This is a genomic window from Propionimicrobium sp. BV2F7, assembly GCF_000510445.1.
In the GTDB taxonomy this organism is placed as follows: domain Bacteria; phylum Actinomycetota; class Actinomycetes; order Propionibacteriales; family Propionibacteriaceae; genus Propionimicrobium; species Propionimicrobium lymphophilum.
Genome location: NZ_AZIS01000003.1, coordinates 1 through 56338 on the forward strand (window position 1 = coordinate 1; position 56338 = coordinate 56338).

At 54.2% G+C, this 56338-nt stretch carries 55 protein-coding genes, 6 tRNA genes and 1 pseudogene (1 of these 62 cut by a window edge); 39 read left to right on the forward strand and 23 right to left on the reverse strand.

All coding sequences use genetic code 11. The annotated features are described in order from the left end of the window. Positions 1-35 precede the first annotated feature (35 nt). The gene (locus HMPREF1255_RS00990; RefSeq protein WP_028821623.1) at positions 36-1391 is read right to left on the reverse strand and encodes a nicotinate phosphoribosyltransferase; all 1356 of its coding nucleotides are present in this window, start codon (positions 1389-1391) and stop codon (positions 36-38) included. 79 nt (positions 1392-1470) lie between these two features. Here HMPREF1255_RS00990 and clpS point away from each other — a divergent pair, with 79 nt between their 5' ends. The 9 genes from clpS to HMPREF1255_RS01035 are packed head-to-tail and all read left to right on the forward strand — an operon-like array spanning position 1471 to position 8271. Further along, entirely contained in the window at positions 1471-1773 is a 303-nt protein-coding gene (gene clpS / locus HMPREF1255_RS00995) for an ATP-dependent Clp protease adapter ClpS (protein WP_024110604.1), read from the forward strand. Continuing rightward, positions 1773-2411, forward strand: a complete 639-nt coding sequence (locus HMPREF1255_RS09295; RefSeq protein ID WP_024110647.1) for a DUF2017 family protein — start codon at positions 1773-1775, stop codon at positions 2409-2411. The genes clpS and HMPREF1255_RS09295 overlap by 1 nt, the downstream gene beginning before the upstream one ends. Before the next feature lie 5 nt (positions 2412-2416). Continuing rightward, positions 2417-3262, forward strand: coding sequence for a glutamate racemase (gene murI, locus HMPREF1255_RS01005; RefSeq protein ID WP_016456459.1), 846 nt, complete (start codon positions 2417-2419; stop codon positions 3260-3262). A 39-nt stretch (positions 3263-3301) separates the two neighbouring features. Then, positions 3302-4021, forward strand: a complete 720-nt coding sequence (gene rph / locus HMPREF1255_RS01010; RefSeq protein ID WP_016456458.1) for a ribonuclease PH — start codon at positions 3302-3304, stop codon at positions 4019-4021. Next, the gene (gene rdgB / locus HMPREF1255_RS01015) at positions 4018-4650 is read left to right on the forward strand and encodes an RdgB/HAM1 family non-canonical purine NTP pyrophosphatase (RefSeq protein ID WP_024110925.1); all 633 of its coding nucleotides are present in this window, start codon (positions 4018-4020) and stop codon (positions 4648-4650) included. Before rph ends, rdgB begins: the two co-directional genes overlap by 4 nt. A gap of 19 nt (positions 4651-4669) precedes the next feature. Further along, positions 4670-5482, forward strand: coding sequence for a thymidylate synthase (locus HMPREF1255_RS01020; RefSeq protein ID WP_024110971.1), 813 nt, complete (start codon positions 4670-4672; stop codon positions 5480-5482). An 11-nt stretch (positions 5483-5493) separates the two neighbouring features. After that, entirely contained in the window at positions 5494-6462 is a 969-nt protein-coding gene (locus HMPREF1255_RS01025; RefSeq protein WP_024110695.1) for a zinc-binding dehydrogenase, read from the forward strand. After that, positions 6459-6947, forward strand: coding sequence for a dihydrofolate reductase (locus HMPREF1255_RS01030; protein ID WP_016456454.1), 489 nt, complete (start codon positions 6459-6461; stop codon positions 6945-6947). Before HMPREF1255_RS01025 ends, HMPREF1255_RS01030 begins: the two co-directional genes overlap by 4 nt. Then, complete coding sequence (locus HMPREF1255_RS01035; RefSeq protein WP_016456453.1) at positions 6937-8271, forward strand: DNA polymerase IV; 1335 nt, start codon at positions 6937-6939, stop codon at positions 8269-8271. Before HMPREF1255_RS01030 ends, HMPREF1255_RS01035 begins: the two co-directional genes overlap by 11 nt. Here HMPREF1255_RS01035 and HMPREF1255_RS01040 read toward each other — a convergent pair. From HMPREF1255_RS01040 to bcp, 5 genes are all read right to left on the reverse strand, one after another. After that, positions 8268-9155 (reverse strand): alpha/beta hydrolase fold domain-containing protein, encoded by an 888-nt coding sequence (locus tag HMPREF1255_RS01040; protein ID WP_016456452.1) that lies wholly within the window; start codon positions 9153-9155, stop codon positions 8268-8270. The two genes, HMPREF1255_RS01035 and HMPREF1255_RS01040, sit on opposite strands and share 4 nt — an antisense overlap. Before the next feature lie 17 nt (positions 9156-9172). Further along, entirely contained in the window at positions 9173-9688 is a 516-nt protein-coding gene (gene ybaK, locus HMPREF1255_RS01045) for a Cys-tRNA(Pro) deacylase (RefSeq protein ID WP_016456451.1), read from the reverse strand. A gap of 406 nt (positions 9689-10094) precedes the next feature. Further along, positions 10095-10877, reverse strand: coding sequence for an amidohydrolase family protein (locus HMPREF1255_RS01055; protein ID WP_016456450.1), 783 nt, complete (start codon positions 10875-10877; stop codon positions 10095-10097). 32 nt (positions 10878-10909) lie between these two features. Continuing rightward, positions 10910-10991 (reverse strand) — tRNA-Leu (locus tag HMPREF1255_RS01060). 13 nt (positions 10992-11004) lie between these two features. Beyond that, on the reverse strand, positions 11005-11496 hold the full coding sequence (gene bcp, locus HMPREF1255_RS01065) for a thioredoxin-dependent thiol peroxidase (RefSeq protein WP_016456449.1): 492 nt from the start codon (positions 11494-11496) through the stop codon (positions 11005-11007). A gap of 82 nt (positions 11497-11578) precedes the next feature. On the opposite strand from bcp, the gene HMPREF1255_RS01070 reads away from it, so the two are divergent. The 4 genes from HMPREF1255_RS01070 (at position 11579) to HMPREF1255_RS01085 (ending at position 13828) form a co-directional block, all read left to right on the forward strand. Further along, positions 11579-11899, forward strand: a complete 321-nt coding sequence (locus HMPREF1255_RS01070; RefSeq protein ID WP_016456448.1) for a DUF3618 domain-containing protein — start codon at positions 11579-11581, stop codon at positions 11897-11899. A gap of 68 nt (positions 11900-11967) precedes the next feature. After that, a tRNA-Lys gene (locus HMPREF1255_RS01075) sits at positions 11968-12040 on the forward strand. A gap of 69 nt (positions 12041-12109) precedes the next feature. After that, positions 12110-12895, forward strand: coding sequence for a glucosamine-6-phosphate deaminase (locus HMPREF1255_RS01080; protein ID WP_016456393.1), 786 nt, complete (start codon positions 12110-12112; stop codon positions 12893-12895). Positions 12896-12985: 90 nt separating this feature from the next. Beyond that, positions 12986-13828, forward strand: coding sequence for a PQ-loop domain-containing transporter (locus HMPREF1255_RS01085; RefSeq protein WP_016456392.1), 843 nt, complete (start codon positions 12986-12988; stop codon positions 13826-13828). Here HMPREF1255_RS01085 and HMPREF1255_RS01090 read toward each other — a convergent pair. The 4 genes from HMPREF1255_RS01090 to orn all read right to left on the reverse strand — a co-directional run bounded on the left by HMPREF1255_RS01090 (position 13825) and on the right by orn (position 16728). Next, entirely contained in the window at positions 13825-14568 is a 744-nt protein-coding gene (locus HMPREF1255_RS01090) for a type 1 glutamine amidotransferase (RefSeq protein WP_016456391.1), read from the reverse strand. The genes HMPREF1255_RS01085 and HMPREF1255_RS01090 overlap by 4 nt on opposite strands. Further along, positions 14565-15851 (reverse strand): Mur ligase family protein, encoded by a 1287-nt coding sequence (locus HMPREF1255_RS01095; RefSeq protein ID WP_016456390.1) that lies wholly within the window; start codon positions 15849-15851, stop codon positions 14565-14567. Before HMPREF1255_RS01095 ends, HMPREF1255_RS01090 begins: the two co-directional genes overlap by 4 nt. Before the next feature lie 72 nt (positions 15852-15923). Continuing rightward, a tRNA-His gene (locus HMPREF1255_RS01100) sits at positions 15924-15999 on the reverse strand. A gap of 114 nt (positions 16000-16113) precedes the next feature. After that, the gene (gene orn / locus HMPREF1255_RS01105; RefSeq protein ID WP_081717310.1) at positions 16114-16728 is read right to left on the reverse strand and encodes an oligoribonuclease; all 615 of its coding nucleotides are present in this window, start codon (positions 16726-16728) and stop codon (positions 16114-16116) included. A gap of 90 nt (positions 16729-16818) precedes the next feature. Here orn and HMPREF1255_RS01110 point away from each other — a divergent pair. The 5 genes from HMPREF1255_RS01110 (at position 16819) to HMPREF1255_RS01130 (ending at position 21785) form a co-directional block, all read left to right on the forward strand. Next, positions 16819-16894: transfer RNA gene (locus tag HMPREF1255_RS01110), tRNA-Arg, on the forward strand. 38 nt (positions 16895-16932) lie between these two features. Beyond that, entirely contained in the window at positions 16933-18459 is a 1527-nt protein-coding gene (locus tag HMPREF1255_RS01115) for a PrsW family intramembrane metalloprotease (protein ID WP_024110866.1), read from the forward strand. 74 nt (positions 18460-18533) lie between these two features. Next, positions 18534-20222, forward strand: coding sequence for an energy-dependent translational throttle protein EttA (ettA, locus tag HMPREF1255_RS01120; RefSeq protein WP_024110900.1), 1689 nt, complete (start codon positions 18534-18536; stop codon positions 20220-20222). 271 nt (positions 20223-20493) lie between these two features. Continuing rightward, positions 20494-21528: a GTP 3',8-cyclase MoaA gene (gene moaA, locus HMPREF1255_RS01125; RefSeq protein WP_024110939.1), complete on the forward strand. Its 1035-nt coding sequence runs from the start codon at positions 20494-20496 to the stop codon at positions 21526-21528. 11 nt (positions 21529-21539) lie between these two features. Next, entirely contained in the window at positions 21540-21785 is a 246-nt protein-coding gene (locus tag HMPREF1255_RS01130) for a MoaD/ThiS family protein (protein ID WP_024110631.1), read from the forward strand. Positions 21786-21803: 18 nt separating this feature from the next. On the opposite strand, the gene HMPREF1255_RS01135 is transcribed toward HMPREF1255_RS01130, so the two are convergent. Next, positions 21804-22766 (reverse strand): molybdenum cofactor biosynthesis protein MoaE, encoded by a 963-nt coding sequence (locus tag HMPREF1255_RS01135; RefSeq protein WP_024110578.1) that lies wholly within the window; start codon positions 22764-22766, stop codon positions 21804-21806. A gap of 43 nt (positions 22767-22809) precedes the next feature. Here HMPREF1255_RS01135 and glp point away from each other — a divergent pair, with 43 nt between their 5' ends. Beyond that, positions 22810-24021, forward strand: a complete 1212-nt coding sequence (glp, locus tag HMPREF1255_RS01140) for a gephyrin-like molybdotransferase Glp (RefSeq protein ID WP_016456383.1) — start codon at positions 22810-22812, stop codon at positions 24019-24021. Continuing rightward, positions 24021-24491, forward strand: a complete 471-nt coding sequence (gene moaC / locus HMPREF1255_RS01145; RefSeq protein ID WP_016456382.1) for a cyclic pyranopterin monophosphate synthase MoaC — start codon at positions 24021-24023, stop codon at positions 24489-24491. Before glp ends, moaC begins: the two co-directional genes overlap by 1 nt. Before the next feature lie 32 nt (positions 24492-24523). On the opposite strand, the gene HMPREF1255_RS01150 is transcribed toward moaC, so the two are convergent. From HMPREF1255_RS01150 to pdxS, 3 genes and pseudogenes are all read right to left on the reverse strand, one after another. Next, positions 24524-25528 (reverse strand): asparaginase, encoded by a 1005-nt coding sequence (locus HMPREF1255_RS01150; protein WP_016456381.1) that lies wholly within the window; start codon positions 25526-25528, stop codon positions 24524-24526. 148 nt (positions 25529-25676) lie between these two features. Next, positions 25677-25892: pseudogene (locus HMPREF1255_RS09550) on the reverse strand (L-asparagine permease); the annotation flags it as partial. 296 nt (positions 25893-26188) lie between these two features. Next, a complete protein-coding gene (gene pdxS, locus HMPREF1255_RS01155) occupies positions 26189-27055 on the reverse strand; it encodes a pyridoxal 5'-phosphate synthase lyase subunit PdxS (RefSeq protein WP_016456379.1) in 867 nt (288 codons plus the stop codon). Between the two features lie 96 nt (positions 27056-27151). On the opposite strand from pdxS, the gene HMPREF1255_RS01160 reads away from it, so the two are divergent. Next, positions 27152-28513 (forward strand): PLP-dependent aminotransferase family protein, encoded by a 1362-nt coding sequence (locus HMPREF1255_RS01160; RefSeq protein ID WP_024110567.1) that lies wholly within the window; start codon positions 27152-27154, stop codon positions 28511-28513. Here the strand turns inward: HMPREF1255_RS01160 and HMPREF1255_RS01165 are convergent. Beyond that, positions 28503-29660 (reverse strand): pyridoxal phosphate-dependent aminotransferase, encoded by a 1158-nt coding sequence (locus HMPREF1255_RS01165; protein ID WP_016456377.1) that lies wholly within the window; start codon positions 29658-29660, stop codon positions 28503-28505. The two genes, HMPREF1255_RS01160 and HMPREF1255_RS01165, sit on opposite strands and share 11 nt — an antisense overlap. 267 nt (positions 29661-29927) lie before the next feature. Between HMPREF1255_RS01165 and HMPREF1255_RS01170 the strand changes: the two genes are divergently transcribed. The 6 genes from HMPREF1255_RS01170 (at position 29928) to HMPREF1255_RS01195 (ending at position 39259) form a co-directional block, all read left to right on the forward strand. After that, entirely contained in the window at positions 29928-32045 is a 2118-nt protein-coding gene (locus tag HMPREF1255_RS01170) for an immunoglobulin-like domain-containing protein (RefSeq protein WP_024110717.1), read from the forward strand. Between the two features lie 133 nt (positions 32046-32178). Continuing rightward, positions 32179-35301 (forward strand): TIGR03773 family transporter-associated surface protein, encoded by a 3123-nt coding sequence (locus HMPREF1255_RS01175; RefSeq protein WP_016456375.1) that lies wholly within the window; start codon positions 32179-32181, stop codon positions 35299-35301. After that, complete coding sequence (locus HMPREF1255_RS01180; RefSeq protein WP_024110780.1) at positions 35298-36785, forward strand: anchored repeat ABC transporter, substrate-binding protein; 1488 nt, start codon at positions 35298-35300, stop codon at positions 36783-36785. The genes HMPREF1255_RS01175 and HMPREF1255_RS01180 overlap by 4 nt, the downstream gene beginning before the upstream one ends. Further along, on the forward strand, positions 36785-37645 hold the full coding sequence (locus HMPREF1255_RS01185; protein WP_016456373.1) for a choice-of-anchor M domain-containing protein: 861 nt from the start codon (positions 36785-36787) through the stop codon (positions 37643-37645). The genes HMPREF1255_RS01180 and HMPREF1255_RS01185 overlap by 1 nt, the downstream gene beginning before the upstream one ends. After that, positions 37635-38402: an anchored repeat-type ABC transporter ATP-binding subunit gene (locus HMPREF1255_RS01190; RefSeq protein WP_016456372.1), complete on the forward strand. Its 768-nt coding sequence runs from the start codon at positions 37635-37637 to the stop codon at positions 38400-38402. The genes HMPREF1255_RS01185 and HMPREF1255_RS01190 overlap by 11 nt, the downstream gene beginning before the upstream one ends. Further along, a complete protein-coding gene (locus tag HMPREF1255_RS01195; RefSeq protein ID WP_016456371.1) occupies positions 38396-39259 on the forward strand; it encodes an anchored repeat-type ABC transporter permease subunit in 864 nt (287 codons plus the stop codon). The genes HMPREF1255_RS01190 and HMPREF1255_RS01195 overlap by 7 nt, the downstream gene beginning before the upstream one ends. Before the next feature lie 49 nt (positions 39260-39308). On the opposite strand, the gene HMPREF1255_RS09300 is transcribed toward HMPREF1255_RS01195, so the two are convergent. The 4 genes from HMPREF1255_RS09300 to HMPREF1255_RS01215 form a co-directional block, all read right to left on the reverse strand. Continuing rightward, complete coding sequence (locus tag HMPREF1255_RS09300; RefSeq protein WP_016456370.1) at positions 39309-40127, reverse strand: GNAT family N-acetyltransferase; 819 nt, start codon at positions 40125-40127, stop codon at positions 39309-39311. Between the two features lie 72 nt (positions 40128-40199). Beyond that, a complete protein-coding gene (locus HMPREF1255_RS01205; protein ID WP_024110867.1) occupies positions 40200-40865 on the reverse strand; it encodes a TrkA family potassium uptake protein in 666 nt (221 codons plus the stop codon). Further along, on the reverse strand, positions 40858-42102 hold the full coding sequence (locus HMPREF1255_RS01210; RefSeq protein ID WP_016456368.1) for a TrkH family potassium uptake protein: 1245 nt from the start codon (positions 42100-42102) through the stop codon (positions 40858-40860). Before HMPREF1255_RS01210 ends, HMPREF1255_RS01205 begins: the two co-directional genes overlap by 8 nt. A 305-nt stretch (positions 42103-42407) precedes the next feature. Then, entirely contained in the window at positions 42408-42863 is a 456-nt protein-coding gene (locus tag HMPREF1255_RS01215) for a cupin domain-containing protein (protein ID WP_016456367.1), read from the reverse strand. Positions 42864-43151: 288 nt separating this feature from the next. Between HMPREF1255_RS01215 and HMPREF1255_RS01220 the strand changes: the two genes are divergently transcribed. After that, positions 43152-43619, forward strand: a complete 468-nt coding sequence (locus HMPREF1255_RS01220) for an S-ribosylhomocysteine lyase (RefSeq protein WP_024110556.1) — start codon at positions 43152-43154, stop codon at positions 43617-43619. A gap of 23 nt (positions 43620-43642) precedes the next feature. Here the strand turns inward: HMPREF1255_RS01220 and mtnN are convergent, their stop codons facing one another. Then, positions 43643-44410, reverse strand: coding sequence for a 5'-methylthioadenosine/S-adenosylhomocysteine nucleosidase (mtnN, locus tag HMPREF1255_RS01225; RefSeq protein WP_024110549.1), 768 nt, complete (start codon positions 44408-44410; stop codon positions 43643-43645). Between the two features lie 149 nt (positions 44411-44559). Then, positions 44560-44633 (reverse strand) — tRNA-Gly (locus tag HMPREF1255_RS01230). Between the two features lie 123 nt (positions 44634-44756). Here HMPREF1255_RS01230 and HMPREF1255_RS01235 point away from each other — a divergent pair. Together HMPREF1255_RS01235 and HMPREF1255_RS09735 are read left to right on the forward strand one after the other, a co-directional pair. Continuing rightward, positions 44757-44829 (forward strand) — tRNA-Pro (locus HMPREF1255_RS01235). A 378-nt stretch (positions 44830-45207) separates the two neighbouring features. Beyond that, positions 45208-45366, forward strand: coding sequence for a hypothetical protein (locus tag HMPREF1255_RS09735; protein ID WP_024110608.1), 159 nt, complete (start codon positions 45208-45210; stop codon positions 45364-45366). Between the two features lie 359 nt (positions 45367-45725). Here HMPREF1255_RS09735 and HMPREF1255_RS01245 read toward each other — a convergent pair whose 3' ends face one another. Beyond that, positions 45726-46454: a trimeric intracellular cation channel family protein gene (locus tag HMPREF1255_RS01245; protein WP_024110678.1), complete on the reverse strand. Its 729-nt coding sequence runs from the start codon at positions 46452-46454 to the stop codon at positions 45726-45728. A gap of 44 nt (positions 46455-46498) precedes the next feature. Next, complete coding sequence (locus HMPREF1255_RS01250) at positions 46499-47152, reverse strand: HAD family phosphatase (RefSeq protein ID WP_024110620.1); 654 nt, start codon at positions 47150-47152, stop codon at positions 46499-46501. Positions 47153-47333: 181 nt separating this feature from the next. Here HMPREF1255_RS01250 and HMPREF1255_RS01255 point away from each other — a divergent pair, with 181 nt between their 5' ends. From HMPREF1255_RS01255 to clpX, 9 genes are all read left to right on the forward strand, one after another. Further along, positions 47334-48797 carry an anthranilate synthase component I family protein gene (locus HMPREF1255_RS01255; protein ID WP_036916703.1) on the forward strand — a complete coding sequence of 488 codons (1464 nt, stop codon included), beginning with the start codon at positions 47334-47336 and terminating at the stop codon, positions 48795-48797. Further along, complete coding sequence (locus HMPREF1255_RS01260) at positions 48797-49375, forward strand: aminodeoxychorismate/anthranilate synthase component II (RefSeq protein ID WP_016456354.1); 579 nt, start codon at positions 48797-48799, stop codon at positions 49373-49375. Before HMPREF1255_RS01255 ends, HMPREF1255_RS01260 begins: the two co-directional genes overlap by 1 nt. A gap of 12 nt (positions 49376-49387) precedes the next feature. Continuing rightward, the gene (locus HMPREF1255_RS01265; RefSeq protein WP_024110897.1) at positions 49388-50074 is read left to right on the forward strand and encodes a siderophore-interacting protein; all 687 of its coding nucleotides are present in this window, start codon (positions 49388-49390) and stop codon (positions 50072-50074) included. A 146-nt stretch (positions 50075-50220) separates the two neighbouring features. Beyond that, the gene (gene tig, locus HMPREF1255_RS01270; RefSeq protein WP_024110706.1) at positions 50221-51612 is read left to right on the forward strand and encodes a trigger factor; all 1392 of its coding nucleotides are present in this window, start codon (positions 50221-50223) and stop codon (positions 51610-51612) included. A gap of 21 nt (positions 51613-51633) precedes the next feature. Then, positions 51634-52731: an AI-2E family transporter gene (locus tag HMPREF1255_RS01275; RefSeq protein WP_016456351.1), complete on the forward strand. Its 1098-nt coding sequence runs from the start codon at positions 51634-51636 to the stop codon at positions 52729-52731. Positions 52732-52754: 23 nt separating this feature from the next. Next, a complete protein-coding gene (locus HMPREF1255_RS01280; protein ID WP_016456350.1) occupies positions 52755-53978 on the forward strand; it encodes an AI-2E family transporter in 1224 nt (407 codons plus the stop codon). Positions 53979-54052: 74 nt separating this feature from the next. After that, the gene (locus HMPREF1255_RS01285) at positions 54053-54646 is read left to right on the forward strand and encodes a ClpP family protease (RefSeq protein WP_155938487.1); all 594 of its coding nucleotides are present in this window, start codon (positions 54053-54055) and stop codon (positions 54644-54646) included. 77 nt (positions 54647-54723) lie between these two features. Then, entirely contained in the window at positions 54724-55329 is a 606-nt protein-coding gene (locus HMPREF1255_RS01290; protein ID WP_028822250.1) for an ATP-dependent Clp protease proteolytic subunit, read from the forward strand. A 132-nt stretch (positions 55330-55461) separates the two neighbouring features. Next, positions 55462-56338, forward strand: partial view of an ATP-dependent Clp protease ATP-binding subunit ClpX gene (gene clpX, locus HMPREF1255_RS01295; RefSeq protein WP_024110963.1) — the 5' portion only. The gene runs 401 nt beyond the window's last position; the window shows 877 of its 1278 coding nt (coding positions 1-877); the start codon lies at positions 55462-55464; the stop codon falls past the right edge of the window.

Sequence of the window (56338 nt, forward strand, 5' to 3'; positions counted from 1 at the left end):
AAATAGCGCGGGTCAACCCGCGCTATTTTTTTTATTTACAGGTTATCGGGCTGCTTTCCCGCCAGGTAGGGGTTATCCCTGACCTGGCGGTCCTCATCGATGATGACTGTCGGGATGGCCTGTTCCGCGCGGCTAATCTTCCATGCCTTTTCAGGAAGCTCGGCCCTGGCCTTTTCGTGGCGCTTGCGTGCCAGCGAAAGAGGCTCTTTGCCGACGATCTCCCCGCCGCGAACCAGATCGACGGTCAGGTTTCTGTCGTTGCAGTCTGCCCTTGGTGCCACCGTGACCCCGATGACCTCGGCCTCTGCACGACCGTTTTCGTCAATCTGACGGACTGCGTACTTTCGCCCACCGATGGTGTTCTTGTTCTTGGACTTCTTGTGCACTGGCTTTTGAGGGCCGTCAGGATCAGCCGAGCTGGCCCTAGCGACCAGCTTGTAGACCATTCCGCAAGTTGGGTGCCCGGAGCCGGTTACCACCGATGTGCCGACCCCGAAGCCGTCTACGGGAGCGCCTCGCAGCGCCGCGATTTGGTACTCGTCCAAATCGTTCGTGACGATGATTCTGGTATCGGTCGCGCCGAGCGAATCTAGCAGCTTGCGCACTCGCTTAACTTCCGTGTGCAGGTCGCCCGAATCGATCCGGATGCCGCCCAATTTGCCGTTGGTAAGTTTTACTGCGGTCTTGATCGCCTCGTCCACGTCATAGGTGTCCACTAGCAGTGTGGTGTGAGCGCCCATGGTCTCCAACTGTGCCTTGAAGGCCTCTTCTTCGTCGTCGAAAAGGAGCGTGAAGGAATGTGCTGCTGTTCCGCTCACCGGAATGTCCCAGCTACGGCCAGCCTCTAGGTCGGAGCTCGATCCGAAACCGGCGACCCAGGCCGCGCGTCCTGCCGCAACGGCTGCCCATTCGTGGGTGCGGCGGCCGCCCATTTCGATGATAGGACGGCCCTCGGCCGCCAGTGTCATGCGGGATGCTGCCGAGGCGACTGCTGAGTCGAAGTTGTAGATAGAAAGCAGCAAAGTCTCCAAAATCACGCACTCGGCGAAGCCACCTTCAACGGTGACCACGGGGGAACCACTGAAGAAGAGCTCTCCCTCTGGGTAGCCTGTGATGTCGCCGCTGAACTTGAAGTTGGCCAGCCAGTCGGCAGTTTCGTCATCGACGATCGACTTCTCGCGCAGGAACTTTATTTCTTCCGGGCCAAACCTGAACTTCTCTAGCGCCTCGAGAGCGCGACCAACTCCTGCCACAACGCCGTAGCTACGTCCGGATGGGAGCCTGCGGGGGAATAACTCGAAGGTGCAACGCAGATCCGCCATACCGGCCTTCATAGCTGCGTTGATCATGGTCAGCTCGTACATGTCTGTCAGCAGTGCTGTTGATGCCATGAATGCGATTTTACTTGCGAACTGGCGGCTTTTAGCCAAGGCGAGTCCAGATTTTGACCAGGGCTATAAGAATAGAGGTATGACTAACGAGCAGTTATCAATCGGCGCGACGTCGGTGCGCCCGAATGCCGAGTCGACTCTGCTCGCCGATAAACCTTGGGTGACCGTGGTCTGGGACGACCCGATAAACCTCATGAGTTACGTGGCTCACGTTTTCAGCACCTACTTCGGCTACGACCATGCGAAGGCCGAGACATTGATGATGCAGGTTCACATGGAGGGCAAGGCGGCAGTCAGCAGCGGCGTCCGCGAAGCCATGGAACGCGACGTGCAAGCGATGCACCAATACGGCCTTTGGGCAACATTGGATCGGGGTGCTTGATGCACGCATTCGAACGGGTGGGCGAGGCGACGGTTTGCCGCTTCGAGCCGGAAGAAATAGAGATTCTGCGAAGCCTGCTGTGCCAGCTCTTGGGGTTAATCACCGATGATTCCTGCTTCCTGCAGCCAGGTCAGCAATTAGGTGATTGTTGCTGCGATGCTGGCTCTAATAACTCTTGCTGCGAAGGTGAAGACGCAATCCTCGCAGAGTTAGATCGGCAATTCACCTCGAGCATGCAGCTCAACGATCCGACGTATTTTTCCCATGCGGATCCGGTGATAAAGCGGCTTTTTCCACCCGCCTACCTCGACGATGAGGAGGCCAATTTTGATTTCCAGCGTTTCAGCGCGCCTAGCATTTTTGAAGACAAGGTGGCGGGGCTACGCGCGATGCTCTCCGACCTGGCCGATAACTGCTCCGATGATGGGGTCTGTTCGGTGCCGGGCGAGCACCTCGGATATTGGTTGAAGACTCTGACCAGCATGCGCCTAGCTTTGGCAGTGCGGCTGGGCATCAGCACCAGCACGGACGCAGAGGCTCTTGCGGAAATCGGTCAAGATGATCCGCGATCTTTCGCCTATTCTATTTATGAATGGTTGGGGTTCGTCCAGGAATCCCTGCTAGCGGTTTGTGAATAGGAACTATGTCCAGCGAGCTTTCAACAGGTCTTCTCCCGGCGGTCGGAAAGATAGATTCCCGGCTGCCAATCGGTATTTTCGATTCTGGGTTCGGCGGGTTGACCGTCTCAAGAGCAGTCACCGATCTGTTGCCGCATGAGGACATCATCTATCTCGGGGACACGGCTCGAGCGCCGTACGGGCCCCGAACAATCGCGGAGGTGCGGAAGTTTGCCCTCGAGGGCCTCGATTGGTTGATGGATCAAGGCGTTAAGGCGCTGGTCGTGGCATGCAACTCCGCGTCTTCTGCCGCGCTCAGGGACATCCGCGAGCGTTATAGCGTCCCGGTTGTCGACGTAATCATTCCCGCTGCCAGAAGGGCGGCAAAAATCACCAGGAACGGGCGCGTTGGAGTCATATCGACTACCGCGACCGACAAATCCGGGGCCTATTTCGATGCACTAGCAGCGTCCAACGTCAGGCTATACTCCAAGCCTTGCCCGCGTTTCGTGGAATTCGTCGAAGAAGGCATTACCAGCGGCGATGAGGTATTGGAGGTCACTCGCGAGTACCTGCAGCCGCTGAAGGAAAAGAATGTCGACACGCTTATCCTGGGCTGCACTCACTATCCACTGCTTTCTGGAGCGATCAGCTATGTGATGGGCGAAGAGGTCGCGCTGGTCTCAAGCTCTGACGAGTGCGCTCGCTCGGCTTTCGCAATTTTGACCAAGCTTGAGGGATTGCGCGATGCAGAACCCGATAGGAGCGCAGAGCATCGTTTCTTCACTACGGGGGACCCAAGCAAATTCGCCGGTTTGGGATCGCGACTAGTCGGCGACTTTGTGAGTCGAGTTGAGAAGGCCGAACTTTAGGCCTCGAAAATTCCTTTTCGCGAAGGCTACTCTAGAAGGGTGGATAAGCGAGAAGATGGTCGCGCGTTTGATGAACTGCGCAAAGTGAAATTTACCCGTAACTGGCTGGACCATGCAGAGGGTTCTGTGCTGGTGGAATTTGGTGCAACTCGAGTGCTAGTCGCTGCATCTGTTGAGGCCGGGGTGCCGCGCTGGAGGAAGGGTAGCGGCTTGGGCTGGGTAACCAGCGAGTACGAAATGCTGCCAAGGGCAACAAACACCCGTAACTCCCGCGAGTCTCGCAAAGGCAAGATCGGTGGTCGCACCCACGAGATCAGTCGCCTAATCGGCCGCTCGTTGCGCGCCGTGATCGACTACAAAGCTCTAGGCGAGAACACCATAACTATCGATGCCGACGTGTTGCAGGCAGATGGTGGCACCAGGACGGCATCCATTACGGGCGCTTACATCGCTTTGCACGATGCGGTTGAGTGGATGCGCGAGCGCAAGATGCTTGCCGGTGATCCACTAACGGGATCTGTCTCCGCGATCTCCGTCGGGATCGTAGACGGCACCCCGATGTTGGACCTCGCATATGTTGAGGATTCCGTGGCGGACGTCGACATGAACATCGTTTGCACTGACGATGGTAGGTTCGTGGAGATCCAGGGAACCGCGGAAGCCGACCCCTTCGACCGCGAACAGCTAAATGAGCTGCTCGCACTGGGCGAGAAGGGCTGCAGCGAGCTTTCCGTCATGCAGCGCGAGGTGCTTTCGTGACAAGCAAGGTTTTGCTGGCTACTCACAACGACAAGAAGCTCGTCGAGCTGCGTAGAATCGTCGAGGAAGCCGGCCTGGACATCGAAATCGTTAGCCTGCACGACGTCCCGGAGTACCCTGAACCCGCAGAGACCGAGTGGACTTTCGAGGGCAATGCGCTCATAAAGGCTGCGGAGGGGGCCCGCAGAACCGGACTACCGAGCATCGCCGACGATTCCGGGCTGTGCGTGGATGCCTTGGGTGGAATGCCCGGTGTGCGCTCTAGCAGGTGGGCTGGGCCCGGGCACAACGACCAGGCGAATCTGGATTTGGTGCTGGCCCAGATCGACGACGTCGAGGCTGAGAAGAGGACTGCCCAGTTCGTCTCTGTAGTAGCAATCGTCATGCCCGATGGCCGCAAGAAAACCGTGCGAGGAGAAATGCCGGGTAGGCTAACTTTTGAAGAACTCGGGGAGAACGGATTCGGCTACGATCCCATCTTCATCGCGGACGAGCAGGAAGGCAACCTGACCACCGCTCAGATGTCCAGCAAGGACAAGGACGCAATAAGCCACAGGGACAAGGCTCTTCGCCAGATTCTTCCGGTCTTGGCGCAGATGCTCGGGCTGGACCAAAAACCGAAGGCCTGAGCCCAGAAAAGGAGAACCAATGAAGCAGTATCTTGATCTGTTGCGCCACGTCATGGATAACGGCGTGGTAAAAACCGACCGCACAGGCACAGGAACGAAGAGCGTTTTCGGCTATCAAATGCGTTTCGATCTTTCCGATGGCTTTCCGCTGTTGACCACCAAGAAGGTCTTCACTAGGGGAGTCTTCGGTGAACTCATCTGGTTCCTGCACGGCGACACGAACATTAAATGGTTGCACGATCACAACATCCACATCTGGGATGAGTGGGCAGACGAGAATGGCGATCTGGGCCACGTCTATGGATACCAGTGGAGATCCTGGCCCACACCTAGCGGCGAACACATCGATCAGATCGCCAAGGTGATCGATTCGATCAAGAACAATCCAGACTCGAGGCGCCACATAGTTTCAGCGTGGAACGTCGCCGAAGTGGAGGACATGGCGCTTCCGCCGTGCCACACGCTCTTCCAGTTCTACGTGGCTCCCGGCCAAGACGGTCAGAAGGGCAAGCTGAGCTGCCAGCTTTATCAGCGCTCCGCGGATCTTTTCCTCGGCGTGCCGTTCAACATCGCCAGCTACGCGCTACTCACTCACATGGTCGCTCAGGTCTGCAATCTCGAGGTGGGAGACTTCGTCCACACTTTCGGCGACGCCCATATCTATCTGAACCACTTCGATCAGGTCCGCGAGCAGCTTTCCAGGCAGCCGAGAAGCCTACCGAGCCTTTGGCTGAATCCTGACGTGAAGGCGATCGATGCCTTCGAGCTCGAGGACATCAAGGTTGAAAACTACGATCCGCACCCGCCCATCAAGGCGCCGATCGCGGTATAAAAGGAAAAATTATGCTCGCTGCTTTCGCACACACCGTAAACAATGACGATCCGATCTCCGCGCTGACCGTTGGACAGCGCCCCGAACCAGAAGCGAAACTGGGCTGGTCGAAGGTTAAGGTCAAGGCGGCCTCCGTCAACCATCACGACCTGTTCTCTCTTCGCGGGATAGGCCTCAGCGAAAAACAATGTCCGATGATTCTGGGCACCGACGCCGCGGGGGTGGACGAAGACGGTAATGAGGTCATCGTTCACGGTCTGATCGCTTCAGAAGGGTGGAGAGGCGACGAGACGCTAGATCCACGTCGCACGCTGCTTTCCGAGAAGTACGATGGCGGGCTCGCAGAATACATATCTGTGCCGAAGCAGAACCTCGTCGCAAAGCCAGAGGGCATGTCTTGGGAAGTTGCAGCTAGCGTCGGCACAGCGTACCTGACCGCCTACGCGATGCTTTTCGGTAAGGCCAATCTGGTGCCTGGCCAGTTGGTTGTCGTCCAGGGTGCAGGCGGTGGAGTCGCTACCGCTACGATCCAATTGGCAAGCGCCGCAGGGCTTCGCGTTTGGGCGATCAGCCGCAGCGAAAAAAAGCGTGTCAGGGCGATAGATCTGGGCGCCGAAGAAGCTTTCGAGCCAGGCGCGAGGCTCCCCGAGAAAGCCGACGTCGTCATAGACAACGTGGGAGCAGCTACCTGGTCTCACTCGGTGAATATATTGCGTCCGGGAGGACAGATCATCGTCTGTGGGGCCACTACTGGAGATGCTCCCGAGCGGGCTGAGCTGACGAAAATTTTCTTCCGTCAGCTTCAGGTGATCGGTTCCACTTTCGGCACCAAGGAACAGTTGGAAGACATGCTGAAGTTCATGGCTGCGAAGGGCATCGAGCCTGTTATCGACAGCACCTTCCCGCTCGAGCAAGCTGACAAGGCTTTGGAGAAGCTAGCAAGCGGAGACTTCTACGGAAAGATCGTGGTCAAGCCGTGAAACTGATAGCAATAGCTATCGTCGCTGCAAACGGAGTGATTGGCGACGGAGTCGATCAACCATTCAAGTTCTCCGAGGATTTCGCCAGATTCAAGCGCGTCACCATGGGGCACCCGCTGATCATGGGACGCAAAACATTTGATTCGATGGGTTTGCTGCCTGGGCGCTTCAGCATAGTAATTACTAGAACGCCTGAGAAACTAGACTTTCCCCTAGACAAAAAGGGAACGCCAAGGGCAATTGCGGTTTCCAGCCTGGAAGAGGCCATTGGAGAGGCTAGCAAACGCGCAGATGTCGCTTACGTCCTAGGCGGGGGACAGATTTATCGGGCTGCTATGGATTACCTAGACGAAATCGACCTGACAGAGGTGCCTAAAGACGCAGAGGGCACCGTAACTTTCCCCGAGCTCGGCGTACAATGGCAGGAAGTCTCCAGAGAACCCAGAAGCGAATTCGATTTCGTAACATATAGACGTGCGCTCTAAGGCATCGATCCTTCACCTCGACATGGACGCGTTTTTCGCGGCTGTCGAGCAGCGGGATAAGCCCTCGCTTAGAGGCGAAGCGGTTATCGTCGGCGGTGTCGGTACGAGGGGTGTGGTAGCGACTGCTAGCTACGAAGCGCGCAAGCTAGGTGTACATTCGGCGATGTCTGCATCGGAGGCAAGAAGGCTTGCCCCGGATGCGGTTTTTCTCGCTGGACGCAGACAGGCTTATAAACAGTCCAGTCGAATCGTGATGGATCTACTCAGAGAGCTTTCTCCGATCATCGAGCCCCTCAGCATCGACGAGGCTTTCGTAGATCTAGCCGCGGGAGGAATAGATTGCCGAAATCCTGAGGATCTAGAACTGCTTGCCAGGAGGCTGCGCGCCCAGCTATTTATCCGCACTGAGGGATTAACCGCTTCGGTCGGGATCGGCACCAGCAAGCTGATGGCAAAATTGGGCAGCGAGGCTGCCAAGCCGAACGGCTACAAGGTCTGGCCGGTGGGAACCGAAATTGATGTTCTCTCGGAGATGAAAGTGCAGGCGATTCCCGGCGTCGGTCCCGCCACAACCATAAAACTGAATCGGTTGGGTATTGAGACTGTTGAGGATCTGCAGAAGGCATCCGAAAAAGAGCTCGTACGCGCTTTGGGAGAAGCCGCTGGACACAGCTTGAAGCAGCTAGCTTTCGGTAGGGATGATCGCCCGGTCGTTTCGGTTAGGGCCGCGAAGTCGATCTCGACGGAAGACACCTTCGAGGTCGACGTAACCGATAGAGCAGAACTAGACGGATTCGTTGATCGCGATGCCGCGGATGTTTCCAAGAGGCTGCTCAAAGCGGGACTTTTCGCAAAAACAATTACGCTGAAAGCTCGCCTCGCGGACTTCACCACTTACACGCGTTCAAGAACCATCGCCGGAGCCACCGATAACTGCGAGCGGATCGCGCTGATCGCTAAGGGGCTTTTGGATGGCATAGAGATAGAGCAGGGGATTCGGCTCCTGGGCATCGGCGTTTCCAATTTTACCGAGGCTGCTCAAGAGGAGCTTTTCTGGATCGAGGAAAGCGAGCCGGCAGAACACACTTTCGTTTCCGAGGGCAGGCTCAGAAGATTCAGCACGGATGGTTGGCGAATCGGAACAGAAATAGAGCACGAAGAATTCGGTCGGGGATGGATTCTGGCCACCAGCCGAAAGTCGATCGGGGTTCGGTTCGAGACCCGAAGGACCGGCCCCGGAAGAGTCCGGACAATCTTGAAGGATGACCCGTTGATGACTCGTCCCGCGATTTTGCCCATGCGCTGGCAAAGGGACGAAGATTAGGAATATTTGGCGATGAACTTTGCGATGTCTTTATTAAGCTCGTCCCAAACCGGCCCTGGCTCTCCGAGAGAGCCGCGGAATGTGCCCTCATACATGTGAAACTCTACTTTCGCCCCGACTTCAACCATGTCCATTGCGAACCGGACGCCCTCGTCGCTCAGCGGGTCTACGGGGTTGACGACGAAAAACGACGGTGGCAATTCGATGTTGTCAAGGTCTTCGATGGGTGGGAAGACCTTTTTCGGATCGGCGTCGTCCAAGTAAGCCTGCCACGCATGGAACGCAGCCTGCCTTGTCCACACCGAACCGTCTTTGTCTGTCAGCATTGATTCTGCATTCAGCGACGGATCGACGAATGGTTCCAGGCAGATGAACCCCGAGATGGGTTCGCCGCCATCCCTCAGATGCTTTATGAGGCCGCCCCAGAAGATTCTGGCTTCCGCAGTGTCGCCGAAGCCGAAGATAGGGCTGCCTTTTTGAGCTTCTAACGCCCACTTGATCGTGGCTGAACAGTCGTCCCTGCCATAGGGATAAGGATTTTCTGGTGCCCTGCGATATTCGGGGGAGATGATATGGCAGTTTTGTTCTAACGCTAATCGTGCAATTCTGTCGTCGTCTTGCTGGGCAAGGCCAGAAACGTATCCTCTGCCGTGCGGGGCGATGATTAGCGGGGCGTCTGCTGGTATCCCGATTGGAGTCAAAATTTTGAGGACAAGATTGTGGTCAGCAGCTTTGATGCTGAGGTTTTGCACCGCTATCTTAGGGCAAAATCCTTCGGAGTTCATGCGCATTTCACCCGCCTCTCGGAGGCTGGTTACGTCCCAGGTTGTTCGTTCTGGAATATCCGCCGAATCAACTAGATAGTGTTGCAGATAACCACTCATTTCACCTCCTCAACTTTTCAGTTATGAAAATAATTATCTCGGCCAAGTTGAGCGAATTTTGCATTAGTTGCGCTTGCCAAATCTTTAGGGTCTAGGACTAGAGAAAAACCTCTTTTGCCTCCGGAGCAATATACTTTTTCTAGGTTTTCTACCGAAGCGTCGATGAGGGTCGGTAATTTAGCTCTTTGCCCTAGTGGGGAGATGCCTCCGGTTACATATCCGCTAGATCTTTCGGCGTCTTTCGGATTAGCCATTTCGGCCTTTTTGACGCCGAAATTTTTAGCGACAGATTTTAGGTCCAACATGCCGGCAACAGGAACTACTGCGACTGCTAATTTCTGCTTGCCGTTTGGGTTTAGATCTACGATCAGGGTTTTTAATACTGATCTTGGGTCTAACCCCAACTTCTTGCATGTCTCTTCGCCGTAGTGAGTTTGGTCGCTGTCGTGCTCGTAGCTGAGGATGTCGAACTTTATGCCTGCTTTTTCAAGCGCGATTGTTGCCGGCGTTCCTTTGGAATTTTTCTTCGACATACCTCAAATATATCCCGGGGGTGAAATACACTTTGCTGATTACCTGACTAACTGGCCATCTCTAAACACGTGTAAAATATTGCGCTCGTCGTCGAGAATTAGAAAGTTCGGAGAAGAACTAATCGAAAAATCAAATGTGACCCCAATATCGTTTTGACTTCCACACGCATTGGCTGGAACTGAAACGCACGCCCTGATTAATCTCGAAAAATCAATTTCGGATAATCCTCGGAATTGATCCGCAATGGTACTTGCGCCGCCTGCAAGGGTTTCGGTTCTGGTGAGGTAGCATCCGCCATCCCTCAGTTCGACGGGTAATCCACCAAGTAGATGTTCTCCCTGCTCGCTTCCGGTTACTGCGGCCGAGTCTGTGACCAGATAAGCGTTATCGACGTATTCCAACACGTCACCAACTAAATCTAAGTCGACGTGGACGCCGTCTCCGATAATTTCCAGCCAGCTGTAGCCAAGCTTTGCCGCTCGAATGAATTCGCTCGCGTACCGGCCCCGGGGCTCTGTGCGTCAACGGGGGCATCGCGTTGAAAAGATGCGTCACGGTCTGGAGGATCTTTGAATCGGCTAAATCGGAAATTTGCGTCAACGCGGCCCTGGTGGCAGCTCCCGTGTCGTTCGTGTGCCCCCAGGATGGGCGTGCGCCGTACTTTATGAGCAACCTTGCGGCATCAGCGGCTCCGGGAAGTTCCGGAGCTAGAGTCATGGTTTTGATCCAGCCCTTCGCCTCATGAAGCCAAATTCGCAGTTCTGTGAGGTCTGGGTTCCGCAGTGCGTGAGGATTTTGAGCACCGCATTTTTCCGGATTCACATATGGGCCCTCTAGGTGGATTCCGGCCAGCTCTCCGCTTTCGCAGAAGGGCAGTAAGGCCTGAATTTGAGGCATCGGGTCTGGCAAAGAAACAAGCGAGGCAATGAGCGCGGTTGTCCCGTTAAGGCGGTGTACCCGAATAGCAGCCGCAATTTGGTCTGGCTCGTAGTTGTCTGAAAAAGAAAAACCTGCGCCGCCATGGCAATGAGTGTCTACAAAACCTGGCACGATGTATCGGCCGCTGTAGTCGGATTGGGCAGCAGAAATTTTGGCCTGGTAAATGCAAACTATGCGGCCGTTTTCTAAGTGGAGTCCTCGGCCGACGATATTTCCTTCACCGTCGTAAACCTCGCCGGAACAAATCATGAGTGATCCTTGGATGAAGGAACCTTCAGGGGTACCGGAGAAGGGACTCGAACCCTCACGCTTTTAAGCACAGGAACCTAAATCCTGCGTGTCTACCAATTCCACCACTCCGGTGCGTTTGACTAGCTTAGGGCAAATTTAGCTTCAAACCCAAAGCTGCGCCAATTCTTGATACGTGGCCTTTGGCGCGCACGTTTCTTTGTACCTCAACGATCGTTCCAACGCCTTTATCGTCAACTTCTACGACGAACGTGCTGCGAATAACGCCAGTCACCTCTTTGCCGTAGATCTTCCGGACGCCCCATGCGCCGTAGGCTTTGATCGTTTCCTTTTCGGGATCTGCGAGAAGCGTGACGTCCAGGTTGTCTCTAGTGATGAAGCGGGTCAGCTTGTCTTTGGTGTCCGGGGAGATCCCGATGACGTCCACACCTGCCCCGTCGAATTGGCTCTTTGCATTGCTGAAATCGACCGCCTCGACCGTGCATCCCGGCGTCATGGCAGCGGGGTAGAAATAGACGATAACCTTGCGGCTTTTGTAGTCGGATAGCTTGATGATGCTCCCGTCGTGGGCTTCAAGCGAAAACTGTGGGGCGGTGTCGCCAACTTTGAGGTCAGTCATGCCAGATAGTTTAGCTAGTTACGGGTAGGCTTAAAAAGCAATTAAGCTAGACGTCGTCCCGCTAGATACTTGGAGGAAGATCGTGGCTGATGACAACACCGAACAGATCCGCGCGAGGATTGCTGCGACCAGAGCAAACCTGATGGGTGGAATTGAGGATCTTGCTTCTCAGGTAAATCCGAAGGCTGTCAAAGAAAACGTCAAAGAGTCGGTAAAGCAGTCCGCCGAAGATTCCAAGATTGCGGCTAAGAAAACCGTTAGTGATGCTGCGAGCGGAGTCAAGGATTTCTTTGTGGACGATCTGGGCGTTAAGTGGAACAACGTCGGTACTGTCCTGTTATCCGCCGGTGGTTTGGCTGCTGGTCTGGGCGCTTTGTCGGCAGTTTCACGCCTGTGGAAGTAGCTGAGCAACCGTTGCAAAACCCTCGATTTTGCATCTGAAAAAAGGCACGCTATAGTTACTTCCCGCGCGCACCGCTAGCTCAACTGGCAGAGCAATTGACTCTTAATCAATGGGTTCTGGGTTCGAGTCCCAGGCGGTGTACGATGTGAGACCCCGGTAGCAAAAACTGCCGGGGTCTTTTGATTTAATGACTTAAAAAAGGGGAAACCGGTGAGAGTAGGGATTTTCAAGACCGCAGATGAGGCTTCAAAAGAAGGCGCGAACATAATTGTCGATTTCTTTAGCCGCAAGCCCGCGTCAACTCTTGGCCTTGCGACGGGCTCGACTCCGTTGAAGCTCTACGCTCACTTGCGCGATGCGCACGCTAGGGGAGAGTTCTCGCTGCACAATTCCCTGGCCTTTGCTCTCGACGAATACGTCGGCATGGATATTGATCACCCGCAGCTGTATCGCAACGTTTTGAAGCAGGAACTTGTTGGCGATGACAAGACTGGCCTTACCAACGAAAACCTGCACACCCCTAACGTTTCTCACCCAGACCCCGACGTGGCGGCCATCAACTTCGAGGCTGCAATTAAGGCTTCGGGAGGAGTCGATCTACAGATTCTGGGCATCGGCGCCGACGGCCACATCGGTTTTAACGAACCTGGCGGTTCGTTAAACTCCCAGACGCACCACGAGGTTCTCGCGAGCCAGACCCTGGCCGATAATTCCCGGTTCTTCGAGGCCGATTCCGACCAGGTTCCGAAAACCTGCATCACGCAGGGCTTGAAAACGATCATGTCGGCCAAGAACCTGCTGCTGTTGGCTTTTGGCGAGTCCAAGCGCGAGGCCGTTTCGCAGCTCGTAGAGGGCCCCGTCAGCGCCAAATGGCCTTCGACCGTCCTCCAGCTCCACCCGAGCGCCATCGTGCTCGTAGATGAGGCTGCAGCGGCCGATCTGGAGCTTGCGGAGCTTTACACCACTCGCTGGCAGATGCTCAAGCACATCGACTAGTCGGTGCAACTTCCAGCTTCTAATTTTGTTCGTTCTCTTTCTAGAGCGACGATGAGATTGTCCAGTCGGTAACGTTCACTCGGAGATCAAATGGGTGTACTCGAAATCTATGGTTGGGCCGTCGCAATCATAGGTGCGGGGTTTAGTGCGCCTCAGCTGCTGAAGGTCGTGCGCGCTAAGAGCGTGGCTGGCCTCTCGCTGGTTGCCTGGCAGCTCGCTGTCGGTTGCTCTATAGCCTGGGTAACCCACGCAGTCCTTGCCGCATCGGCCAACATTGCGATCAATTCTTTGCTGATCGGTCTTTGCAATGCGGCAATCCTCTTCTTCATCAAGAGCAAGCGCAGCCTAGGCATTATGCGTGTGATGCTGGTTTCTCTAGCTTTGTCATCTATCCTCATCGCGGTAGACGTCTTGCTCGGGCCGCTTGCTTTCGGACTGGCGGTGATGATTCCGCAGTCGGTCAGTCTGTTGGCGATGATTTACTCGATCGTCGCCGAGCACAGCCTTCGCGGCGTTTCGCCTGGGTACTTAATATTCGGCAGCCTGATCCAGTCGGCATGGCTTGGCTGGGCTGTCATGGCTCGCGATTCCGCAGTTACTTTTAGTTCGGGCAGCCAACTCGTCCTCCTAGCCACGGCTTTGTCTTGCTATGTGGCGAGAATGTTCGGCTGGCAGCCTGAAAGGTTCAAGATCGTCGTGGTTAGCGTCGCCAACACAGCCAGGATGGTTGCGGTCAAGATCGACGAGGCAACCGAGGCCATTACGGCAATAAACCCAGGCGAACGCACAATGAGCATGTTGGCAGTTCATTCGCCAGAAGAGGGCGAAGAAGAGCCAGTCCCTAAGCCTGTGAAGCAGCGTCAACCGAAGTTCGTCGTCCACGCCCCAGAGGATTATTCCTCAGAGACGACGCAGATTCCCGCGATTCACTAGCGGGTCTGTTTGGCCCTGTCTTTAGTGGTCTTCACCACGTGAATTCTGCGCTCCCGAAGCATCTTGTGTTCCGCGGTTACAGGATGATCCAGAGCCGGGAGTTCGTGGCCTAGAGCTTTCTCTAGCAGGTAGTCCGCAAATCGCGGGTTGCGTGGAAGAATCGGCCCATGCGGGTAGACGCCGATTACTCGCCCTTGCTGTGCGCCATCGAATCCGTCGCCGTTACCAATGCCAATCTCGACTTTGGCGACGGGTTCGGCGTCTGAGCCGAGACTCGTGTAGCCAGCGTGGTTCTCGAAGCCAGTGATCAGGTGGGAAGCGCCATCGGGCGCCTGCCAGCTCGTCAGAATCTCTCCGACTGCCCGCTGCGGGCCCCTGCGGGTCTCCACGTCCAGCAAGCCCAGCCCTTTTTTGACTTCGTCGCGGCCTCCGACAGTATAAGTCTTTCCGCAAATCTGATAACCGGCGCAGACCGCAAAAAGGATGCCGCCAGCGTCTAGCGCGCGGAATATGCCACCATCTGCTTTAAGCTCTGCGACCGCAGCAGATTGTGCCCGGTCCTCGCCGCCGCCAAGCAGATAAATCAATCCGTCCGTGGGCACTTCCTGACCAGGTTCAACCACGACCAGCTCGGCGTCTATGCTTCTCCACTGCAGGCGCTTGGTCAGAACCTGCGCGTTGCCTTGGTCGCCGTAAATGCCCAGCAGGGATTGGTAAACAACTACGATTTTGTGGCTCATGAAACATCAACTCCGCCCAGGTGGCATAGCTGTAGGAAAGCAGAATAGGTGGCTAACACGTCTACCGTGGTCTCGAAAGGACCCTCTAGCGCATCTTTGGCTCCCGGAATTATTTCGTGGTCTATCTCGGCGTAGCTGAGACGCACAGCCAGGTCTGCGCAGCGTGGGCCGGAGACTATCACGCGCTTTCCGCGTAGCGGCTCGAAATCTACGTCCCATAGCCAGCTGACGTCAGCGCCGTCCGCGATCGCCGAATCGATGACCAAAATGACTGGATCGGATTTCATGATGAGCATGTTTTCCGCCCATGCCGCAGGGTTCTTCGCTAGGGCCAGCCTTGCCTTAGTGGTGTGGGTCTCGTAATCGAAGGCGCCGACTGAGAACCTACCGGCAGGAGAGACCACCTTGGTCATCTCGCGGCTGGCATCTGCTAAATCGACGCCGAATATGCTGCAGGATGCCAGCGCGCAGGCCGCGTTACCACGATTGAAACGGCCCGGAACCGAAAGATTTAGCTCAACGCTTCGACCATCTTTGAAAATCACGTTTTCGCCGTCGACAATAACGTCTGCCTCAGGCTGGCTGAGCCCGCATTCTGGGCAAGCCCAGCGGTTAGGTTTACCCTCGGCGACTTTCATGTACTCGAGAATCGAACCGCATTCGGGGCACAGCGTCGAGTCGGTCTCCCAGCTCAACCCCATGTCAACCCAAACTTGTTTTGGTGCCGCCTTGGCAGACCAAACGACTAGAGGGTCGTGGACGTTGGCGATAACTATGGGGGAGTCTTCTCCGAGTTCGATCAGCTTGTCGCGCCAGCGCTTACCGATCGAGTTGATCTCGTGGTGGCGGTCTAGCTGGTCGCGGCTGATGTTCAGCATCACGAGGGTTTCGACGTTCTTGGATTCCAGAACGTACGGCACCACCTGTTCGTCTACCTCCAAGACGGCGATCGGGGCTTTCGAGTTTTGCGAAAGCGCGGAGACGATTCCGTGTTTAAGGTTCGCGCCATCCGAGTTGGTCGCGACGTTTGGAAACTTCGCGCGCATTGCTGCAGCAAGAAGGTGCGTCGTTGTCGTTTTGCCGTTGGTGCCAGTGACGACGGCAATACGCTTGTCTTTGAGTAGGTCGTCGAAAAGGTTCGGGGCGATTTTGCTTAATACAGCGCCTCGGATACTCGCTCCTGTGCCTCTGCCGGTTGCCTTCGAAGCCCAGGCGGCCAGATCTCCGGCAGCGAAGGCAATTTTTCGACGTGCCTTGTTAAAGCAGTTTTGCAATGCACTCACCCGATAATTATCGCACGTCAAACCAGTAATTGATCAAACGTCAAGTGGGGGGGGAAGCAAGAGAGATATGCGTGGGGTGAGTGACGGGAATCGAACCCGCGACAACCTGGACCACAACCAGGTGCTCTACCAACTGAGCTACACCCACCATGTCCACACATCAGCGGCCATGGCGCCGATCGTTCAATACGTCTGGCGCATCAGGCAACTCGTATAGAGTAGCCCGGTTTTTCGTTTTTGAAAAATCGCCGCGAAGTATTTCTCAAAAACCGGTGATTTCGCCCTGGTGCTTAGCGGCGATTTCCCTAGCCGCCTCGGTGTTGGGGCCTTTGCCTTCGACGAAAACCGCGTCTCGGTAGTAGCGCAATTCTTCAATGGATTCCTGGATATCCGCTAGGGCGCGGTGGTTACCATTCTTGGCAGGTGAGGTGTAGTAGGCCTTCGGGAACCAGCGCTTAGCCAGCTCTTTGATCGTGCTTACGTCAATGTTGCGGTAGTGCAAGTAGCCCTCAAGTTCGGGCATGTCGCGGGCCAGGAAGTTCCTGTCGTTGCCCACGGAATTACCCCCGAGTTGAGCCTTGCCGGCAGCCGGCACGAATTTTTTGATGTACTCGAGCGCCTGCTGTTCCGCCTCCTGCATGGTTAGGGTGGCGGTTTTCAAGTCTTCAAGGAGCCCGGATTTTACGTGCATATCGTGAACAAAGTCGTTCATCGAGTCGAGCTTTTCCTGATCGGTCTTGATGACCAGATCGATGCCTTTGTCGTCTAGAACGTTAAGTTGGCCATCTGTAACCAAGATCGCCACCTCAATTAAGGCGTCGTCTTTCAGGCTGAGGCCGGTCATTTCGCAATCGATCCAAACAATATTTTCACTCACGATCCCTACACTACTCCCGAAAAAAGCGCACGCTGTGGTGGCCAGCGCTGGCAAAAAACTCTTCTGGCTATTACCATCGACTTGTTGCCTGGCCCGGTAGCTCAGAGGATAGAGCAGCAGCCTTCTAATCTGTCGCGCGTGGGTTCGACTCCCACCCGGGCCGCCATTAATCTTTCTTTTCTCTCGCCCGCTAGTGTTGGGATTGTGACTGACGCAGAGATTTGGCGCCCATCTAAGAAGCCAAAGAAGACGGTTAGAACCATTGGGGCTGGTGCAGCTGAATCCGTCATGTCCGCGTCGCGTGCAGGAGTGCTTGATCTGAGCCCCGCAGCGCAAGCTAGGCGAGTGCGAAACGGTTTGCCGCTTGCCGAAAAACCCGGTCTAAAACGTTGGCAGCGCATAGTCCGAAACCATTACTTGTGGTTTGTTATCGCGCTGAGCATTTTTTACTTCGTTTCGCTCTTCGTCACATACCGAAGCATGGGCTCGAACCTGATCTCTGAGATCTCTAGGGTGACGTCGGAGGCAGGCTCTCCCGTCGTGATCACCTGGTCGGGCATTAACGAGGCGCTGCTACTCGTTACCGGTAAAGCGGTGCCGACCGCAATTTGTTTCCTGGTTGCATTCATCCTGCTAGACCGAATCCGCCCGACCCCATGGGCAATGAAATGGGTGGCGTTCGGTTGGGGAGCCAGCGTCTCCGTATCCATCTCCTCGATAGTCAACACATGGGCCGGCGCGCTGATGAATGCCCAGGGTCCAGTGGACCCTTCTCAGGGCGCTCGTGCCGCCATCTATTCGGCGCCGTTTGTCGAAGAGGCCGCGAAGCTGACGATCGTTTTTTGGCTAGCCATATTTCTGCGCAGGAGGCTAGTCGCGGTTCACCAACTGGTGACGATGGCCGGGCTATCCGCGCTCGGTTTCGCCTTCGTGGAAAATATCGTTTACTACCTGCGCTCGTACATGTTCGCTGCCAACATCTCCGGCGAGGATCCGCTGAAAGAACTAAACACTCTTGTGTTGATGCGCGGCGTTGCGACTGCATTCGGCCACCCGCTTTTCACATCGATTGCCGCCTTGGGGTTTGTGGTTGGACTGGTTAACAGATCCAAACTCGTGCGCTTTTTGGCGCCTGTCGCGGGCTACCTTGTTGCGGTGCTTGGGCACATGATGTTCAACGGTCTGATGTCGGTCGGGTTTTCCGCCAAGGTCGCGTCGATTTGCGGTTGGGTGGGCGTGCTCGCGTTAGTCATCTATCTTTGCACAAGGTACGTTCACCAGACCCGAAACATCAGGAGCCGTCTCGAGGACTTCGTCAAGATGGGGTGGCTTAGCCAAAACGATCCTAGAGTCTACTCGAGCTTCTTTGGCAGAATGAAAATCTCCATCGTCGCCGTGCTGAGCGGGCCCAAAGTCTGCGCTGCGACTTGGCGGCTAATGCGCTCCATAACTGAACTTGCCTATTTGCGCGATGCGGAGACCAGGGGACTGGTTGATGCCTGGTCGTTGGAGAGGCAGCGCGACCTTATTCTCATCGTCGAAAAATACCGTCCGAAGGCGATCACCGATTACCGCGCTCTGCCTTGGATCCCCGAAAACATTCGGGGTTTTTTCCGTCGCCTGATTTCGCAAATCAAGGCTCGAATCGCCACGCTTTCGCCAAACAGGCAGGGCTCAAAAAAGATTCAGGAGTGGCGAACTCCCGATCCGAGTCAAAGAGTAGGTGTCTAACTTTTAGACACGTCGGTTTGCCCTGGCATAATTGAATACAAGACTTCTATTTACAGACAAAGGAATCGTTCGTAGTGGCTGAGTTCATTTACACCATGCACAACGTCCGAAAGACGGTCGGTGAAAAACTGATCCTCGATGACGTTACGCTGTCTTTCTTTCCCGACGCCAAGATCGGTGTCGTTGGCCCTAACGGAGCTGGCAAGTCGACTCTTCTGAAGGTCATGGCGGGCATCGAGCCGATTAACAACGGCGACGCGAACCTTGCAAAGGGCTCAACTGTCGGAATCCTGCTTCAGGAACCTCCGCTGACCCCTGGCAAGACTGTCCTTGAAAATGTTCAGGAGGGTGTCGCTGAGACCAAGGGCATGCTTGACCGATTCAATGAGGTCAGCGCCGAGATGGCCGATCCCGATGCCGATTTTGACGCTCTTATGGCCGAGATGGGCGAGTTACAGACACAGCTCGACGCTCGCAACGCTTGGGACCTCGATTCGCAGCTCGCGCAGGCCATGGATGCTCTCCGCTGTCCTCCCGCCGATACCATCGTCGACGTGCTTTCCGGTGGCGAACGCCGCCGTGTTGCGCTGTGCAAGCTGCTGCTGGAGCAGCCGGATCTGCTGCTGCTTGACGAGCCCACTAACCACCTCGACGCCGAGTCTGTGGCCTGGCTCGAGGGTCACCTGAAGACATATCCGGGCGCGGTCTTGTGCGTAACCCACGACCGATACTTCCTGGATAACGTGGTTAACTGGATCTGCGAGGTCGACCGTGGCCGCTTGTACCCGTACGAAGGTAACTACTCGACCTATCTGGATACTAAGAAGAAGCGCCTCAAGATTGAGGGCCAGAAGGACGCCAAGCGGGCAAAGATTTTGGAACGCGAGCTTGAGTGGGTGCGGTCTTCGCCGAAGGCTCGACAGGCGAAGAACCGTGCGCGTCTGGCTCGCTACGAAGAGCTGGCAGCGGAGGCCGAACGCTTCCGTAAGATCGACACCAGCGAGATCAACATACCCGCCGGTCCGAGGCTAGGAAACGTCGTTCTGGAGGCTAACGATCTGGTCAAGGGATTCGGCGATCGCTTGCTCTTCAATGGCCTTAGCTTCGACCTGCCCCGCGCGGGCATCGTTGGCGTCATCGGTCCCAATGGCGTCGGTAAGTCGACCTTATTTAAGATGATCGTCGGCGACGAGCAGCCCGATTCAGGCTCGCTGCGTGTCGGCGAAACCGTCGACATCAGTTACGTCGACCAGGGACGCGCAGGCATCGACCCGTCGAAGACGGTTTGGGAAGTCGTATCCGACGGTCTCGACTACCTGAAGGTCGGCAACTTCGAAATGGCTTCTCGCGCATATGTCGCCTCCTTCGGTTTCAAGGGCCCCGATCAGCAGAAGCCTGCCGGCGTGCTATCGGGCGGTGAGCGCAACAGGCTGAACCTGGCGCTTACGCTGAAGCAGGGCGGAAACCTGTTGCTGCTTGACGAGCCGACTAACGACCTAGACGTCGAGACGCTTTCTAGCCTCGAGGATGCTCTTCTGCAGTTCCCGGGCTGTGGCGTGGTCATCTCCCACGACCGCTGGTTCCTCGACCGCGTGGCCACCCACATTCTCGCCTGGGAAGGCGACGGTGAGGACGGCAACGATCCGAAGTGGTTCTGGTTCGAGGGCAACTTCGACGACTACGAGAAGAACAAGGTTGAGCGTCTGGGCGAGGAGGCCGCTCGTCCGCACGCCTCCCGTCACCGTAGGCTGACTCGCGACTAAATTTTTCGGGCGCACGAGTTTCTCGGCTTCGACCTGAATTGGTCGTAGAGCTAAGATTTTCGTGCGCCCGTTTGTTTGCTAGTTTTCGTTCTTTTTGCTTCTTTTATGTCTTGTATGCGAAGAACTCAAAAAGTGTGAGCCCGGTGGAAAATCTCTTTAGCTTTGCCTGCCCACAAGACATTTGGGCCTGATTTTTATTGTGTTAAAAATGATAGAAGCAGTTTATTGATTCGGGGTAAGGTTAAATTCGGATTTTTAAGTTAGGAATTAGATGACTGCAGTGGTCAACGCTCCGATGCGACTGGTCGATAGGTTTGGCCGTGTCGCTCGAGATCTGCGGGTCTCTGTGACCGATCGCTGCAATTTGCGCTGCGCCTACTGCATGCCCGCCGAGGGCGTTTCGTTTAGGCCCAAAAATGAAATTCTGACTTCTTCTGAATTAATTAGGTTAATTAAAATAGCCGTCGAAATTTTAGGTATAGAAAAGATTTGTTTTACCGGCGGCGAACCTTTATTGAGAAAAGATCTCGAAGAAATTATCGCAGAAGCGGCTAATCTGCGAAAAAAAGATGATGAAAAGCTAGAGATCTCGATGACCACTAACGGGTTAGGTTTGGCCCACCGAGCGAAGAAGCTCGCAGAGGCTGGTCTGCAACGGGTAAATATCTCGTTGGACGCCGCGAATTCTCACGATTACAAGATACTGACTAGGCGAGATCGTTTTGCCGACGCTATAGCGGGTGCGCAAGCTGCTCACGACGCTGGCCTTAGCCCAATCAAACTGAATGCAGTTTTGCTTCCTGGTTTCAATGATCATCAGGCGCCGGATCTAGTCAAGCTTGCGTTGAAGAACGGTTACACGCTTCGATTCATCGAATTCATGCCGCTAGGCACCGCGTGGGAACGTCAAAAGATGATCACGTGTGAGGATATATTGAGTAAACTTCGCGAAGAATTCACTTTGAAAATGCGTCCAGAATCAGAGCGTGGATCTTCGCCAGCGAAATATTGGGACGTTGCCGCAGGCGACGAGCATCCGGCGGGGAAGATCGGCATCATCGCTTCGGTCAGCAGGCCGTTCTGCGGAGACTGCGATCGCACGAGGCTCACCGCGGACGGCCAAATTCGATCTTGTCTTTTTGCGCGAAGCGAGACCGATCTGCGTGGATTGCTCCGTAGCGGTGCTAGCGACGCAGATATAGCCGGTGCTTGGGCAGAAAATATGTGGAGCAAACAGCCTGGGCACGGAATTGACGATCCATCATTCTTGAAGCCAAAGCGAAACATGAGCGCCATCGGGGGATAGGAGACAATCGAATGGAACTTAGCGTCAGCTATTTCGCCGCCGCGGCCGATTTCGCTGGGACGAGAAGCGAGGTTATCTCGATCCCCGATAGCTGCTCCGTGGCTACCCTCAGGAATTTATTGGAAGAAGGTAAGCCTGAGCAGTTCGGCAAGCTGATTCGAGTCTGCGCTCTGATGCTAAACGGCCAACAGCTGCACGATGGCGACGAGGTGTCAGGTGGATCGCTAGACGTCCTCCCACCCTTCGCCGGTGGCTAGGGCACGTCTTCGCCGGTACTACGCGCTGCCTTTCCACTCTGTCGAGCCGTCGCTGAAACTCTGCTTCTTCCAGACTGGTAGCTCCTGCTTCACACGCTCAACCAGCCTCTCCAGAAGAGAAAATGCCTCTTTGCGGTGCGCGGCAGAAACTGCGGCTGCGAAGGCCACGTCGCCGATTTCGAGTTTCCCTGTGCGATGAAAAACCGCGATTTTTATCGCTCCGCTTCCTGCTGCCAGCTCGTTGGCGATCTTGGAAACCACCTGAGTGGCGTTGGGGTGGGCTTCGTACTCGATACCATCGACGGATTTCCCATCGTCGTGGTTTCGGACCCTGCCATCAAAAATCGCCGTGGCGCCTGCACGCTCGTCTCGTACGCTTCGCGCCAGGGCCTCGACGTCGATCTTATTTTCGACCACTGCGGCGCTGACCACCTCGGCGTCTGCGTGCTCAAGGTTAGCGGTGTTCTGAATTAATCTGGTGGCTAGTGCATGCGGATTATGGTCGCCGTCTAATAATTGATCTCCGATGTGCGCCAGAATCGGGCTCACCGCTTTAATGGCGTCGCGAACCCCGCCTGGTGAACCGGGTGCGTTTACCACGAATGCTCTTTTGCCAGCGTGCTCAACCACCCCAGCCAAGCCCCTCGAAAGTGCAGCGGTAGCGACCTTTGGATTGTTGCGAATAGCCGCCTCGACACCCTCAGCGCGCTTAGAGATGAGCGAAGCTGTTGCTTCTGGGGTGACGTCTCGGCTGGTTAAGCCCGTTCCGCCGCTGGTGAATACAAACTCGGCTCCCTCATCGATTGCTCGCAGAAGCGCAGATTGAATCGCGTTTATGTCGTCCTCGACGATCGTCACGGGGGCTACTTCTCCTGCCTGCGCAAGCAGCTTTGCAGCAAGCGGGCCGGATGCGTCCTCGCTGAGCCCCCGAGCGCAGCGGTCTGAGATGGTGATCACAGCTATCGAAACCATGAACGCCATACTACGTTGCGGCTATCCTTAAACACGACCCAAAGGAGTGCTTATGAAGGATATAGAAAAACACTACGGCGACGTCCTCGCGTTGGGACAGGCGCTGCCTGCGGAGAAAGTGCCGGTTTTCGATGCGCTCGGTAGAGTCCTCGCCGAAGACGTGAGCACTCGGTTTGCTGTTCCGCCTTTCACAAACTCCGCGATGGACGGTTTCGCCGTTCGGGCTAGCGACGTGGCTAACAGCTTGAGTATGGAAGTGACGGGGGACATCCCCGCTGGGTCTACTAAAGTACCCGATCTGCCAGCGGGAACTGCCATGCGAATCATGACAGGTGCACCCATACCAAAGGGAGCCGACAGCGTCATACAAGTCGAGCACACCGAAAAATCAGACGAAAACATGCGTCACGAGGCGCCTTCTTTTGTGACCTTCACTCAGACGGTTCGGCCTGGATCTAACGTCAGAAAGCGTGGTGAAGACGTGCCGGCGGGGCAACCGCTGATTCCGGCTGGTACACGTCTTGGTCCAGGCCATCTTTCTGCGCTCGTCTCCGTCGGGTATGGAGAGGTTTCGGTCGTCAGGCGCCCGGTCATTGGCATCGTCACCACAGGAGAAGAACTTCGTGACGCAGGAGATGATCTGGCGCCTGGTCAGATACCCGATTCAAACATCGTTTCACTGAACGCGCTGGTCACCCAGGCAGGTGGTATCGCTAAGCCGCTTGCCTACCACGGCGACGACCCGGAAGGCTTCGAAAAGCAGCTGCGTGTACTAATCGATCACGTCGATATGATCGTGACGGCCGGCGGGGTCTCGATGGGCGCTTTCGACGTGGTTAAAGAAAGCCTCGGAGAAATCGAATTTTGCAAAGTAAAAATGCAGCCAGGCAAGCCTCAGGGATTTGGAAAGCTGAAAGGCAAGCCAGTCATTTGTCTGCCGGGCAACCCGGTTAGCGTGCTCGTCTCCTGGTATCTTTTTGGCAAGCCACTGGTGGACAAGATCGAAGGGGTGACGCCTCGCCCGTTCACTGAACTATTCGAACCCCGAACTGTTGGGGCAGGATGGGCGCGCAAGCCTGGCAGGGTGCAGCTGATGCCGATCATCGCTAAAGACGGTAAGGTGCTGCCCGCTAGCCACGGTGGGTCGAAGTCGCATTTCGTTGCGTCCACGTTCGGGGCAACCGGTATAGCGATGGTTCCAGCAGAAGTTGCTCAGATCAACGCAGGCGAAGAAATACCTGTTCTGTGGTTCGGAGGAAATTAATGAGATTTACCCATTTGAACGATGCCGGTGACGCCAGGATGGTCGATGTCACCGCAAAGCAACCCACCGTTAGGGAGGCCACGGCTGTCGCTTCTGTGACTTGTTCCCGGGAGGTCATGACTGCCTTGCGCGACGGCACCGTTCCCAAGGGTGACGTGCTTGCCGTAGCTCGCGTGGCAGGTATCGCCGCTACGAAAAAGGTTCCAGAGCTGCTGCCGCTAGCGCACGTCATAGGAATTCACGGTGCGCAGGTGGATCTAGAACTGCTCGACGATCGAGTTTGGATTTCCGCCACCGTCCGAACTGCCGATCGAACTGGTGTTGAGATGGAGGCACTAACCGCGGTCACGGTGGCGGCTCTAGCTGTGGTGGACATGGTTAAGGGCGTGGATCGCTCCGCAGCTATAACGGATTGCAAGATAACTCACAAATCCGGCGGCCGATCTGGCGATTGGAGCCGTCCGGAATAAAAAATCGAGGCTGGCAATTCCAGCCCCGATTTTTAGGAAAGTTCGCCACAGATTGGCTTTTCTAGCCACTGTCTAACCTGCTCGCTATTCATTCCTTGCGAGAGTAGGAAGATCAGCTTGGCGTAGGTCGCCTCGAGCGTCATATCGGCTGAACCAACACATCCCGCGCGGGCAAGCACTCGACCTGCCTCGTAGGTGCTCAAGGCCACGTCGGCCAGTTGGCACTGTGAAGAAATGACCACAGGCACACCTGAGGCAACCGTTTCGGCTAATACGTCGACGAAACCCGGCTCGACGGAGGGACAGTTGCCCATGCCGTACGCCCTAATGATGACCGCCTCCGGAGCGGGCGCCAACAGCGCGCGTAACCGCTGGGCGGTGATGCCAGGAACCAGGTCGATCATCGCGACGTCGTGCTGACGGTACGGAGCTGGTTTACCCCAAGGTAGCGGCTGCGTATCGCGGCTCTGTGAGTGTGCCGCCCAACGCCAGGGTACGCCGGCGATAGCCAACGGATGCGCAAGGGGAGTCTCGAACCCATTGAAACCCCACGAGGAGGTTTTACTGCTTCGGTTACCCGCCAGCAGGTAGTCGCCGAAGTAAAGACAGACGCCTTTGGTCTTAGGCGAGAACGCTGCGGTGATCGCGCCGATCACGTTCTTGCCCGCATCAGAGTCCGCGGCTATCAGCGGCAACTGGGATCCGGTGAGAACAACTGGGGTGTCGTCCCCGGCGCGTGCGAAAGAAAGCGCCGCAGCCGTGTAGCTCATGGTGTCCGTGCCATGCAGGATCACGTAACTATCAGCAGGATTTTCTTCGATCGTGTCGAGGATAGTTTGCCAGTCATGCGGAGTGGCACTCGAGGAGTCGATCAGGTGGTCCAGCGATTTAAGCCGGATTTTGGCCGTGATTTCTGAGCCTTCCATCAACCCGTTCAGCCATTTCGACATTTCCTCGTCGCTAATGCCTGGAACTAGGCCTTTATCAGACGGCACCATCCCGATGGTGCCGCCGGTGTAGATCACCTGAATATCCATTTTTTACTCCGCTTTCTCTTCTTCCCCGTCCTCTTCGAGGATGGAGTCCATCAGATCCAGGGTCGCGCGATGCCGATGGTTGCGAGGCTTATAACGATCTCGAATGCCTCGGTGGGGTAGATGTAGTTGATCAGAACGCCGATAAGACCGAGGACGGGCGGTGCACAGTCAGATCATCTAGAGCACGAGCCATGGTCAGCGCGAATAATCCGCAAAGCGCGTAGGAGACTGCTAGTGCCGGACCACCTTGAGCTAGTCGTCCGCCAGCACCAAGGAACAAGCCCGTAGCGATGGAGCCGGCGCTGGTGATCATCTGGATGTGTCGGTTCCTTAGAGCCTTGTTGTAGCCAACATCGGACTTATCCTGGTTAAGTACCTTCTATGAGCTAGCCATACCGAACCTGCCTGTAAATCCATGTGGACTAATGAAAACGTGTTCAATAGAAGACCACTGTTATCAATTTGCTAGCAAAACTATAATCTGTGAATTATCTGAGAGCGAGAAGAGGGGGATGAAATTTACCCTCTTGGAATCCTTTGAGAAAATTCGTTTTGGGTGAGTTATTCAGGTTCCTGACTTGGTCAAAGATTATCTGGCGCCAGAGATTAAAAATTCCCCTTTCAAACGATTCATCGCTCGAAAGGGGAATTGAAGGAGGGCTAGCGGCCTTCCATGATCACCTTGATTTCGTCGGGGTTGATGCCAACCATGGCCTCGCCCAGATCCTTTGAAACCTCGGCGATCAGTTCGGAGTTGGTTGGGTTTTCTGCCGCTTTGACGATCGCTTCGGCGCGTTTCTTCGGGTTGCCGGAAGCGAAGATGCCCGAACCAACGAAAACGCCCTCAGCTCCGAGCTGACGCATCAACGCAGCGTCTGCAGGAGTCGCTACACCGCCTGCGGAGAAGTTAGGCACCGGGAGCTTTCCGTTGTCTCTAACGTAGCGAAGCAGCTCCACGGGAACGGCCAACTCTTTGGCCTCGTTAAACAGAGCGTCTTCGCGTAGGGAGCCGATGCGGGCGATCTCCTCGTTTATCGTGCGCATGTGGCGAACGGCCTGAACCACGTCGCCAGTTCCTGCTTCGCCCTTAGTGCGAATCATCGCAGCACCTTCAGCGATTCGGCGCAGGGCCTCGCCAAGGTTGCGGGCTCCACACACGAATGGGGTGGAGAACTTGGTCTTGTCGATGTGGTAGACGTCATCAGCGGGGGAGAGCACCTCAGACTCGTCGATGAAATCGATGCCGATTGCCTCGAGGATTTGAGCTTCTACGAAGTGGCCTATGCGGGCTTTAGCCATAACCGGAATGTCGACTGCCTTCTGAATCGTGGAAATCATGCCGGGGTCAGACATCCTCGAAACGCCGCCGGCCGCGCGAATGTCTGCGGGGATCCGCTCCAATGCCATGACTGCTTTAGCGCCTGCTCCCTGAGCAATTTCCGCCTGCTCGGGGGTGGTGACGTCCATGATGACGCCTCCACGGAATTGATATGCGGGGTTATTGGAAGGATCGAACCAGCGTGTCACTTTTACTCCTTGAAAATTTGGGTTTGCACAAACCGTATCGCGAGTTAGCCTTATTGGTATGTCCAGATTCGGTAGTTCTTTTAAGGTCAGATTCTGATGTTGACCTATCAACTATCACCAGAATCGGGCGCTCCTCTTTATGAGCAGCTCTATAACGCGATTCGAAGCGACATAGAAGAGGGAGGGCTTATGCCTGGCCAGAAATTACCCTCGAAGCGGTCGTTTGCAAAGAACTTGGGAGTCAGTGTGATCACTGTTGAGGGCGCATTGGATCAGCTGATCGTTGAGGGCTATCTATTTTCGAAGCCTCGCTCCGGGTTTTTCGTTGCCAAAAACATGCGAGCGCCCAAGAAGAAGCTTCCGGTTACGAAGACCAAGGTGATGATGGAAAAGGAAAACTGGCGAATAGATCTGGCTAAGGGCGCTAACAGGCCAGATCTGTTCCCGTTTTCCCGCTGGGCGAAGACCGTTCGCGAGGTAGTCTCTCATGAACCTGAACGCATCTTGCTGGGCAAGCTCCCGCCACAGGGCCTGCCCAGGCTTAGGGAGGCAATAGCTGACTACCTTCGAGGGGGGCGGGGGATGAGCGTCTGCGGTGAGCAGATCATTATTGGTGCGGGCGCACAGTATCTTTATACAACTCTCGTGCAGCTGCTAGGTCGTGATCTTGTATACGCCATCGAGAACCCTGGATATCCGAGGCTTAACAAGATTTATCGCGCCGACGGGGTGATTCCGAAGTTTCTGGAGCTGGATGCAGCGGGCGCTGCAGTGCCCAGCGCTGACGTTGACGTGATTCATGTCAGCCCGTCCCACCAATTTCCGACCGGAGTCGTGATGCCGATTGGTCGTCGCCAGCAACTGCTGAATTGGGCAGGCACTGATAAATACATCATCGAGGATGACTACGACTGGGAATTCAGGTTCTCTGGTATGCCCATTCCGTCGCTGCAATCAATCGACGCGTTTGATCGCGTGATTTACCTGAATACGTTCACTCAATCGTTGGGTTCTGCAGTGCGAATCGCTTATGCCGTTCTTCCGGAAAGCCTAAGCATAAGATTTGCCGAAAAGCTCTCGTTCTTCTCCAATTCCGTTTCCGCACTAGACCAACTTGTTTTAGCCAAGTTCCTCGAGGACGGAAACTTCGAAAGGCACGTATCTCGGCTAAGGGTGGCGTATCGCTCGGTGCGAGACCTGCTGATAGATCAACTTGAGGAATTGGGGATTCCTGTGCTGAACACGAACTCCGGTCTGAGCTTCTTGGCCAAGTTTGAAAACCCCAAGATCGCCAAGATCCTGGCAAAGCAAGGGATCAGATTGCCCTCCTTAGCCTCGTATTCGCTGAGTGACGCATGGGGCCGAGGAAAGCACTGGTATTACCTGTCCTTCGCCTCGCTAACCAACCAATTGGCTCAGGAAGTGTTGGACGCGATTAAAGCCGCAATTAAGAGTTAGCCTCGACAATCTCGTCTATAGCCATGACCAGCGTGTTTGCGGCATGTCGAAATACTTTCGGCTCTAGCAGTAGAGAAAGAGAAACGAATCCGTCGATCAGCAGGTCGAAGAAGTAGCCGGGCTGGACTGTTATCTGATGCTTCTCGATCAACTCCAAGACTAAGTTCTCCTCATCTATGAACGAAGGGAAGCGTAAGAGGACGCTCCAGCCGCCCTCGGGAGACAATATGCTAATCGTACCCGTGCGGCTGAACTCGACTATTTCCTTTAAGGTCTGGAGGTTTCGCCGGGTGCGCTGACCTATCCTTTTCTGCTGTGAGGGGATTTCTGCAAGAAGATTTGGCAATTGCGCAGTAATCAATTGGCTCATCGGCAGGTAAGAATCGGCTATTACGTCCAAGCGTTCCAACGCCTCGTCGACTTGCTCTTTTGGCCCGCTGGTTTGCAGCCAGGCTAGCTTAGCGCCAGGCGCGCCCAAGTTTTTCGAGAGCCCATCTAGGGCGAAAGTAAGTACGGAATCCTCACCGGCAAGCCTTTGCCCGCAACCGTTCAGCTCGTATTCGAAGAACACTTCGTCGGCGATCAGCGCGAGGTGGTATTTCTGGCAAATGCTGATTATCTTGGTTCGTTCGTCTTTGGCCAGGTAAGAGCCCGTCGGGTTGTTTGGGTTAATGGCAATAAGGGCCTTGAGTCTTTCTTGGTTTTCTGCAGCGAGTGTTTCTAACTGGGCCGTGTCGATCCACCATGACCCGTCCCAATGCATCGTGTAGTCAAGCACTTCCGCGCACTCCAGAGCGGCCAGGTCGCTAATGAGTGGGTATCCGGGCCTTGGCGCGAGAACCGCGTCTCCCGGGTCGCAAAGAAGCTTAATCAGCCAGCTGTAACCCTGTGAAGTAGAGCTCAGTAGATGCAGATTATTGGTGTCGACGCTTCGGTTTTGATTGGCTGCAATAAATTCAGCCAATTGGGATCTTGCGGTTAGGCTGCCACGCGGATCGGCGTCGTAGCTTTCCTGTGCAGACTTTGGCTGCAGGCTGTTGTGGGTGGGGTTTGAGTCGCTGAGGTTAAGCAGAGCTACTGTGCGATTTTCACTTGCAATGCTGATCGAATTTGGCTGATTACGAAGAGTGCGGTTTGAAAATCTCACGAATCAAGGCTACCGGCATAGATGCTACTAATTCGTTCTAACAGGCTTGACTGCGCCCCAGCTCATTCTCGTAATGTATTTTTCCCGTTAAAACTTCATAGCTGGAATGTTGGTGTTGCCCGAATCGCAAAATTTTCGTAACCCATGAAATGGCTGTGTAAGATTAAGTTTCAACGACGAATGGGCAGCCAAAAATTATATTTTCCCCAAATAAATTACCCGTAAGGGCCAGAACTTTAAGGATCGCCAAATGTTGAAGGTGAAAAAATGAAATCTGGAAGATTTACGAAGCTGCTGGGGTTGCTGATAGCCCTAGCAGTTGTGCTGACTACTGGTCAGGCGCAGTTGGCCAACGCCTCCAAGGTGCCTGGCAATTTTGAGGTAGCCAAGGATAACAATTTCCAGTCCGCCAAATTCGAGGCCTACAACCCGGACAATCCTTCCGAGGTAAAAGAGATCGAAATTGGTAAGTCTTACTGGAAGAGCGTCCCTGCTAACTGGAAAGTTAGAGGGAAAATCGTGATGAAGCCCACGAATCTGGCTGTTAATAATGCCGGTAGTGGTATTGATCTGACTGATTTCAAGATGGAGGTAACGGGGCAAAATAAGGACGCCTACGTCACCTACACTCTTGAAGATTACGATCCTCCAACACCTGCAGATGCAAACATCGCTAATCCTCATGCAGGAGGCTATGACAACGCTAGTATCAGGTTCAACACTTCTGCCTTCAAAATAGCTCAGTTCTATTTGGAAGGCGGCACATGGACTGAAACAAGCGGTTGGTTTACTGCCCACGGAAACCGGTACGAGACCTTCATCGCACCTGGCGAGACTGTGGCTAAGCCTTCCGATCCAACTCGTGAGGGTTACACCTTCCTCGGTTGGTCTGGAACGAGCAATCTGGAATTAGGTAACCCTCAGAAATATACAAAAGATTCTCCCTACAAGTTTGATCAGAAAGAGCAGTCGATCGTCGATGGCCGCGCTAACCCCAAGACCGTAGCTTACAGCGGGCAGATTAAGGTTGAGCTGCGTGCAATGTGGGCCAAGAATCCGGTAGTTGAGGGCCAGGATAAGGTCATCACTGTTGGCGATAACTTCAAACCCAAAGACTTAGTCAAGTCTGCGGTGGACTTCGAAGGCACAGATCTCAAAGACAAAGTGACTTTCGAGGGCAAATACGATCCTGACAAGGTCGGCGTCTATCCTGTAACGCTCAAGGTAACCGATTCGTTGGGCGCGCAGAGCAAGCCCGTGACCGCAAACCTGGTTGTAAACCCCGTGTTGAAACTGACCGGTGAGGTTCCGAACATCCCCTTTGGTGATAAGAACTTCAATTTCAAGTCGCTGATCGATACCCCGGGATCCAAGCTTGGCGGCCAGACAGTCCAGATCGATTCCAGCAATGTTAACTTCAACGAGCCTGGAAACTACGAGGTCACCTACACCGTTAATGACGCATACGGCAAACCGATGACCCAGACGGCAACTGTCACTGTTGGTAAGCCGGTACCCGATCTCAAAGTTAATGAGAAGACGATCAACGAAGGCGATCCGTTCAAGCTGACCGATCTGTTCGAGAAGGCTGATCCAGCGGACAAGGTTTACGTAGACCCGACAAGCGAATATGATCCGCACGTCGCTGGCGAATACGACATTAAATACGTTGTCATCAACAAGTACGGTGTGTCCGAAGAAAAGACTGCCAAGTTGATTGTTAAGAAGCAGTGGACTCCGATTGAGGCGGCTCCGGCTCTTAAAGTCAAGGACATTGAGATCAATGAGGGTGGCGAGTTCAACGTTAAGGATTTCGTTGAGAGTCCGGAAGAGGGTGTTAACTACTACTTGGATCCGGATGCGAAGTTCAACACTGCTGTTGCTGGTGAGTACCCGGTTAGTGTGATCGCTGAGAAGGATGGTAAGAAGACCACCAAGACTGCCAAGTTGATCGTCAAGAAGGAGCTGACTCCTTTGACTCCGGCTCCGACGCTTGAGTTGAAGGATCTTGAGATTACAGCTGGTGAATCCTTTGACCTTAGCGACATGATCGGCGCCCACGATGGTGGCACGGTTACGGTCAATCCGGATTCGAAGTTTGATGCCAATAAGCCTGGCACTTACGAGATCAAGTTCACCGTTATTGGTGAGAATGGTGCTAAGACCACCAAGACCGCCAAGCTCGTCGTGAAGCCGGCTCCGGCAACTCCTGCACCGCAGTGTGAGGATCCTGCTAGCGCATCCGACCCGAAGGCTAAGAAGAAGGCTAAAAAGTCCTCTAAGCCTGGCCTGCCGACCACTGGCGCACAGGGTGCTGCCGCTGGAATCGCCGCAATTGCGGCAATTGCTGGTGGATTCGCGCTGCTGCGTCGCAAGAAAAACTAAATAACTAGCTAAAAGAGAGGGCTCGGTTTTCGGGCCCTCTTTTTGCTGCCTAAAAAATTTGTTTTGGCGTGCATTAGTTGTATGATCCTTTTCGTCAATAATGAGAATCATTATCAAATTAGGAGGGCTGCTAGTGCTTAGCTTCAAGAAACTGGCGGGTGCCGCGATAGCCGCATGCGTGGCGGTGGGGGTAGCTCCGCTGGCTCATGCCCATACGGACTTACTCGTGGCCACACAAGGCCACGTCGACGCTCCCAAGGTGTTTTGGGAGAAATCAGAAAACAACTTCAATCTGAAAACTAATTTCGGGCCAAACCCGCGTCCGATCGAGCAGACGATTCTGTGGGTTGGGAAGGGCTATTCCTCGAAGGCACAACAGCAATATTTTTACGAGATTACGAAGGGCGACGGTAGCAAGCTGGATTTCGCTGGTAACAAAGGAGATCTGCTTTATCTAGCTCCCCAAAACCCAAGCGCAAACGCGCAAGACCCGATCTGGGCAGGTTTCGGGGCAGACACGGCAGTTCCGATTGAGAACTTCCGCGATCAAGCGTTTACCCTCGACATGGTTGGATTCGACGGTCCTGGACGAATGGAAATGTTCCGCTATGGTCCAGGCTGGGATAAAGCAGAACGGATGCTTTCCAGTCACGATGTGGGGATGCGCTCTGCGTTCATGAATGCTGGTTCGCACACTCACAACAACACGACATTCACCCGTCCTGGACGATACGAAATAATGTACAAAGCTACCGCCCGCGGCAATCACGGGGTGATCTCTTCGACACCGCAAAAACTAGTTTGGCAGGTTGGTGGGACGAAGCCGTCTCCAGAAGACATAAGCGATGTAGCTGCCGCTTACAACGCTTCATCGGCCGACGAGTCGAGCGATTTCTTCCCGAAGTTCACGCTTTCCAAGAACGACAAATTGGAAAAAGATGGCGATGACAAGCTGACCAAGATGACTTTCACTACCTCTGATGCTTCCGATCAGGGTACGGCTGTCTTCTACATTGATGGCTACTACCTAGCTGAGGTGCCCGTAGTGGACGGGTCAGCGGAGTGGACCGAGATGATCGGTTCTCAGACCTCCAACTTCCAGGTCGTCTACGTTCCGAAGTCGGGCGACAGCCCGCGCTGGGTTTCTGCGCCGGTCAGCTACACAACCGGGCAGGCAACTACGTCCACTAATCAGCTAGGTGAATTTCCGCAGAAGAACAGCCAGGATCCTGCACCCGAATTTAACAATCCCGGCTTCTTAGACGGTTCTAAGGAAGTCAGCGTAAGCGCAAAGACTGAGAGCAACAAGTTTTCTAACATCACCGTGCAGCCGGCGGACGATCGCATGACGGTAAACGTCAAAGGTGGATATTTCAACAAGGCTGAGGACAAATACGCGGACTGCGATGTTGAATTTGTCTCCTCTCCAGGTCATAGAACCTATTTGGCGCCGTCTGATGGTTGCCAAAAATCGGAAACGACGCTTCGGCTTAAGCTGATTCCACACCCCAGTGATTACCGATCCGGCGTAGATTTTGAGCAAGGGCAAGGCGGACAGGGCAGCCAGACTCTTAGCTTTGGCCCAAAAGATCAGTCCCAATTTGGTTCAAGCTCGAAGCCATCTGAGAACAATCCCGAAAGTAACGGCAATGGCGCTTCTGCTGAAACGAATCACCAATCTAATGGTTTAGATGCCAAGCAGGTCACGATTAATAACGGTCACTTAGATATTGGGCCGGTTCCTGGTGAATCTGGCTTGCAGATTGCTATCGGTGACGACTCTCGTCAATACGCGAATAAGACCGTGCTTCGCGCACCTGAGAGCGTCAACATCGAGCTCAACAGGCACGCAGTTCAGATTAAGGGGCCTGGCCAGAAGGGCGTATTTGCTTCTAAGTCTTACAACTTCTTAGGCGATAACGGCACAAGCTTGTGGGTTATTTCCGGGCAGCAGATAAACGGAGTTCCGTGGGTCGGTTTCTCGACCGAGCGTGTTGATTACTCCGAATACCCCAATGGTGTGAACCTTCGCATCTCCTCAATTTCTGCTCCTGAAGGCGGCAAATGGTGGGCCTTCACTAGTGACGTCTCTGACGATGTCCAGATGATTGCCTCGTCGGATAAGGCGGGCGAAATAATTGCCAAGAGCCCGACACATATGCACAACAACTGGGTATTCTCCAAGCCAGGCGAATACCTGATCGGTGTCGAGGCATTTGGCACGAACGCTTCCGGAGAGTTCAAAACCAAGCAGGCGAAAATAAAATTCACTGTTAATGGAAAGGACGATCAGCAGAGCGGCGACACTAACAGGGTAGTGGTTGGCGGAAGTAGCGATCGGTCAGCTTCTGGCTCGACTGACGGGTCGAACAAAGTCGGACAGGCCGGTACCGCTGCGCGCACAGGTGGCGGTAGTGCAGGCGGTTCGGCTGCGGGAGCGGCTAAAGAGGTATGTCTGCCGGTCGAGGGTGCAAGCAGCGCAGGTTCCGTCGCCACCGAGGGTCACTTCGACCTCGGCGCGCGAATCGAAGACGGAAAGCTAGTCGCTTCGCTAAAGGATGATCGCAATCAGCCTGCGTCCTGGGTGGATCCTGCCTCCGTGGCATTCCAGCTCGGCGACCAGGCCAAGCTGAAGGCGCCAGATGCTTTGAGTTTCGTCTCCAAAGCCGGTCAGGATGTCTGGATGATCCAGTCCAGTCAACAGGAAGGCGTGCCGTGGCTTGGTTTCAACACCATGCACGAGTCCATCGTCGAGCAGACAGAAGGCACGATCACCTGGAAGCTCGACTCCGTGGAGGGCCCGGGCAAGATGGCTGCGTTCACATCGGGCACTTTCGGTGGCGGTATCGGAGACAGGATTTTCGACAATGTAGGCGGGCCAACTAGCTACACGGTGGCTAAGAACACCCACATGCACCCGAACTTCGTCTTTACCGAAGCCGGCGACTACAAGGTTTCGCTTACCGCAACTGCAAAGGGCAAGAATGGCGAGGAACTCAGCGCCAAGACCGTTCTGAACTTCAGCGCAGGTTCAGAAGCAAAAGTTCCCACAGTCCAGGGCTCAACAGCCAAAGACGGTAAACCGCTAGTCTCCGAGGACGGCAAAAAACTGGGACGCACGCCCTCGGGCGAGGTCTGCGAGCTCGGAGCCGGAAACTTACCTTCGACGGGAGCGGCCGTCGGACAGGGTGCGGCTCTACTCGCAGCCCTCGTAATTGGTGTTTCGATTCTTGGCCGCCGCTACGTGAAGCCATGACATTGAAGAAACTGCTGGTGGCGGTTCTCGCAATCCTCTTAACCGGTTGCGGGGCAGCCACCCCAACCAAGTCTCAGACGCCGTCAGTGGTTACAACCACTCCAATCCTCGCCGATCTGGTCAGACAGGTGGGTGGCGACCGAGTTAGCGTGAAATCGATCGTGCCAGCCGGCGCTGATCCGCACACCTTTGAGCCGTCTCTGCGTACAAACAGAGATATCGCATATGCCGATGCGGCATTCTCAAACTACCTGATGCTGGAGCCACACTCCGTGATTAAGACGCTTGACTCGACACTGCCAGACGTGCCGAACATCTCCATCGCCGAGGAGTCCACGAAGTACGGGGCAGAGGTCATCCCTTTGGTCGAATCCAGCCACCTGGACGCTTTGTGGCTCGGTCTGCGGTTGCGGGGCGATTCCAGCGATCGCTCTAGCGAGGCCCAGCTTCAGCTGGCTGGAGTCGAAGGTCCCGGGCAAATGTTTGGATACGTTACCGGCACTTTTGGAAAACCGGAAAGGTTCTTCGAATCTGGCGATGCTAACGGTGGACGTCCAGTTTTATTACCCGTTGGTGCGCACACCCACATGTCTTGGGCATTCACCAAGCCTGGAAAATATGTCGCAACGTTCGCTGTAAAAAAGGATGGCTCTGAAGTCGTTCGGCAGAACGTCACATTTGCAGTAGGCGTCCAGCCCGAAGCCGGACAAGTTATCGACATCGGTCACGTCGACGTCACTGCAGATCTGGAAAAATCTAGCATCTACCTGCTGGTCGACGAAGAGGGCGGCGGCGAAACCACTCAGCGCGAAATTGCCGCTGACGAGGCTGTGCTATCCGTGCCCTCCAAGACTCTCCAGGAAATTCCCGCAGGGGCAAGCTATAGGTTTTTGGGCTCACCCGGTGACCTCGTCTATCAGCTACCGCAAGCGGTGCTCGGCGCCCACGTCCACGGCGAGATCGATCCGCACATGTGGCTGAGCGTGCCCAACGTAAAGGCGTACATTCGCACGATCGCTGACACGCTTTGCCGGATCTCACCCAGCGATCAGGAATACTTCCGGGCCAACGAGCGCGAATATTTGGCAAGGCTCGATCGGTTAGACGAGTACGTGACAGAAAAAGTATCCGAGGTGCCCAAGGAAAACAGAAACCTGGTTACTACGCACGACGGCTACGCGTACCTAGCCAAGAGGTATGGGTTGAAGATCGCCGGATACGTGTCAGCAAACTCGTCGATCGAACCTAGCATGGCTGAGCGTCAACGCCTCACCCAGACTCTTTTCGACCTCAAAACCCCAGCGGTGTTTGTTGAGCCGTATGTCATGAAATCCACCTCGGTGTTGCATCAAGTCGCTGAAGAGCAGGACATCAAAGTTTGCACCATTTATTCCGACACCCTCGATGATCGGGTGTCCACTTACGAAGATCTGATGCGTTTCAACGCAGACCAGATAAGCAGCTGTCTTTCCAAGGAAAAGTGATGAAGAAAATATTTTTTGCAGCGTTATTAGCAATCTCTATGTCCATCGTGCCAGCTGCGGCCGATGAGGCAGATCCGCTTGATCAAACAGTTGTGAGCTCGGAGCAGGTGAGTGCTGAACATGCTGAGGTGAACGTAGGACATATTGATCTCGGCCCGAAGGTGGTAGACGGCGAGTGGAAGCTACTTGCCCGCGACGATAACTCAACCCCAGCCGTTTGGAGGGACCCGAATAATCTGGTCATGCGGGTCTCCAACGCGGCAAAGATGGAAGTTCCCGAAGGTCAAGAGTACGAATTCCTGCAGTTAGATAAGAATCGCGAGGCCTATGTGGTTCCACAGACCCAAATCGCGTCTGTCATTTGGCTCGGTTGGAACACCCAAGATCCCGCTGTCGTCGAGCAGCTCGATCGTGGCGGCAAACTTCAGCTGCGTTCGGTGAGTGGCCCCGGCAACGTTTCGGTATTCCTGCAAAACGGTTTCGACGGCATCACCCAGCTATGGAATTCCAGCGAACTGCCGCAAGAGTTTTGGGTAGACGCAAACACTCACACGCACGCAAACTGGGTGTTCACAAAGCCGGGAAACTACAGACTCGACGTGGCATTTAACGCGAAACTTAAAGACGGCTCCGAAATCGAGGTTCCGGCATCGCTTACCTTCGCAGTTGGTGACGAAGCTAGCGGAGAGGTCGATTCCTCCCAGACCGTGGCTCCCAAAAACCAAGAATCACTCACGCAAGAGCAGTCTGAGGGTAATCCCGTAACTTTGTGGCTGATCATCTCGGCGTGCGCGGTAGTAGTCGTGGCGGCAACTGCATTCGTGGCAGCTAAGGCACGGAGGGCAAAGAATGCAGCCTGAGATCTTAAGAGTCAAGAACGTTGATGTAGACCTGGCCAAGCGCAGGGTGCTCACCGATGCAAACTTGGTAGCTAACCAAGGGGAGATGGTCAGCGTGATCGGGGCGAACGGCGCGGGGAAAACAACCCTGATCAGAGCGATACTTGGGTTGGTTCCGCACAGCGGGGAGATACTAATATCCGGCCAATTGCCTGCGAAAGCGTACAAAATGGTCGGTTACGTTCCGCAACGCCACGAATTTGCATGGGACTTTCCTATCTCTGTTTCCAATGCCGTGCTGAGCGCCAGATCTCGCCAGATCGGGTGGTTCCGGATGGCCAAAAAACACGACTATCGGGCAGTAAAGATTGCTTTAGAGAAGGTGAAGATGAGCGATCTTGCTGACAGGCCGGTCGGAGAACTTTCCGGTGGGCAGCGCCAACGAGTTTTGCTGGCCAGAGCTTTGGCGACCTATCCCAAGCTCCTCATCCTTGACGAGCCTTTCACCGGCATTGACATGCCGACCCAAGAGATGCTCACCGAAATGTTTGAAGAACTGCGAGCCGAGGGAATGACCATACTCATGGCAACGCACGATTTGGCTCAGGCCATGGAAACCTCCGACAAGGTCGCTTTGGTCAATAAAACGGTTGTCGCATACGGAACCCCGGACGAAGTTCGAAACGCAACGGTCTGGTCTAGAACATTCGGCGTCAGCCCAACCTCGACGATTCTTCGCAACGCGGGCGTGCTCGTAAGCGAGGCGATCGCATGCTGAGCCTTAAGGTATTGACCCCGATCGAGTTTGTCCAGGATCTGACAAACCCGCTTCTTTCTTTCCTGCCGAAGGCGCTGATCGTTACGGTCGCTTGCTCGCTGATCGCCGGTTTCATCGGCACGTACGTCGTGCTTCGCGGCATGGCGTTCATCGGTGACGCCGTCGCTCACTCGGTTTTTCCCGGCCTTGCGATCGCCTTCGTCCTGCAGGGTTCGCTGATTCTCGGCGGGGTAGCGGCGGGCCTCGCGACTGCCGTGCTCGTCACGATTTTCAGCCAAAACAGACGCTTGAAAGAAGACTCGGTAATCGGCATCCTATTCGTCAGCGCTTTTGCGCTCGGCATCGTCATATTGTCCCGCGCGCCCGGATATTCCGGCTCGCTGCAATCGTTCTTGTTCGGCTCGATAACGGGAATATCTGATTCTGACGTGACGGGCGTTCTTGTCGCAGCGCTGGTGATTTTCGTGGTTGCGCTGGCCTTCAACAAGGAACTCATCGCTGTAAGCCTTGATCGCGAATCGGCAAAAGCCTCGCGGTTGCCGGTCTTTTGGCTGGATTTGCTGCTCTATTCGCTGGTCACGATGGTAGTGGTCATCGCGGTTCAGAGCGTGGGCAATATTTTGGTGCTTGCATTGCTCGTGACGCCAGCATCTACTGCCCGGCTTTTGACTGATCGCATCGGCGTTATGATGTCACTCGCTCCGCTCATCGGAGCCCTTAGCGCAGTAGTAGGCAGCTACCTCTCATGGGCGGTAGACCTGCCTGCGGGCGGCTCGATAGTTCTGACCTCGACTGCGATATTTCTGATCACTTGGGTGCTTGCACCGAAGCATGGGTTACTAGCCAAAACTGCGTAAAACTAACCGTTGTGAGCTCGCCTGTTCCCAAAGCGCAGGCGAGCCCCTTTTAACGCGGTAGCTGAACGTAGTACAGCAGCGCGTCCTTCTTCTGTGCGGCATCAAAGAGCGATTCAGCACCGTCTTGGATGCTATCGGCGACGTCCTCTCCGGCCGAGATAATCTCGATCGCGGACTCTGTTTCGATGGGCGTTTTGGCTTCGGCAACACACCAACCGCCCCAGCCACGAACACCGTTCTCGTCAGCAGGCAGTGACTTCGCGAAAGCGTCAACCAGTTTCGCAGCCTCTCCCGGGACGGGAAGGTGCACGTAGACGCGCAGCTTCGCGATCTCAGTGGCCCTCTTGTGCGGCCAGAGCCAGTCGTAGTCGAGTGTGTATTCGCAAGGCTGGGTAAGGGATTCGATGCTAACAGTTTTGGTTAGGTGGCGATGGTCTATCCCTCCGTCGACGTACGGTTCGCCGTAAACCTCGTAACCGTAGAGCCCGTAAAAGCCGACCTTGTCGACCTGTCCGCCGATCTCGAACCGAATTTGGTCTGTGCCCTCCTCAACCACGTTATTCGCTGCGTGGCGTTCAGCGAACCTGATCATCGCCGCGCCTACGCCAAGACCGCGATGATCTTTTCTGACCGTGATTCTTTGCAGATAAATGGTCGGGGTTTTTGCGCCATCCTCGGGGAAATGAATCCGGATAGTGCCAACAACCTCGTCACCGTCGATGCAGACGAAATGCGTGACGAGTTTTGCCTCAAGCGTGTCGAACTCGTCGATTTCTCGCATTGCAGGCACACCCTGCTCCCCGACGAAAACTTCAGTGCGCAGCCTCAAATATTGGTCAAAGTTATCGGTTGCCTGTTCAATCCGCATTGGTTCTCCTATACAAGTAGAGAAATAATTCTAGTTGCTGTCAGAGACAGAACGGTTCTGCTAGAAAGTCGATTATTTTCTGGCTAGGCGGCTAAATTTTTCGACTCGTTTCGAGTCACCATAAATCTGTACCTGGTCTCCGGTAACCAATTCCACCTCTCCTAGCACGGGGTTCCATTTGTCGTCGTGCTTGATCGCAATGACCTTGACCCCGTAGCGATCCCATAACTCAACCTCGTTGAGCTTTCCTGCCACACGTTCAGGAACCATCGTGTGCACAATCGCCGTGTCAGACGACAGTTCGACGTAATCGAGATTAGAACCACGTACCATGTGTGCGACTCTTCTGCCCATCGCTACCTCAGGGTAGACGATGTGTGGCACGCCAATTTGGTCGAGGATCCTGCCATGGGCTGTCCCAGAAGACTTGGCCCACAAGTTTTCCATTTCCATGTCGATCAGCAGCGAACAGGTGAGGATGGATGCTTCGACGTGCGCACCGCCAATTGCAACGATCACCGCGTCGAATTCGGCGATGCCGAGTTCTTCCATGGAAGCTATGTCGGTCGAATCTGCCTGAATAACCCGGCTGAGCTGACTGTTGTTTCTATTAACGACTGTCTCGTTGATATCTATTCCGACAACCACCGAGTCGTCCGACATGAGTTCTCTGGCGACAGCGCTACCGAATCTGCCCAGACCTAGTACGGCGTAGGTGGGCTTAGAGAATCTAACCAATGATCGGCCTTTCTATAGGAAGCGAGATCGCCGAAGATGCTGGTGCGAAGGCCAGCGCAGTGGCGACCGTGATCGGGCCCAATCTGCCAACGATCATGAGGGAAATAAGAATTATTTGCGAAGGGGAATTCAGCAGCGGCGTTATTCCGGTGGATAGCCCCACCGTTCCGAAAGCTGAAAGCACCTCGAATAGTGTTTCTGAAAGGTTGAAATCTGTTAACAGAAGAATGGCCAGTGTGGCTGTCGCAACTAATCCGAAGCTTAGCATGACCACGGTGATTGCCTGGCGAATCACGTTTGGGGATATTGCTTTGCCGAACACACTTGCATCGTTTCGCCCACGAATTACAGAAAAAACTGTTGCTAACAGCACAAAAAGCGTGGTTATTTTGATTCCTCCCGCAGTGCCTGCCGGACCGCCGCCGATGAACATAAACATGTCCATCGCAAATAGGGTCGAATCCGACATTGCTGATATATCTATCGAGTTGAATCCTGTGGTTCTGGTCTGAACAGCCTGGAAAATGCCAGCTAGGATTGCGCTCGAGTTATCGAGGCTGCCCAAAGTTCTAGGGTTTGACCATTCGAAGGCCGTCACAAGCAGTGAAGAACCAAGTAAAAGAGCCGTCGTTCCTGCGAGAACCATGCGCGTATTCAGGTTCCAGCGGTGGGGCTTAAACAGGTTGTGTCTGAGCTGAAAGATCACCGGGAAACCAAGGCCTCCGATAATTATGGCGCACATTAAGGGAACGCAGATCCACCAATCACCCGCGAAACGGGTCAGATTATCTGGATACAGCGCGAATCCCGCATTATTGAAGGCAGAAATCGCGTGAAAAACTCCGTGGCAGATGGCTCTAGAAAAGCTGTACCCAAGAGTCAGAAACCTTCCTGTTAGTACGGCTGCTACAACACCTTCGACGGCGAAGCTGACCAGGACCACGCGACGCAAGAGGACGCCCATCCCGCCCATCGAAGATCGTCGTTCTGCGGCGGTTACGAGGTTTGCGTTCAGGTTTGCCCTCCTGACGACAGCCTGTCCCAAAATGGTGGCGAAGCTCATCACGCCGAACCCGCCGACCTGGATCAGCGAGGCTATGACTACCTTGCCGAAAACGGTCCAGTAACTTGAGGTATCAACGATCGTTAATCCTGTGACGCATAGTGCCGAGGTGGCAGTGAACAGTGCCGGCAAAAGTGGCAGCCCACCGGGGTGGACGGTGGACATCGGCATCATTAATAACGCCGTCCCCAAAACGAGTGCGGTGATAAACCCGTAAAGAATCACAGATGCATGATTACGCGGGTGTCGTCTCAACTCTGACACGCAGGAGACATTACGCCAGGATTTTTTGAAGGTGCAATAGCTGGCACCTAACAATTAACTGGTTGCTATCGCTATTAGGCTCAGCTGCGGTGATGAATGATCGCAAAGTTCCTAGTCGAAGAGGTGTTGATGGTTTCGGGTGAAAATATTTTTGTTGCCAAAAAGGTCGGGTTGTGGAGAAAGCACAACCCGACCTCTTGTTTTATTTAGCGTTTTTACTTGCCCAGCTGGACGGTCCACTCGGGCGGAACATCCTTGCCCGACTCTTCGTCGGCCTCGGACTCTTCCGCAGTCTTGTGGATGATTCCCTGCGCGTGATGCGAGGGGGAGTAGATTGCGTAGAGCTTCATCGGCTCATCGCCGGTGTTAATAATGTCGTGCCATTTGCCGGCGGGAACCATGATGGCCCAGCCGTCCGAGACTTCCTGCTCGAAGGTGAGGTTATCTTCGGCATCGCCCATGACCGCTTTACCCTTACCTGCATCGAGACGCAGGAACTGGTCGTTGTCAGGGTGCACCTCAAGACCGATTGATTCGCCGACCGGAATCGACATGAGCGTAACCTGCAGGAACTTTCCAGTCCAAGCGGTGGTGCGGTAGTTATCGTTCTTTTTTGTCTCGGTTTCAAGATCGAAGCTGTAGGGTTCTGGTCCGTTGTCTTTTACCGCCATGCGAGACTTCCTTTCCTTGGTAGCTGGATGACACTGTTTAGCTTATTCAGGCCAGAATTTTTCCAAAGAACAATGATCTACTTCAAGGCACAGGATCGCCTTACCAATTAAGGCCATTTCGTAATTCGTGAATTTGGCTCAACTACGGGTGCGCGAGAGATCTGGGCATCGGTAATCCTGGGAAATTAGTCGAAAATATCGGCCACCACCGTGCTCGGCGTTTGCATTTTTCTGTTCTGCCGCGGCTTCAGTAAATACAGTTTGGGTAATTGCGGAAGACTAGGGGGTATGGAAACGAAACAAACGAACGTTGAATCATTCCAGCTAGACCACACCAAAGTTAAGGCGCCGTTCGTTAGGGTCGCACACCAGGAGACGCTGCCTGGCGGTGACCAGCTAATCAAGTACGATGTGCGCTTCACTCAGCCAAACGCGGATCACTTGGAGATGCCGACTGTGCACTCTTTGGAGCACTCCGTGGCCGAGCACATGCGCAACCACACCGACAAGCTGATCGACTTCTCACCGATGGGCTGCCAGACCGGTTTCTACGCCATGACCTTGGGTATCGAGTATGACGATTTCCTCAAGATTCTTGAGGAGACCCTCAAGGACATCACAAAGATGACCGAGGTGCCGGCTGCTAACGAGGTGCAATGCGGTTGGGGCGCTAGCCACTCGCTAGAGGGCGCGCAGCAGGCCGCTCAGCGGATGCTGGACCACCGCGACGAGTGGTCTGAAATCTACTCTCACTAAGCGGCCGTCAGCACGCCGAGGCGTTAGACGTCGAACTCTTCAGGATCGCGCAGACCGATAAGGGTCATGGCTGTCAGGAAGGAGAGCCGCGATACATCACCGGCGTGCTCCTCATTATCTTTGTGGCCGGTCGGTCCGCAAAGATCACTAATTCCCCTGAGCGCCAGGAATGGAATATTGGCGCCGTAAGCCACTTGGGCCAGGGCGGTTGATTCCATATCAACGGTTATGGCTTCAGGGAAGTTCTTGCGCAGTTCGAGAGCGTTTTCCACACTGGCGAACTTGTCAGCTGATAGGAATAGGCCGCTTCGAAGATTAGTCTTTTTTAGCTTCTTGGATAGCTGCTCGAAGCGAGTCAGCAGGTCGGGGTCGGCCAAATAGCTCTCGGGCATTCCTGGTACCTGGCCGAGCTTGTAGCCGAATACCCTGGCATCTGCGCTGGAGAAGACGCAGGAAGCGCCAGCGCTTACATCGCCGATATGGGAATTGGCGTCCAGACCGCCAGCAGAGCCGCAGGAGAAGATGTAGCTCGGTGTCACGTAAAGCAGGGCAGCGCTTAGGGCGCTTGCGGCGTTAACCAACCCGATGCCGGTGCGCAGCAGACCGATGACTTCGTTGCCGATCTGGTAAAGGTGCAGATACCCGCTGGCGCCGGTGTTCACGGGCTGGCCGGTTTCGCCAGCTAAGTCGGCCAGGGGAGCGGCTTCGTCGGCCATGGCCGCGGTAAACAGTGCGAGGATCCTCTTAGGCAGAGGTAGAGGAGAAATGGTCAGGTCAATATCTTTTGGCACGGCAGACACCTTTCCGTTGGAAAAAATCTCTCTTCAATCCTAGCCGGCAAGGATCCCTTAAAGATTTTGGCGGTGGTTTTAGCCATTTAGAATTTGGAAATGAATAGTAAGCGAAGTGAAAAATCCAGAGCCCTTGGGCTCTGGAAAAGTGGAGCGGATGACGGGAATCGAACCCGCGTAATCTGCTTGGAAGGCAGAGGCTCTACCATTGAGCTACATCCGCGATGCGTTACAACATTACACAGGTCGGCCAGTTTTTGCTAACTGACAACACGCGACACGCGCGAACTTTGCAGATTTAATTTTTACAGTAAACTATTGCGGTGCGGCCAAGTAATTGGTTGTCCGGGGCGTAGCGTAGTGGCTAGCGCGCCTGCTTTGGGAGCAGGAGATCGCGGGTTCGAGTCCCGCCGCCCCGACTAGCGGTTTTAGGTTTTACGTGGTTGGACTAGGCATTTTAATCTAGCGTTTCGTGTGTCTGCGTGAGGTTTGGCGTTTTTAGCGGGTAAAAGAATTCCCCGCGTAAAACGAGGGTGCGTGGCAAAATTTCTTTACCCGTTTTTTACCGCAAAAAAGTTTTTTTGGAGACGTCTAGTGGGGTCGTGGTTTGCTCATCTAGTAATAGATTCCACGTCTATGATCAGGTGCTACTTGATGGAATCTATCTTGCCTACAGATGGTGCTTAATCACCGCTATCAATTGGGAAAAGATTATCGCTTGGCAATGGTGCCAGCGGGAAAACTCTGCCGCCTACCAAGCATTAATGAATCGGCTACTGGCCCCAGGGGGGGGCAGATTGAGCATCGCAAAAGCGTTGGAAATCTGCTGGTCAAAAAAGCCGCTTCCAGCCGCCAACGCCCCGATCGGCCCGACCGGCTACGATACAGCCATCGACCATGACACCGCCTATCAAGACGGTTCGCTACACATTCGCAAAGTCTGGGCCAGACGATAAAACAAGCCGCGACACGCCCGGCAGGGCACCACATTTGGCCACTTACCCTCTCTTTGAGTGGGCCAATGCAAGTATTCGCCTAATTTTAAAAAGGCTGAAATGTAGGCTAATAAACCGCAAAAAGGGTTTGTAGGTTTAATTGAAAAAATGGCGGGTTATTAACCTAAAAGATGCTAGGAAAAATCACCTAGCGGCACATGCACATGCGCTTGTAAGCACCCAGGGCTGTGTCGGTGAATACGAATGTCGCGATGTTCCTAGCCGTGTCGAATTTGATAGGTCAGGTTAGCTCAAATAAACAAAAATCAGCGCGGTTGCGGGGTAATGCGGTTAAGACAGTAGATATTGCTCTTTTTCGTCTAACAGTCGTCTGGTTTGGATTGTTTACGTTTAGGAAGTTTGCCAAGAACATAGCCCTCTGGCGGGACAATTCGTTCCCTAAACTTCCAAAATCTTGACCGTCTAGTGCGGGAGGTAGGGGCGTCCTGATATTTGAAATGAGGAAGTGAGAGACGAAAATAAATAGCTAATAATCTCAGACCGACAACGGTGATGATTGTGGCCAGCGCGGTTATTTCGTCGCTAAAATTTTGCGTTTTAAAAATGTAGTAAACGCCGACGCCAATTGGGAGAATGGAGGCGTAAAGCTCTTTTCTGAAAACGAGTGGAATTCTAGTGCAAAATAAGTCTCGTAAAACTCCGCCCATGATTCCGGTAATTGTTGCGCCCACTAAAGCGATTATGGCGCCGTGGCCCATTTCAAGCGCGACGCGAATACCGAAAACGGTAAAAACTCCCAATCCGATAGCGTCAAGAACCAAGAAAAGCACTCGGAAATGTTTCATGATTCCAGAGATTGAAACTGTGATAATTGCTGCGGCGGAAACTATCAATAGATATTCGGGGTGTCTAACCCAAGTTAGTGGGTAGTGGCCAAGTAGAACGTCCCTAACCGAACCTCCGCCTAGGGCGGTAATAATCGCAATCATTATGACGCCGAAAAGATCCATTTTTTGACGACCCGCTGCAAGCGCGCCAGTCATACCCTCCGACGTGATTCCGATTATGAATAGAACGGTCAGGAACATTCCAACTCTTTCTAGGGAAGCTTTCTTGGTTTATCAGATGGTCGTTAAAGCTCCTTTGCCAATTCAGCTAAGCTGACATTTCGCAAGTCCACAAAGTTCGCTCCGGATGCCTTTGCGGCGGCGATTCCTGTTGGAGAATCCTCAAAAATTAACGAGTTTAGGATGTTAACGCCAAGTTTCTTGGCGCCAAGAAGATACGGCTCGGGACTTGGTTTGCCCTTTGCGTGGTCTTCTGCGCTTACCGTCTGCTCGAAGGGGAAATAGCCCAGTTCTCGGACCATAACTTTTTTGAGAGCCTCCACCATCGAAGCCGGGGAAGCGGTTACAAGTGCCTGTTTGGTGCCTGATTCGTGCACAGCCTTTAGAACTTCGCCGGCCCCAGGCATCAGTTGCGCGTCGGTTCGGAAATGGCGTTCAACGTGTTCTACAACGGAAGTGAACAGCACTTGCCAGCCTGGATCCTTTCCGCCACCTCGTGCAACAGCGGCAGAGAGCGCCTTGCCGTGATCTTGTTTGTTGGCTCCAGTTATGCGCTTGACGTCGTCGTCTTGCCAAAGCCCGCCATTCTCTTCCACAACCTGCCTAGAGGCGCGAGTCCACTCTGGCTCGGAATCGATGACGGTGCCGTCCATGTCCCAGAGGATTGCTTCAGGTGCTTGTGTTAATCCGCAAACGCTAAACATCTTCTCAATTCTCATGACTCCATCATGTCAGATGCTGTCGAATGTGGGTCTAAAGTACCTTGAGGAAATTACCTGTTAAAGTAACCTGCATGCACGTGGATACTGCTACTTGCCAGCCCCGCACTTGCGGCTGGTTTCGATGGTGCGCTTAATAATTTTCTTTTTGCGTCAAAATAAATTTATTTTTAGGATTATTATGCAGTTTTTTCCCACCCTCGATGAGTTACGCGAAATAGGTTCAGAATATAAATCCGCGCCCATTGCAACAGAAATTCTTTCTGATTTTCTTACGCCCGTTATGGCCCTGAAAATCTTGAAAAATGTGTCCGAGCACGTCTACATGCTCGAATCGGCTAGCCAAGACAAGACGTATGGCAGATACACCTTCTTGGGCTTCGATCCGACGCTCGAGATCACTTGCCTGGACGGTCAGACAAAATTTAACGACGAGGACGTCGAATACGACAACCCCTCGGACGCGATTCGCGAGGTGCTGAATTGCTACCGCAGCCCAAAGATTGAAGGCATGCCCAGTTTCGCGGGCGGACTGGTTGGTTACTTCGCCTATGACTACGTCAAATATGCAGAACCCACGCTAAATCTCGACGCCCCGAACGTGCACGGTTTCAATGATGTAGACCTGATGCTCTTCGACAAGGTAATCTGCTTCGATAATTTCCGGCAAAAAATCATTTTGATCAAAGTTGTCTCTCTGGAAAATCTGGATAGAGACTACGAAAACGCGAAGAAAGAATTGGTCGATCTGGCGGCATTGCTGCGCAACGGTAAATTCGTCGAAGAAACTTCTGGCGTGCTTAAGAGCGAGATTCGTCCAATGCTAGAAAATGACGAGTTCATCGAGATGGTGAATAAGGCCAAGCATTACATTCATGAGGGCGATATTTTTCAGATAGTCCTTTCGAACTGTCTGGAAGCCGATTTCTGCGGCAGCATGATTGATACTTACCGGCTTCTGAGGACGATCAATCCTTCGCCTTATATGTTCTACTTCAGTGGCCATAACATTGAGGTCGCCGGCGCTTCTCCTGAGACGCTCGTAAAACTAGAAGACGGTCGCCTATATACATTCCCGTTGGCAGGGACCCGTCCAAGGGGCAAGAGCATCGAAGAGGACGAGAGGCTTGAACAGGAGCTTTTAGCCGACCCTAAAGAGCTAGCCGAACACAACATGCTCGTTGACCTGGGCAGAAACGACATCGGGAAGATTGCAAAATTTGGCAGCGTAAATGTCGAACGCTACCTAGACGTGGTTCGCTTTTCCCACGTCATGCACATCGGCTCCACCGTTAGGGGAGAGATCCGAGATGACATGGACGCGCTGGATGCCGTCGAGTCCATCCTGCCCGCAGGAACATTGAGCGGTGCCCCTAAGGTTCGTGCTTGTGAATTGATCAACGAGTTAGAGGGCAATAAGAGAGGCATCTACGGTGGAGCGATCGGTTATCTGGATTTCTCTGGGAATCTGGACACCTGCATCGGCATTCGTATTGCTTACAAGATTGGCGACAAAGTCTTCGCCAGAAGCGGGGCTGGAATCGTTCAAGATTCCAAGGCTGCCAATGAATACCAGGAAACCATTAATAAGGCAGCTGCGGTTCTTCAGGCGCTGAAAGATGCTGCTGACATGGAGGAGAACTGATGATTCTCATAATCGACAATTACGACTCCTTCACCTACAACCTGCTCCAGCTGGTTGGTTGCTATCGTTCCGACGTGAAAGCGGTTCGCAATGATGCTCTGACCACTGATCAGCTCGATGAGCTGTCTCCTGAGGCGATAATCATTTCACCTGGGCCGGGCTTCCCGAAGGACGCCGGCGTCTCCATGGACGTTGTTTCAAAGTTGGGCGATAAATATCCGATTCTTGGCGTCTGCCTAGGCCACCAGTCGATTTGTGAGGCATTCGGGGCGAAGGTTACGTATGCGGGCGAGGTAGTCCACGGAATCGCACGCTTAGCGAACTTCGATACCTCCAACCCTTTGTTTAAGGGTTGTGAACCGCAAGAGATGGTTGCTCGATACCACTCCTTGGCTGTCGACCCTGCCACGCTCGGCGAAGAACTCCAAGTAACCGCCAGCTGCGTAGAGGACAATGAAGTAATGGCTGTGGCTCACAAGCAACTGCCAATCTTCGGCGTCCAGTTCCATCCGGAATCAATCCTTACTCCTTGCGGCGCAAAGATCATCAAAAACTTCCTGGATTTGTGCGAGGCTTAAACGGGAGGATGAATGCAGGAGCAAAACTTTCTTTGTGACGTCGTTTCAGTCGGCTGGCTTGCCGAAAACATGCGTAGCATCACTTTCTACGCTCCTGAACTGTTGGAAACCGGAATCAGGAACAGTGATCCGATAAGTTGCTGGTTTCCGGACCGAAACGATGGCTTCGATGAGTTCATGCGCAGCTATACGGTGACACAAATCGACCGTCAGAAGCAGACCTTCGTGCTCCATTTCTTGCTCCACGAAAACCCCGGGCCAGCGGCGACGTGGGCGAAGAATGTCGAGGTTGGGGACGACCTCTTCGTCTCGTACTACGGTTCGGAGGGTTTTAGGCTCCCAGAAGATAAGCCTGCCGGTGTGCTATTCATCGCCGATGCCGCAGGAGTCCCATTCGTGAACGCCGCGGCGGACCAACTCGATCAGATAGAAGCGAAAGCGTTCTTACTCCAACACTCCGAGAAGGACTTGCATTTGCCGGTGGACGGAAGACTCGCAACCAAGTGGGTTCTGCCCGCAGAATTGATGACTAATCTGTCGGCTAATCATTGGGATGGCTGGTATGCGGAAATCGTCTGCGAAGCCTCCGCGGCGCAGGATGCCCGCAGGTGGCTACGAAACAAAGCAGGGCTAACGAAGTCAGATCTTCATCTGCATGCTTACTGGACTATGGCGGGAGCAATGGGATCGAAGCGTTAAGCCGCTCTTGGCATAATCATTTGCCGCCAATCGAACAGGGTAGATAAGATCAAACGGTTACCATAGGTAGCGCGCAAGATGCGTTTGCCCATTGACGTGCCCAGAAATACTGGGCAACAGATAAATAGACATTTTCAGGAGACCAAGTGCCCAGCACCTTCGAGCAAATCAACCCGACCCGGGCGAAGCTGACCGTCGAGATTCCGTTCGCTGATCTGGAACCGTCCATCAAGCAGGCCTACAAAAACATTGCCAATCAGGTAAATATTCCGGGCTTCCGCAAGGGCAAGGTTCCTGCACGCCTCATCGATCAGCGGTTCGGCCGCGGCGTAGTTCTTGAGGAGGCCATAAACAAGTACCTACCGGAGTCTTACGCCGAAGCCGTGCGCGAGAACGACGTTCACCCGCTTGGTCAACCTGAGATTGACATCAAGGAACTCGACGATGGTAACAAGGTCGTCTACACCGCAGAGCTGGACGTCCGCCCTGACTTCGATCTTCCTGATTTCTCCAAGATCAAGGTAGAGGTCCCAGCGGTTAAGGTTGACGACGACCTAGTAAACGAGCGTGTAGATATGCTACGCACTCAGTTTGCCAAACTCGAAGAGGTAGACCGCAAGCTCGCCAAGGGCGATGTCGCCGTGTTCGACCTCACCGCCACCAAGGATGGCAAGGCGCTGCCCGAAGGCGAGGCTAAGGACGTCCAGTACCGTTTGGGTGACGGTGGCATGCTCGATGGTCTCGACGAGGCTCTCGAAGGCATGAAGGCTGGCGACGAGAAGACCTTCGAGTCCACCCTGGTCGGCGGCGAACTGCGCGGCGTTGAAGCAGACATCACCGTAACCATTAACAAGGTTATGAACCAGGAGCTCCCCGAGCTGAACGATGACTTCGCTCAGATGGTCAGCCAGTTCGACACCGTCGACGAGATGCTTGACGATCTTCGCGAAGGCCTGACCCGAGTAGCTCGTCTGCAGCAGGCTAACGACGCCCGCGAGGAGGTTCTGCAGAAGCTCGTCGAGGCCGCTAAGTTCGATCTTCCCGAGAAGTTGCTGGCAGACGAGAAGGAAGCACGCAAGGCAAATATTGAGCAGCAGCTCAGCAACGCCGGACTGACTCTCGACCAGTACCTGAAGAACAACGACGAAGAGCCCGAAACAGCAGACGAGTTCTGGGAAGAGATCGGCAAGCGAAGCGAAGAGGGCCTGCGCGCACAGATCATCCTCGATAAGTTCGCCGAGGGTGAAGAAATCTCCGTAAGCCAGGAAGAACTGACTTCGCTGATCGTCCAGAAGGCCCAGCAGGCTGGCTCCACTCCTGAGCAGGAGATGAGCCACATGCTCGAGCACAACCACATGGGCGAGTGGATGAACGAGGTTCGCCGCGGCAAGGCTCTCGGCACCATCGTCACTGCTGCTCAGATCTCCGACGACGCCGGTGAAAAGTTAGACCTCGCGAAGCTGAACAACGACGGCACCATCGCCGAGGACTCTGAAGACTCCGAGGAAAAGTCTGAGAAAAAAGAAGACAAGAAATAAAACTAGATAGGTATAAGAAGCGTGGTTAACGAAAATTCAGAAATCGTTAGTCAGGCTGATAACAAGCAATCCGGCGCGCAAGGCTTACCGCGACTGGCAACAGTCCTGGTAGGCCTTGCCGCCGCTTTGCTTGTATTGGTCCTGATGTCTCGGTACGCATCGATCATTGGTCCGATCCTGCTTGCCCTGAACTTGATGGTGACCGCGTATCCAATCCATAGCTGGTTGACTCGTCGCGGTGTTCCCTCGTGGATGGCGGCGTGCGCCACCATGTTCACCGTCTACGCAGTCTTACTCGCAATGGTTGCGGGCCTAATTTGGTCGGTTGCCGAGATGATCAACGTCTTGCCTAACTACGCCGATCAGTGGAATAGCCTTTACAACCAACTCCTGAATTGGGCGGGACAGCTTGGCTTCGATTCTTCCCAGTTGGCGAGCCTGCTGCGGATGGTGGATCCAAACAGTGTGATCGGCGCTGCCAGTTCCGTGTTTAGCGGAGCGAGCGGCTTCGTCGGCATGTTTGTCGTCATCGTGATGGCGGTGTTTTTCATGGCGATGGACAGCCCCGGCTTGCATGGTCGTTTTAAGAAGATCCGAAAGGTTCGCCCGAACGCTGCCTTCGCGCTTAATCAGTTCGCAACAGGAGTTCGTCGCTACTGGTTGGTGACCACCATTTTCGGTCTGATCGTCGCCGTGTTGGACGGTATCGCCCTTCAGATCATGGATGTTCCGCTAGTGATGGTTTGGGTGTTGTTTAGCTTCTTGACTAACTACATTCCTAACATTGGTTTCGTAATCGGCGTTATTCCGCCTGCTCTAGTCGCGTTGTTCGCGAATAGCTGGCAGACTTCCGTCGCTGTGATCATTGCCTACTGCGTGCTGAACTTCGTGGTTCAGTCTCTGATCCAGCCCAGGTTTACGGGCGAGTCAGTTGGGGTCACTACGACGGTTTCGTTCCTGTCCTTGCTGCTTTGGAGCGCGGTGCTCGGTGGACTCGGTTCGCTTCTTGCGCTGCCAATGACCCTGTTGGTGAAGGCGCTGCTGATCGACATCGATCCCAAGTCACGCTGGGTTGGGTACATAATTAGTAGTAAACCTGACTCCGATTCTTCCGAGTAGTCGGCCTGTTAGAAAGGTAAGACATGGCCACCGCCAAACGAGCTAGCGGAACCGGCTCGACACGTGTCGAGCTCCAGACTATGAAGGACTCTCCGTCCGCCACTGGTCTGGAACTGCTACAGGAACAGAGAAGCAAGGATACTTTCACCAGCGCAGATCCCGCAGCGGTCCCGCAGGGTCCTTATTGGGGAGCTCCGCCGAATATGCCGCGCTTGGTGCTGATCATGCTGGCATGCCTCGGTTTAGCCGGACTAATTTGGCTGTTGAAAACCCTCGATTGGCTGTTAGCGCCGACTTTCTTGGCGTTGAACTTAGTCATCGTTGTCTACCCGGTTCAGACCCATCTGATGCGTCGTGGTTGGCCAAAGTGGCTGGCCACCTTGCTCGCTGCGCTAGCCCTGGTAGGCATTTTCGGGGTTCTTGTTTTCGCGATGTTTTGGGCTATCTCCAGCATCGTCAACGAGGCCCCTCAAATTGTTAATTCTGCGATGCCTCTTTATCACGAAGCCTTCGATCAGCTGGCCAAGCTCGGGATGGACCCGGATACGTTGAATAATTTTTGGGCGGAGTTCAACCCTGCGAGTCTGTTAGGCGCACTCCCGCAAGTGTTTTCTAGCGTTTCCGGGGTAATTTCCGTAATAGCGGTTGTGTTCTCGATGATTATCATGATGGTTCTTGACGTTGGCGGCTGGGAACAGCGGATGATGGCTGCCGGCCGCAGCCACTCTAGGGTTGTCGCAGCCATGCGCATGTTCAGCCGTGGGATCCGCAAGTATTGGTTAGTCTCCACCTGTTTCGGTATCGTGATGGCTGGCCTAAACTACGCAGAATTGCTGATTGTCGGTGCCCCGTTGCCATACGTTTGGATGCTGCTGACATTCATCACCACATACATCCCAAGCGTTGGTTTCTTCTTTGCCATGGTGCCGCCCGTCGCGGTTACCTTCGCGATGAACGGCTGGCAGGACGGTTTGTTGCTGCTGGGAATGTACCTAATCACCACATGGGTTGTGCAAGGAGTGTTTCAGCCGATGATGACGGGGGACGCCGTAGGAATAAACGCGACTGTTTCGTTGCTGTCTCTATTGTTCTGGGCATGGGTATTTGGCCCGCTCGGCGCACTAATCGCCTTGCCTTGCACGCTGCTGGCCAAGTCGCTGTTGGTGGACGCCGACCCGAAGGCTAGATGGGTTAACTCGCTTCTTTCGAATGGGGTAAGGGCGAAAGCTGCTGCAGCTCAGTCTTAGCCCAATAGACCGAAATATTTTTTCTACAAGATAGGTTTGAGAACGTGAATGAAAATTTGTCTCGTACCCTAAGCATGGCCGCTGCGGGCGGCGGTAACATGACCGACAACGTCTACCAGTCGCTGCTCGCTAACCGCATCGTGTTCTTGGGCAGTGAAGTCAAGGACGAAAATGCCAACGCGATCACGGCTCAGATGCTTTTGCTGAATGCCGAAGATCCGGATAAGGACATCTACTTCTACATCAACTCGCCCGGTGGCTCTGTGTACGCGGGCATGGCTATCTACGACACGATGCAGTGGATCAGCAACGATGTAGTGACTGTAGCGATGGGCATGGCTGCTTCCATGGGGCAGTTTCTGCTGTGTGCTGGCACTAAGGGTAAGCGCTACGCGCTTCCTCATGCTCGCATCTTGATGCACCAGCCTTCCGGTGGTCTCGGCGGTACTGCTTCTGACATTAAGATTCAGGCCGAGCAGTCCCTGCACATTAAGAAGGAGATGGCTGAGCTGATTTCCTTCCATACTGGCCAGAGCGTCGAGCAGATTACTGCTGATTCCGATCGCGACCGATGGTTCACCGCGCAGCAGGCAAAGGAATACGGCTTCATCGACGACGTAATTAACAAGGCCGCTCAGATCAGCGGCACGGACGCGCCTAACCAGTAGGAGGATCTATGAATTACGAAACGATTCCAGGCACCAACCTGCCGGCGGCTGCTGCTCGTAAAGACTACTTGCCGAGGATGGACTACATCATCCCTCAATGGGAAGAGCGTACTAGCTACGGTGTGCGTCGGGTGGACCCGTACACGAAGCTTTTCGAGGAACGAATCATCTTCTTGGGCACTCCCATCACCGATGAGATTTCTAACGCGGTAATGGCTCAGTTGCTCTGCCTGCAGTCGATGGATGCCGATCGACAGATCTCCATTTACATCAACTCGCCTGGCGGTTCGTTCACTGCTCTGACTGCCATATATGACACCATGAACTACATCAAGCCTGACGTGCAAACGGTTTGCCTGGGGCAGGCTGCCTCTGCTGCCGCCGTTTTGCTAGCTGCTGGAACTAAGGGAAAGCGTTTGGCCCTACCAAACTCTCGAATCCTGATCCACCAGCCTGCGATCAGCGGAGAGGGCACTTACGGCCAGTCCAGTGATCTCGAGATCACCGCGAATGAGATCCTTAGGATCCGCTCGTTGATGGAGAAAATGCTCTCCGAAAAGACTGGCCAGCCGGTGGAGAAGATTAGCGCAGACGTCGAGCGTGATAAGTATTTGACAGCCGCTGAGGCAATCGAATATGGCATCATCGACGATGTATTGACGTCGCTTTCTGACAAAAAATAAGTAAGTGTAAAAAATTAAAGGCGCCGGTTAGGCGCCTTTAATTTTGTCCACCTCCGGGTGGCCTGCAGTTTTTTGTCAGTGGCTAGATATATGGTGTTAAACGCATAGAAAATACACCGAAGGAGTTTTATCGTGGCGCGCATAGGCGAAAGCAGCGAGCTTTTTAAGTGCTCGTTCTGCGGTAAGAGCCAAAAGCAAGTTAAGAAGCTGATTGCTGGCCCTGGTGTATACATTTGCGACGAATGTATCGATCTATGCAACGACATCATCGAGGAAGAATTCGCAGAGACCCCTTCGGAGAAGGCCCTCGACGAACTCCCGAAGCCTAATGAGATATCAGCATTCCTAGACGAGTACGTGATCGGCCAAGAGAGTGCGAAGAAGGCCCTTTCTGTTGCGGTCTACAACCACTACAAACGTCTCCAGGCGCAGAAGAACAACAGGCACGAAGACGGCGAGAAAGTCGAACTAGCAAAGTCCAATATTCTCCTTATCGGGCCTACTGGATGTGGCAAGACCTATCTTGCTCAGACGCTCGCGAGAATGTTAAATGTGCCATTCGCGATGGCGGATGCCACCGCCTTGACTGAGGCAGGGTATGTCGGCGAAGACGTAGAGAACATTCTGCTGAAGCTCATTCAGGCGGCGGATGGGGACATTGCGCTTGCTCAGACCGGCATCATTTATATTGACGAAATCGACAAGGTGGCACGCAAGGCGGAAAACCCGTCCATCACCCGCGATGTCTCTGGCGAAGGCGTCCAGCAGGCGCTATTGAAAATCATCGAGGGCACTGTGGCGTCTGTTCCTCCGCAAGGTGGCAGAAAGCACCCGCATCAAGAATTCATCGAGATCGACACCACAAATATCTTGTTCATCGTGGGCGGCGCATTCGCTGGGCTGGACGAAATCATCGGGAAGCGTCTTGGAGCTCAGCCTTTGGGCTTCTCGAACAATCCCGAAGCGGTCAAAGTAATCGACGAGCTAGATCCATTCGTCGATGTAACGC

Bases quoted from the DNA above. Each gene is read 5' to 3' on its own strand.
- HMPREF1255_RS00990 (WP_028821623.1), bottom strand. From the start codon at position 1,391: ATGGCATCAACAGCACTGCTGACAGACATGTACGAGCTGACCATGATC.
- clpS (WP_024110604.1), top strand. From the start codon at position 1,471: ATGACTAACGAGCAGTTATCAATCGGCGCGACGTCGGTGCGCCCGAAT.
- HMPREF1255_RS09295 (WP_024110647.1), top strand. From the start codon at position 1,773: ATGCACGCATTCGAACGGGTGGGCGAGGCGACGGTTTGCCGCTTCGAG.
- murI (WP_016456459.1), top strand. From the start codon at position 2,417: ATGTCCAGCGAGCTTTCAACAGGTCTTCTCCCGGCGGTCGGAAAGATA.
- HMPREF1255_RS01020 (WP_024110971.1), top strand. From the start codon at position 4,670: ATGAAGCAGTATCTTGATCTGTTGCGCCACGTCATGGATAACGGCGTG.
- HMPREF1255_RS01025 (WP_024110695.1), top strand. From the start codon at position 5,494: ATGCTCGCTGCTTTCGCACACACCGTAAACAATGACGATCCGATCTCC.
- HMPREF1255_RS01040 (WP_016456452.1), bottom strand. From the start codon at position 9,155: ATGAGTGGTTATCTGCAACACTATCTAGTTGATTCGGCGGATATTCCA.
- ybaK (WP_016456451.1), bottom strand. From the start codon at position 9,688: ATGTCGAAGAAAAATTCCAAAGGAACGCCGGCAACAATCGCGCTTGAA.
- HMPREF1255_RS01055 (WP_016456450.1), bottom strand. From the start codon at position 10,877: ATGATTTGTTCCGGCGAGGTTTACGACGGTGAAGGAAATATCGTCGGC.
- bcp (WP_016456449.1), bottom strand. From the start codon at position 11,496: ATGACTGACCTCAAAGTTGGCGACACCGCCCCACAGTTTTCGCTTGAA.
- HMPREF1255_RS01085 (WP_016456392.1), top strand. From the start codon at position 12,986: ATGGGTGTACTCGAAATCTATGGTTGGGCCGTCGCAATCATAGGTGCG.
- HMPREF1255_RS01090 (WP_016456391.1), bottom strand. From the start codon at position 14,568: ATGAGCCACAAAATCGTAGTTGTTTACCAATCCCTGCTGGGCATTTAC.
- moaA (WP_024110939.1), top strand. From the start codon at position 20,494: ATGACTGCAGTGGTCAACGCTCCGATGCGACTGGTCGATAGGTTTGGC.
- HMPREF1255_RS01130 (WP_024110631.1), top strand. From the start codon at position 21,540: ATGGAACTTAGCGTCAGCTATTTCGCCGCCGCGGCCGATTTCGCTGGG.
- HMPREF1255_RS01135 (WP_024110578.1), bottom strand. From the start codon at position 22,766: ATGGCGTTCATGGTTTCGATAGCTGTGATCACCATCTCAGACCGCTGC.
- glp (WP_016456383.1), top strand. From the start codon at position 22,810: ATGAAGGATATAGAAAAACACTACGGCGACGTCCTCGCGTTGGGACAG.
- moaC (WP_016456382.1), top strand. From the start codon at position 24,021: ATGAGATTTACCCATTTGAACGATGCCGGTGACGCCAGGATGGTCGAT.
- HMPREF1255_RS01150 (WP_016456381.1), bottom strand. From the start codon at position 25,528: ATGGATATTCAGGTGATCTACACCGGCGGCACCATCGGGATGGTGCCG.
- HMPREF1255_RS01160 (WP_024110567.1), top strand. From the start codon at position 27,152: ATGTTGACCTATCAACTATCACCAGAATCGGGCGCTCCTCTTTATGAG.
- HMPREF1255_RS01170 (WP_024110717.1), top strand. From the start codon at position 29,928: ATGAAATCTGGAAGATTTACGAAGCTGCTGGGGTTGCTGATAGCCCTA.
- HMPREF1255_RS01180 (WP_024110780.1), top strand. From the start codon at position 35,298: ATGACATTGAAGAAACTGCTGGTGGCGGTTCTCGCAATCCTCTTAACC.
- HMPREF1255_RS01185 (WP_016456373.1), top strand. From the start codon at position 36,785: ATGAAGAAAATATTTTTTGCAGCGTTATTAGCAATCTCTATGTCCATC.
- HMPREF1255_RS01190 (WP_016456372.1), top strand. From the start codon at position 37,635: ATGCAGCCTGAGATCTTAAGAGTCAAGAACGTTGATGTAGACCTGGCC.
- HMPREF1255_RS01195 (WP_016456371.1), top strand. From the start codon at position 38,396: ATGCTGAGCCTTAAGGTATTGACCCCGATCGAGTTTGTCCAGGATCTG.
- HMPREF1255_RS09300 (WP_016456370.1), bottom strand. From the start codon at position 40,127: ATGCGGATTGAACAGGCAACCGATAACTTTGACCAATATTTGAGGCTG.
- HMPREF1255_RS01210 (WP_016456368.1), bottom strand. From the start codon at position 42,102: ATGATGCCGATGTCCACCGTCCACCCCGGTGGGCTGCCACTTTTGCCG.
- HMPREF1255_RS01215 (WP_016456367.1), bottom strand. From the start codon at position 42,863: ATGGCGGTAAAAGACAACGGACCAGAACCCTACAGCTTCGATCTTGAA.
- HMPREF1255_RS01220 (WP_024110556.1), top strand. From the start codon at position 43,152: ATGGAAACGAAACAAACGAACGTTGAATCATTCCAGCTAGACCACACC.
- HMPREF1255_RS01245 (WP_024110678.1), bottom strand. From the start codon at position 46,454: ATGTTCCTGACCGTTCTATTCATAATCGGAATCACGTCGGAGGGTATG.
- HMPREF1255_RS01250 (WP_024110620.1), bottom strand. From the start codon at position 47,152: ATGAGAATTGAGAAGATGTTTAGCGTTTGCGGATTAACACAAGCACCT.
- HMPREF1255_RS01255 (WP_036916703.1), top strand. From the start codon at position 47,334: ATGCAGTTTTTTCCCACCCTCGATGAGTTACGCGAAATAGGTTCAGAA.
- HMPREF1255_RS01260 (WP_016456354.1), top strand. From the start codon at position 48,797: ATGATTCTCATAATCGACAATTACGACTCCTTCACCTACAACCTGCTC.
- HMPREF1255_RS01265 (WP_024110897.1), top strand. From the start codon at position 49,388: ATGCAGGAGCAAAACTTTCTTTGTGACGTCGTTTCAGTCGGCTGGCTT.
- HMPREF1255_RS01280 (WP_016456350.1), top strand. From the start codon at position 52,755: ATGGCCACCGCCAAACGAGCTAGCGGAACCGGCTCGACACGTGTCGAG.
- HMPREF1255_RS01285 (WP_155938487.1), top strand. From the start codon at position 54,053: ATGGCCGCTGCGGGCGGCGGTAACATGACCGACAACGTCTACCAGTCG.
- HMPREF1255_RS01290 (WP_028822250.1), top strand. From the start codon at position 54,724: ATGGACTACATCATCCCTCAATGGGAAGAGCGTACTAGCTACGGTGTG.